General features: G+C 67.2%; 48 protein-coding genes (1 of these 48 running past the window's edge). 32 read left to right on the forward strand and 16 right to left on the reverse strand.

Annotated features, from left to right (window positions below):
* The first annotated feature begins 832 nt into the window (after positions 1-832).
* From mltB to SSKA14_RS05305, 3 genes are all read left to right on the forward strand, one after another.
* Positions 833-1,978 carry a lytic murein transglycosylase B gene (gene mltB / locus SSKA14_RS05295; protein ID WP_040007079.1) on the forward strand — a complete coding sequence of 382 codons (1,146 nt, stop codon included), beginning with the start codon at positions 833-835 and terminating at the stop codon, positions 1,976-1,978.
* On the forward strand, positions 1,975-3,243 hold the full coding sequence (locus SSKA14_RS05300; RefSeq protein WP_040007081.1) for a septal ring lytic transglycosylase RlpA family protein: 1,269 nt from the start codon (positions 1,975-1,977) through the stop codon (positions 3,241-3,243). Before mltB ends, SSKA14_RS05300 begins: the two co-directional genes overlap by 4 nt.
* 100 nt (positions 3,244-3,343) lie before the next feature.
* Positions 3,344-4,564, forward strand: coding sequence for a D-alanyl-D-alanine carboxypeptidase family protein (locus SSKA14_RS05305; protein WP_008264856.1), 1,221 nt, complete (start codon positions 3,344-3,346; stop codon positions 4,562-4,564).
* Between the two features lie 252 nt (positions 4,565-4,816).
* On the opposite strand, the gene SSKA14_RS05310 is transcribed toward SSKA14_RS05305, so the two are convergent.
* Positions 4,817-5,890, reverse strand: coding sequence for a lipid A deacylase LpxR family protein (locus SSKA14_RS05310; protein WP_040007082.1), 1,074 nt, complete (start codon positions 5,888-5,890; stop codon positions 4,817-4,819).
* A gap of 343 nt (positions 5,891-6,233) precedes the next feature.
* On the opposite strand from SSKA14_RS05310, the gene SSKA14_RS05315 reads away from it, so the two are divergent.
* The 8 genes from SSKA14_RS05315 to gnd all read left to right on the forward strand — a co-directional run bounded on the left by SSKA14_RS05315 (position 6,234) and on the right by gnd (position 14,784).
* Positions 6,234-7,226 (forward strand): CsgG/HfaB family protein, encoded by a 993-nt coding sequence (locus SSKA14_RS05315; protein ID WP_008267582.1) that lies wholly within the window; start codon positions 6,234-6,236, stop codon positions 7,224-7,226.
* A gap of 170 nt (positions 7,227-7,396) precedes the next feature.
* Complete coding sequence (locus SSKA14_RS05320) at positions 7,397-7,675, forward strand: YbeD family protein (RefSeq protein WP_005411067.1); 279 nt, start codon at positions 7,397-7,399, stop codon at positions 7,673-7,675.
* The gene (gene lipB / locus SSKA14_RS05325; protein ID WP_008265965.1) at positions 7,663-8,373 is read left to right on the forward strand and encodes a lipoyl(octanoyl) transferase LipB; all 711 of its coding nucleotides are present in this window, start codon (positions 7,663-7,665) and stop codon (positions 8,371-8,373) included. The genes SSKA14_RS05320 and lipB overlap by 13 nt, the downstream gene beginning before the upstream one ends.
* An 18-nt stretch (positions 8,374-8,391) precedes the next feature.
* Positions 8,392-9,402 carry a lipoyl synthase gene (gene lipA / locus SSKA14_RS05330; RefSeq protein ID WP_008264764.1) on the forward strand — a complete coding sequence of 337 codons (1,011 nt, stop codon included), beginning with the start codon at positions 8,392-8,394 and terminating at the stop codon, positions 9,400-9,402.
* A gap of 282 nt (positions 9,403-9,684) precedes the next feature.
* Entirely contained in the window at positions 9,685-11,862 is a 2,178-nt protein-coding gene (locus tag SSKA14_RS05335) for a carboxy terminal-processing peptidase (RefSeq protein WP_008267560.1), read from the forward strand.
* A 150-nt stretch (positions 11,863-12,012) separates the two neighbouring features.
* Complete coding sequence (locus tag SSKA14_RS05340; protein WP_008265692.1) at positions 12,013-12,612, forward strand: DUF2242 domain-containing protein; 600 nt, start codon at positions 12,013-12,015, stop codon at positions 12,610-12,612.
* 23 nt (positions 12,613-12,635) lie between these two features.
* Entirely contained in the window at positions 12,636-13,868 is a 1,233-nt protein-coding gene (locus SSKA14_RS05345) for a hypothetical protein (protein ID WP_198283597.1), read from the forward strand.
* A gap of 10 nt (positions 13,869-13,878) precedes the next feature.
* Positions 13,879-14,784: a phosphogluconate dehydrogenase (NAD(+)-dependent, decarboxylating) gene (gene gnd, locus SSKA14_RS05350; RefSeq protein ID WP_008264500.1), complete on the forward strand. Its 906-nt coding sequence runs from the start codon at positions 13,879-13,881 to the stop codon at positions 14,782-14,784.
* Between the two features lie 210 nt (positions 14,785-14,994).
* Here gnd and SSKA14_RS05355 read toward each other — a convergent pair whose 3' ends face one another.
* Entirely contained in the window at positions 14,995-16,038 is a 1,044-nt protein-coding gene (locus SSKA14_RS05355) for an oxidoreductase (RefSeq protein ID WP_008268671.1), read from the reverse strand.
* Positions 16,039-16,209: 171 nt separating this feature from the next.
* Between SSKA14_RS05355 and SSKA14_RS05360 the strand changes: the two genes are divergently transcribed.
* The 4 genes from SSKA14_RS05360 to SSKA14_RS05375 all read left to right on the forward strand — a co-directional run bounded on the left by SSKA14_RS05360 (position 16,210) and on the right by SSKA14_RS05375 (position 20,566).
* Positions 16,210-16,593 carry a BON domain-containing protein gene (locus SSKA14_RS05360; protein WP_006470382.1) on the forward strand — a complete coding sequence of 128 codons (384 nt, stop codon included), beginning with the start codon at positions 16,210-16,212 and terminating at the stop codon, positions 16,591-16,593.
* Between the two features lie 202 nt (positions 16,594-16,795).
* A complete protein-coding gene (locus SSKA14_RS05365; RefSeq protein WP_008264823.1) occupies positions 16,796-18,613 on the forward strand; it encodes an ATP-binding protein in 1,818 nt (605 codons plus the stop codon).
* On the forward strand, positions 18,610-19,050 hold the full coding sequence (locus SSKA14_RS05370; protein WP_005411057.1) for a response regulator: 441 nt from the start codon (positions 18,610-18,612) through the stop codon (positions 19,048-19,050). The genes SSKA14_RS05365 and SSKA14_RS05370 overlap by 4 nt, the downstream gene beginning before the upstream one ends.
* 4 nt (positions 19,051-19,054) lie before the next feature.
* Positions 19,055-20,566 (forward strand): ATP-binding protein, encoded by a 1,512-nt coding sequence (locus SSKA14_RS05375; RefSeq protein WP_008268673.1) that lies wholly within the window; start codon positions 19,055-19,057, stop codon positions 20,564-20,566.
* A 75-nt stretch (positions 20,567-20,641) separates the two neighbouring features.
* Here the strand turns inward: SSKA14_RS05375 and SSKA14_RS05380 are convergent, their stop codons facing one another.
* Positions 20,642-21,385 (reverse strand): 20S proteasome, A/B subunit, encoded by a 744-nt coding sequence (locus SSKA14_RS05380; protein ID WP_008265687.1) that lies wholly within the window; start codon positions 21,383-21,385, stop codon positions 20,642-20,644.
* 90 nt (positions 21,386-21,475) lie between these two features.
* Here SSKA14_RS05380 and folK point away from each other — a divergent pair, with 90 nt between their 5' ends.
* Positions 21,476-21,961, forward strand: coding sequence for a 2-amino-4-hydroxy-6-hydroxymethyldihydropteridine diphosphokinase (gene folK, locus SSKA14_RS05385; protein ID WP_008266032.1), 486 nt, complete (start codon positions 21,476-21,478; stop codon positions 21,959-21,961).
* A 60-nt stretch (positions 21,962-22,021) separates the two neighbouring features.
* On the opposite strand, the gene SSKA14_RS05390 is transcribed toward folK, so the two are convergent.
* Positions 22,022-22,759: a pteridine reductase gene (locus tag SSKA14_RS05390; protein ID WP_008265570.1), complete on the reverse strand. Its 738-nt coding sequence runs from the start codon at positions 22,757-22,759 to the stop codon at positions 22,022-22,024.
* A 59-nt stretch (positions 22,760-22,818) separates the two neighbouring features.
* Here SSKA14_RS05390 and SSKA14_RS05395 point away from each other — a divergent pair, with 59 nt between their 5' ends.
* Entirely contained in the window at positions 22,819-24,003 is a 1,185-nt protein-coding gene (locus SSKA14_RS05395; RefSeq protein WP_008266905.1) for an SAM-dependent methyltransferase, read from the forward strand.
* Positions 24,000-24,392 carry a membrane protein gene (locus SSKA14_RS05400; protein ID WP_008265663.1) on the forward strand — a complete coding sequence of 131 codons (393 nt, stop codon included), beginning with the start codon at positions 24,000-24,002 and terminating at the stop codon, positions 24,390-24,392. Before SSKA14_RS05395 ends, SSKA14_RS05400 begins: the two co-directional genes overlap by 4 nt.
* Before the next feature lie 135 nt (positions 24,393-24,527).
* Here the strand turns inward: SSKA14_RS05400 and SSKA14_RS05405 are convergent, their stop codons facing one another.
* The 3 genes from SSKA14_RS05405 to SSKA14_RS05415 all read right to left on the reverse strand — a co-directional run bounded on the left by SSKA14_RS05405 (position 24,528) and on the right by SSKA14_RS05415 (position 30,820).
* Entirely contained in the window at positions 24,528-26,885 is a 2,358-nt protein-coding gene (locus tag SSKA14_RS05405) for a family 20 glycosylhydrolase (RefSeq protein WP_040007085.1), read from the reverse strand.
* Positions 26,886-26,996: 111 nt separating this feature from the next.
* Positions 26,997-29,660, reverse strand: coding sequence for a TonB-dependent receptor (locus SSKA14_RS05410; protein ID WP_008268431.1), 2,664 nt, complete (start codon positions 29,658-29,660; stop codon positions 26,997-26,999).
* Between the two features lie 143 nt (positions 29,661-29,803).
* On the reverse strand, positions 29,804-30,820 hold the full coding sequence (locus tag SSKA14_RS05415; protein WP_008264602.1) for a glucokinase family protein: 1,017 nt from the start codon (positions 30,818-30,820) through the stop codon (positions 29,804-29,806).
* A gap of 376 nt (positions 30,821-31,196) precedes the next feature.
* Here SSKA14_RS05415 and SSKA14_RS05420 point away from each other — a divergent pair, with 376 nt between their 5' ends.
* The 6 genes from SSKA14_RS05420 (at position 31,197) to SSKA14_RS05445 (ending at position 40,189) form a co-directional block, all read left to right on the forward strand.
* A complete protein-coding gene (locus tag SSKA14_RS05420) occupies positions 31,197-32,486 on the forward strand; it encodes a sugar MFS transporter (RefSeq protein ID WP_008267272.1) in 1,290 nt (429 codons plus the stop codon).
* A 39-nt stretch (positions 32,487-32,525) separates the two neighbouring features.
* Positions 32,526-33,593: a LacI family DNA-binding transcriptional regulator gene (locus tag SSKA14_RS05425; RefSeq protein ID WP_006391719.1), complete on the forward strand. Its 1,068-nt coding sequence runs from the start codon at positions 32,526-32,528 to the stop codon at positions 33,591-33,593.
* A gap of 7 nt (positions 33,594-33,600) precedes the next feature.
* Positions 33,601-34,629, forward strand: coding sequence for an SIS domain-containing protein (locus SSKA14_RS05430; RefSeq protein ID WP_008265386.1), 1,029 nt, complete (start codon positions 33,601-33,603; stop codon positions 34,627-34,629).
* Positions 34,629-35,777: an N-acetylglucosamine-6-phosphate deacetylase gene (gene nagA / locus SSKA14_RS05435; RefSeq protein ID WP_008264568.1), complete on the forward strand. Its 1,149-nt coding sequence runs from the start codon at positions 34,629-34,631 to the stop codon at positions 35,775-35,777. The genes SSKA14_RS05430 and nagA overlap by 1 nt, the downstream gene beginning before the upstream one ends.
* Entirely contained in the window at positions 35,777-36,844 is a 1,068-nt protein-coding gene (locus SSKA14_RS05440; protein WP_008268111.1) for a heparan-alpha-glucosaminide N-acetyltransferase domain-containing protein, read from the forward strand. The genes nagA and SSKA14_RS05440 overlap by 1 nt, the downstream gene beginning before the upstream one ends.
* A 315-nt stretch (positions 36,845-37,159) precedes the next feature.
* Positions 37,160-40,189, forward strand: a complete 3,030-nt coding sequence (locus tag SSKA14_RS05445) for an autotransporter domain-containing protein (protein ID WP_040007087.1) — start codon at positions 37,160-37,162, stop codon at positions 40,187-40,189.
* Between the two features lie 180 nt (positions 40,190-40,369).
* Here SSKA14_RS05445 and SSKA14_RS05450 read toward each other — a convergent pair whose 3' ends face one another.
* Positions 40,370-40,801: a hypothetical protein gene (locus tag SSKA14_RS05450; protein WP_008265328.1), complete on the reverse strand. Its 432-nt coding sequence runs from the start codon at positions 40,799-40,801 to the stop codon at positions 40,370-40,372.
* A 250-nt stretch (positions 40,802-41,051) separates the two neighbouring features.
* Here SSKA14_RS05450 and SSKA14_RS05455 point away from each other — a divergent pair, with 250 nt between their 5' ends.
* From SSKA14_RS05455 to SSKA14_RS05470, 4 genes are all read left to right on the forward strand, one after another.
* Complete coding sequence (locus SSKA14_RS05455) at positions 41,052-42,086, forward strand: S41 family peptidase (protein ID WP_008264815.1); 1,035 nt, start codon at positions 41,052-41,054, stop codon at positions 42,084-42,086.
* A gap of 3 nt (positions 42,087-42,089) precedes the next feature.
* The gene (locus tag SSKA14_RS05460) at positions 42,090-42,425 is read left to right on the forward strand and encodes a hypothetical protein (RefSeq protein ID WP_008265783.1); all 336 of its coding nucleotides are present in this window, start codon (positions 42,090-42,092) and stop codon (positions 42,423-42,425) included.
* Between the two features lie 49 nt (positions 42,426-42,474).
* Positions 42,475-42,909 (forward strand): SseB family protein, encoded by a 435-nt coding sequence (locus SSKA14_RS05465; RefSeq protein WP_006470037.1) that lies wholly within the window; start codon positions 42,475-42,477, stop codon positions 42,907-42,909.
* Between the two features lie 86 nt (positions 42,910-42,995).
* A complete protein-coding gene (locus tag SSKA14_RS05470) occupies positions 42,996-43,208 on the forward strand; it encodes a hypothetical protein (RefSeq protein ID WP_040007089.1) in 213 nt (70 codons plus the stop codon).
* A 43-nt stretch (positions 43,209-43,251) separates the two neighbouring features.
* Here the strand turns inward: SSKA14_RS05470 and SSKA14_RS05475 are convergent, their stop codons facing one another.
* From SSKA14_RS05475 to SSKA14_RS05485, 3 genes are all read right to left on the reverse strand, one after another.
* Positions 43,252-44,472, reverse strand: a complete 1,221-nt coding sequence (locus tag SSKA14_RS05475; protein ID WP_040007090.1) for a multifunctional CCA addition/repair protein — start codon at positions 44,470-44,472, stop codon at positions 43,252-43,254.
* A 75-nt stretch (positions 44,473-44,547) separates the two neighbouring features.
* Positions 44,548-44,784: a hypothetical protein gene (locus tag SSKA14_RS05480; protein ID WP_008267778.1), complete on the reverse strand. Its 237-nt coding sequence runs from the start codon at positions 44,782-44,784 to the stop codon at positions 44,548-44,550.
* A 66-nt stretch (positions 44,785-44,850) separates the two neighbouring features.
* Positions 44,851-46,836: a transglycosylase SLT domain-containing protein gene (locus SSKA14_RS05485; RefSeq protein WP_008268057.1), complete on the reverse strand. Its 1,986-nt coding sequence runs from the start codon at positions 46,834-46,836 to the stop codon at positions 44,851-44,853.
* A gap of 151 nt (positions 46,837-46,987) precedes the next feature.
* Between SSKA14_RS05485 and SSKA14_RS05490 the strand changes: the two genes are divergently transcribed.
* From SSKA14_RS05490 to SSKA14_RS05500, 3 genes are all read left to right on the forward strand, one after another.
* The gene (locus tag SSKA14_RS05490; RefSeq protein ID WP_040007092.1) at positions 46,988-47,395 is read left to right on the forward strand and encodes a biopolymer transporter ExbD; all 408 of its coding nucleotides are present in this window, start codon (positions 46,988-46,990) and stop codon (positions 47,393-47,395) included.
* A 58-nt stretch (positions 47,396-47,453) separates the two neighbouring features.
* Positions 47,454-47,684, forward strand: a complete 231-nt coding sequence (locus SSKA14_RS05495; RefSeq protein ID WP_008267699.1) for a hypothetical protein — start codon at positions 47,454-47,456, stop codon at positions 47,682-47,684.
* Positions 47,685-47,915: 231 nt separating this feature from the next.
* Positions 47,916-50,777, forward strand: coding sequence for a TonB-dependent receptor (locus SSKA14_RS05500; protein WP_008264749.1), 2,862 nt, complete (start codon positions 47,916-47,918; stop codon positions 50,775-50,777).
* 76 nt (positions 50,778-50,853) lie between these two features.
* Here the strand turns inward: SSKA14_RS05500 and fhuE are convergent, their stop codons facing one another.
* From fhuE to SSKA14_RS05515, 3 genes are all read right to left on the reverse strand, one after another.
* Positions 50,854-52,995, reverse strand: a complete 2,142-nt coding sequence (gene fhuE / locus SSKA14_RS05505) for a ferric-rhodotorulic acid/ferric-coprogen receptor FhuE (RefSeq protein WP_008266656.1) — start codon at positions 52,993-52,995, stop codon at positions 50,854-50,856.
* A 175-nt stretch (positions 52,996-53,170) separates the two neighbouring features.
* On the reverse strand, positions 53,171-53,722 hold the full coding sequence (locus SSKA14_RS05510; RefSeq protein WP_008264945.1) for a M23 family metallopeptidase: 552 nt from the start codon (positions 53,720-53,722) through the stop codon (positions 53,171-53,173).
* 76 nt (positions 53,723-53,798) lie between these two features.
* Positions 53,799-54,281, reverse strand: coding sequence for an Lrp/AsnC family transcriptional regulator (locus SSKA14_RS05515; protein ID WP_040007093.1), 483 nt, complete (start codon positions 54,279-54,281; stop codon positions 53,799-53,801).
* 72 nt (positions 54,282-54,353) lie between these two features.
* Between SSKA14_RS05515 and SSKA14_RS05520 the strand changes: the two genes are divergently transcribed.
* On the forward strand, positions 54,354-55,229 hold the full coding sequence (locus SSKA14_RS05520) for an EamA family transporter (protein ID WP_008267557.1): 876 nt from the start codon (positions 54,354-54,356) through the stop codon (positions 55,227-55,229).
* A gap of 91 nt (positions 55,230-55,320) precedes the next feature.
* Here the strand turns inward: SSKA14_RS05520 and SSKA14_RS05525 are convergent, their stop codons facing one another.
* Positions 55,321-56,058: an endonuclease/exonuclease/phosphatase family protein gene (locus tag SSKA14_RS05525; protein ID WP_008267450.1), complete on the reverse strand. Its 738-nt coding sequence runs from the start codon at positions 56,056-56,058 to the stop codon at positions 55,321-55,323.
* A gap of 53 nt (positions 56,059-56,111) precedes the next feature.
* Positions 56,112-56,386: the final stretch of a thiol:disulfide interchange protein DsbA/DsbL gene (locus SSKA14_RS05530; protein ID WP_008268183.1), read on the reverse strand. It continues 559 nt past the right edge of the window; the window shows 275 of its 834 coding nt (coding positions 560-834); the start codon falls outside the window, past its right edge — the gene reads right to left on this strand; the stop codon is at positions 56,112-56,114.

A 56,386-nucleotide genomic window follows, 5' to 3' on the forward strand; every position in this document is an offset into this window, starting at 1 on the left:
CGCGCCCGCCCCCTGACAGTTTTCGGGCGCGTCCACCCACGAAAAAGAAAAAGAAGATCAAAAGCAAAAGCGGCCTGGCGGATCGCTTCATTGCCTTGTGTAGAGCCAAGCCGTGCTCGGCTCACGAGCAAGCGCAGCGCGCGACCCGCTTTTGATCTTCTTTTCTTCTCCGTGGGTGGCAGGCCACCGAAATCTGTCAGAGGGCGGTCGGGTTGGGTACGCGGGGGTGTCAGCCGCATGGATGCGGCTGCCAAGCCTCCAGGGACGGATTCACGGCGTCCCCCGCGTACTCGACCCGACCGACCCACTCGCAGCTTTTGCTTTCAGCGACCAACCCCACCCACGAGGGGCTGCGCCGTTGGCTGGAAATTTCCTGACTCTGCGCAACGCCCGTTGTGGAAGCGTTCTCACAGCAGCCCGCAGCTGCAGTGGCACTGACCGAAGTCCATAAAAAATGTTATCCGGTTCACACTTTTACGCTGCGTTGATCCTGATCAATGGACTTGTCGTAATCGGCCTGCACAATGGCGGCCCGTTCGGCACGGCGCGCCGTCAATCGTTGCAGCGCGAGGGGGCGTCGGGCGGGAAGCAGTACTGATCCAACGGGTACAGGGAGCGCGGGGCACTGCCACTGGGGAGCGGCAGCCGCGCAGGTACCGACCGGATCCGGTCGCCGGTTGCGTCTGCGGGGATGGGGACGCAACCGGCAACCTCTATCTGAATGGGGCGGGTCGATCACGACGTCTTCACATTTCCCGCTGAACGCGGGCAAATCGTTGTGATTCATGGTGTTAGGGGTTTTAATTCATCCATGACCTGCTAACCTGCGACGATGATTCGACGCACTCTGGCCTGCATGCTCACCCTCGGCCTGGTCGCCTGCGCGACCCAGCCGAAGTCCCCACCGTCTTCGCCCCAGGCCAGCAGTACGCCGCGCCAGCCCGCCAGCAAGGCCCATGGCCCGGCCGAGGCCGCGCCCGAAGCCACTGCGGCCACCGCGCCGCCGGTCGATCTCACCCCGGTGCCGTTCGAGGTCGCGCGGGCCCGCTTCATTGCCGATACCGCCAAGCGCTATGGCCTGAAGCCGGAGCAGATCAGCAGCGTGCTCGACCAGGCGCAGGTGCGCCAGCCGATCATCGCCGCCATGTCGCGCCCGGCCGAACGGGTCAAGCCGTGGAACGAGTACCGGCCGATGTTCATCAGCAAGGCGCGCATCGATGGCGGCCGCGCGTTCCTGGCGCAGCATCGCGCCGAGCTTGATCGCGTGCAGCAGCGCACCGGCGTGCCGGCCGAAGTGATCGTGGCGATCATCGGCGTGGAAACCAGTTACGGCAAGAATGCCGGCAGCCATCGCGTGCTGGATGCGCTGTACACGCTCGCGTTCTATTACCCGCGCAGCGGCGATCCGGCCAAGCTGGAACGCGAAGTGCGCCGCGAGCTGTTCTTCCGCGATGAGCTGGCCAAGCTGTTCGAACTCGGCCGCGAAGAGAAGCTGGACATCACCACGCTCAAGGGCAGCTACGCCGGTGCGATGGGCATGGGCCAGTTCATGCCGTCCAGCTATCTCGATTACGCGGTGGACGGCAATGGCGATGGCCGCCGTGACCTGTTCAACAGCTATGACGACGTGTTCTCGTCCATCGCCAACTACTTCGTGAAGAAGGGCGGCTGGGTGCGGGGCGGCCAGGTCGCCGTTCCGGCCACGCTGGCGCCGGGGCGCGAGGAGTTCAACCCGACCGAGTGGATGCCCACCTGGTCGCTGGCCGACCTGGCGCAGCGTGGCTACCGGCCGAGCGCGCCGGTACAGCCGGGCGCCACCGCCACGCCGATCACGCTTGAAGGCAGCGCCGGCAAGCAGTACTGGCTGGGCTTCCAGAACTACTACGCGATCACCCGCTACAACCTCTCGAAGATGTACGCGATGGCCGTGTTCCAGTTGTCCCAGGCCATCGCCGGACAGGAGCTGCCCCCGGCATGAACATCAGATGGTTGGCCCCAGGCTTGATCGTCCTCGCGCTGGCGGCCTGCAGCAGCGCGCCGAAGAAGCCGGCCACGGCCGGCCATGGTGGCAAGTCCAGCGGCACGCTGGTGCAGGGGCGCGGCTCGCGCCCGGCGCATTGCCCCGACGGTTCGCCGTATGCAGCGGCCAAGGAAGACCTGAGTACCCGCGGCAACTACACCGCCGGTGGCCTGTACAAGCCGGGCGTGCGCGACAGCACGCCGGACTACATTCCCAACGTGGCCTGCATTCCCGAGCCGGAAGTGACCGCCGAGGAACGCTCGGCGATCGGCAACAAGTCGCCGTACGTGGTGCTGGGAAAGTCGTACAACGTGCTTGACGACACCCGTAACTACGTCGAGCGTGGCACCGCGTCGTACTACGGCGCCAAGTTCCATGGCCGCCTGACCTCCAACCGCGAGGTCTACGACATGTACCAGTTCACTGCCGCGCACAAGACGCTGCCACTGCCCAGCTTCGCCCGCGTGACCAACCTCGACAACGGCGAGTCGGTGATCGTGCGCGTCAACGACCGGGGGCCGTTCCATGATGGCCGCGTGGTTGACCTGAGCTATGCCGCCGCCGTGCGCCTGGGCATCACCCAGCGCGGCACCGGCAATGTCGAGGTGCGCGCGCTGCAGCCGGGCGAGAGCAATCTGCTGGCGCAGAAGCCGTCGCGCCGCGAGCGCCGCGCCGCCGAAGCGGCCGCCGCCAGCGCCGTGGCCAGTGCACGACCGGCACCGGCGGCGCGGGCCACCGCCGACAGCGACATCGATCGCCTGGTCCAGCGTCTGCCGGCCGACGGCATGCCTGCACGTGGCCAGCCGGCCACCACCCAGGGCGTAGCCAGCACCGCGCCGGACGTGGCGGTCAGCAGCCTGCCGCCGAGCGCACTGCCGGTGCGCAGCACCGCACCGGCCCCGGTTGCAGTGGCCAGCGCGGCACCGCGTGCGGCTGCGCCGGCCCCGGTGCGTCCCGCCCCGACGGCGCCCAGCCTGTCGCAGCAGGTGGTCGGCGCGGTGATGGTGCAGGTCGCCAGCTTCTCCAACCGCGACAACGCCAACCGCGCGATGGGCCAGCTCAATGCCGCAGGCATCGTCGGCGCCACCATCAGCGACATCGCGGCCGGTGGCCGCACGCTGTTCCGCCTGCGCGTACCCGCCAGCGACCATGCCAGTGCCGCGGAACTTGTCGGCCGCATCGCCGGTCTGGGCCTGGGGTCGCCGCAGATCGTCAAGGATTGAACCGCCCGGGCCGGTGCTGCCGGCCCGTGCTCCCCCGGCCTTACAATGGCCGTTACGTTCCACCCTCCATTCCCGGCCGTCCCCTGGAGCCTGCTGTCCAATGAATTTCCGTTCCGCCGCCACTGCCCTGGCCGCCACCCTGGTGGTGGGCCTGGCTTCCGCCCAGACGCCGCTGCCGACTCCGGCTACGCCGGCGCCTGCCGCCGCCGCTGCTGCCCCGGCCACTGTCGCCACTCCGCCGGCCCCGGCGCCGAGCGTGTCCAAGGCCTGGGTGCTGATGGACTACGCCACCGGCCAGGTGCTGGCCGGCGAAAACGTCCACGAGCAGCTGGCCCCGGCCAGCATCACCAAGGTGATGACGTCCTACGTGATCGCCGCCGAGGTCAAGAACGGCAAGGTCCGTGCGGATGACCAGGTGATGATGAGCGAGCGCGCCTGGCGCGAAGGTGGCGCCGGTACCGATGGCAGCTACAGCGGCTTCCCGGTCAACCAGACCGCGCGCCTGGAAGACATGGAAAAGGGCATGGCGATCCAGTCCGGCAACGACGCCGCGATCGCCCTGGCCGAGCACGTGGCCGGCAGTGAAGAAGCCTTTGCGTCGCTGATGAACAGCTACGCCGCCAAGATCGGCATGAAGGACTCGCACTTCGTCAACGCCCACGGCCTGACCGCGCAGGGCCACCACAGCACCGCCTACGACCTGGCGCTGCTGGGCCGCGCGATGGTGCGCGACTACCCGGAAACCTACGCGTACAACAAGATCAAGGAATTCCAGGTCGGCAACATCAAGCAGCCGAACCGCAACCTGCTGCTGTGGCGCGATGGCAGCGTCGATGGCATCAAGACCGGCCACACCTCCGAGGCCGGTTACTGCCTGATGAGCTCGGCCCAACGTGGTGACCAGCGCCTGATCGCCGTGGTGCTGGGTGGCGCGTCGGAAAAGCAGCGCGCCGACGACAGCCTGGCCCTGTTGAACTGGGGCTTCCGCTTCTTCGAGACCCACCGCCTGTACGAGCCGGGCAAGGCCGTGGCCGAGCACAAGGTCTGGAAGGGCACCACCGACAAGGTGCAGCTGGGCGTGGCCCAGCCGATGCTGGTCAGCGTGCCGCGCGGCCGCTACAACGACCTGAAGCCGAGCATCGATGTGCCCAAGACCCTGGAAGCACCGTTCACCGCCGGCCAGCAGGTCGGTACCGTGAAGGTCACCCTGGATGGCAAGGTCATCGCCGAAGCACCGCTGGTGGCGGTGGCCGCCGTCGAGCAGGCCGGCTTCTTCAAGCGCCTGTGGGACAGCTTCTGGATGTGGTGGGAATCGGAATGATCCACGCCGCGGCGTGATGAACGAAAAGGCCGGCGAAAGCCGGCCTTTTCTGTTTCCGGATGCCGGCGCCGCATGAGCCCATCCGGATGCAGGTAGTGCCGGCCGCTGGCCGGCTCCTCATCACTCCATCCGGATATGCCAGCAGCCGGCCAGCGGCCGGCACTACCATCCCCCCCTCGCTTACAGCGAGCGAAGCAAACCGGTGTGCCGACCAACGGTCGGCACCTACCCGCTTCACCATCACCCCCTCGCTTACAGCGAGCGGCTGATGGTGAAGCTGCCGAACACCGGCGACTGGCGCTGGCCGTAGAACTCGCGGGTGCTGTGGTAGCGCGCGACCGCGAACTTCCAACGTCCGCGCATCACCGCGATGCCATAACCGCCCTGGGCCACCACGTGGCGCTTGTCCACGCTGTGGCTGCTGCGGAACGTGTTGCCGTCCAGGGTGATGTCGCGGATCACCCACGCCGCGTCGGTGGTCGCGAACAAATGCCACGACCAGCCGCTGGGACGGCCGCCGCGTGTCGGCGCCGTGTTCTCGCCGGCCGGACGCAGCGGTGTGCTGCCGAAATCATCGGGCAGCTTCCAGCCGAAACGCACTTCACCACCGGCATTGGCCTTGGTTTCCAGGTTGCCGATCGCACCGCCATAGTGGCTGATCGCATCCCAGCCCCAGCCGCCGGCATTGACGCTGGCATCGGCCGGCCAGCGGCGCATGCGCTCGTGGGTCAGCATGAACAGCGGTTCGTTGTGCAGCTGGTTGTCCCAGCCCTCGAACTTCTTGTCATTGAGGATGTTGTGCACCGCATCCTGCACCTGCTTGCCCTGTGCCCACGGACCGACCACGCCCAGCGTCAGCTGCGTGGTCTGCAGGCGGTCGCCGCTGCGCGCGTTGAAGCCGAAGCTGGCGATCAGCACGCCGGCATACGGTCGATCATCCTTGATCAGGTCGCGGCGGGCGGGATCGGTCGGGGTGAAGATGCCCTGGCCGATACTGAAGATCATGTTCTGCTGCTCGAACCTGCCCGGGTGCAGGCCTTCCAGGTACTGGTTCACCCAGCGCGCCATGCGCGGCAGGCAGGGGTCGTCGGTGTAGTCGACCAGGTTCGGCGAGACCAGGGTCAGCTGGGCGCCGTTGGTGTAGCCCTGGTCCTGGTGGCGGCCACCGAACAGGTCGTTGTCGACGCGGATGTTGACCTGGGGCGGGTGGTCGCGCATCGCATCCGGGCCGCATCGTTCGGCGGCCTGGGCGGCAAGGGGGAGGGCAGCGGCAAGCAGGCCGGACAGCCCGAGGGCTGCAAGGCGGCGTTGGGAAGGGGGGCTCATCGGGGCGCGGATTCTTTTGTCGTTTTCAGCCGCGACACGGTACCCCCAGGGCCGCCCCGAAACGACCACCTGCCGCTCACTTGTCTGTTCCGAAAACAACATTGTCCAACCGACACAATGTGATACGTGGAGTCGGGGCCGGCCCGCCGGCTGGCGCCATCGCCCGGGTTGGCCAAGTCTGTCGTCATCCGCACTTCCAGTCAGCTGCGGTTGTGGTTGGGTCCCTGCATGCCCTATCCTCTGCGCCGGCGCCTGGGGAGGCGCCACCAAAGGATTCAGGTCCCAGACCCTTTCTCAACCCATGGATTGTGCTTCGCCGACGGCGAAGTGCTGGATGACTCATATGAACAAATCGAATTCGCTCGCCCCTGTGCTGGCCTGCGCGCTGCTGGGTGCCGGCCTGTTGGGCGTCAGTGCCCCGGCGTCGGCCGGTCTGCGCGACAGCTTCGCCAACAGCCGCACCTCTGCCCAGGAGCAGAGCAAGAAGGGCCAGGCCGAGATTCCCGTCTGCACCAAGCCGCTGGGTTCCATCTCGGTGATCGAGCCGGAAGACGTGGTGAACTGGTGGACCGGGCAGCAGCTGCCGGCGCCTTCGAAGCTGATCAAGGTCTTCGTCAACAAGTCCAAGTGCTTCACCCTGGTGGACCGTGGCGTCGGCATGGCCGCCGCCCAGGCCGAGCGTGCGCTGGCCAGCGAAGGCCAGCTGCGCGGCCGCTCCAACATCGGCAAGGGCCAGATCCGCGCCGCCGACTACGTGCTGGTGCCGGACCTGATCTCGCAGAACAGCAACGCTGGCGGCAACGCCATCGGTGGCCTGCTGGGCGGCCTGATCGGCGGCAAGGCCGGCGCGGTGGTCAGCGGCCTGAACTTCCGCAGCAAGACCGCGGACGTGACCCTCACCCTCACCGACGTGCGCTCCTCCGAGCAGGTGGCCATCGTCGAGGGCAACTCCAAGAAGACCGACCTGGGCTGGGGCGCCGGTGGCGGCCTGTTCGGCGGTGGCGGCATCGGCGCGATGGGCGTGGGCGGCTATGCCAACACCGAAATCGGCCAGGTGATCACCCTGGCCTACCTGCAGGCCTACACCAACATGGTGGCCGAGCTGGGCGGCCTGCCGGCCAATGCCTCGGCGGCCAACTCCGGCCAGGCGGTAACCATGCTCAAGGCCGGTCGCCTGCTGGCCAATGCCAAGGGCACCGGCGCACCGGTGCGCTCGCTGGAGCCGGGCATGCTGCTGTACCCCACCGGCGTCAAGGAAGGCACCATGTGGGAAGTGGAAGACGAAATGGGCAACAAGGGCTGGGTCAATTCCACCCTGATGGAAACGGCCAAGTAAGCCGCCTGCGTGCCGGCCCCGCGCCGGCACGCGCCGCCTGCCGGGGCCGGCCTTCGTGGACGGCCCTGCCAGGGGCGCGGCCCCGCTGCAACGCAGCGGCTCGCCGGTGCCGCCTTTGACTTTGATGAATACTCTTGGGTTTGTTGCCCTGCGGCCCGATAATGGGGGGCATGGAAATCAAGTCCGACAACCCCGACCACGGCTTCCAGTTCCCCGGCCAGTTCGAGCTCAGCGCCATGGGCCCGGCCAACCGCGGCCTGGAGCATGAGCTTCCCCGTCTGCTGCTGGCTGCCGGCATCGATGTGGTGAACGAACGCATCAGCTGGAAGCATTCGTCCAACGGCAAGTACGTGTCCGTCCGCATCGTGTTCAAGGCCGAGAGCCGCGAGCAGTACGACCTGGCGCACCAGGCGCTGCGCGACCACCCGGAAGTGAAGTGGACGCTGTAGCCGACAGCTGCCTGGCCGAAGCCGCCCCGGAAGACCGCGCGCCGCGTCCGGCGGTGGTCCGTGACCTCGGCCGCCAGGCCTATGAACCGGTGTGGCGCGCCATGCAGCGCTTCACCGACCAGCGCAGCGACGCCGACGCCGACGAGCTGTGGGTGGTCGAGCACGATCCGGTGTTCACCCTGGGCCAGGCCGGCAAGGACGAGCATGTGCTGGCGCCGGGCGAGATCCCGGTGCTGCATGTGGACCGCGGCGGCCAGGTGACCTATCACGGCCCCGGCCAGATCGTGGTCTATCCGTTGCTGCGCCTGCCGCGGCTGGGCATTGGTGTGCGCGACTATGTCTGCCGCATCGAGCAGGCCCTCATCGATACCCTGGCCGAGTGGAACATCGGTGCCGAACGCCGCGAGGGTGCCCCGGGCGTTTACGTCGGCGGCGCCAAGATCGCCGCGCTCGGCATCCGCGTGCGCCGCGGCTGTACCTTCCATGGCCTGGCCTTCAACGTGTCCATGGACCTGGAACCCTTCCACCGCATCAACCCCTGTGGCTATCAGGGGTTGCAGGTGACATCGGTAGTAGACTTGGGCGGGCCCTCCGGGATGGAGGCCGTCAAGCCGGTGCTGCTGGACCACCTGGCCCGCCAGTTCGGCCTGCTGCTGCAGCACACGCCCGAACTGCCCGATCTTTCTGCGGCCGCCTGACCGCCCCCCGGAACTGCCATGACTGAAACCACCGCCCGTTCCATTCCCCTGCAGATCGTGCAGGGCGACTCTCCGTCCGCCGCGCCGTTGCAGGCCGGGGTCAAGCAGCTGGGCGGTGACAAGATCAACCGTTCGCCGGTGCAGTTCGCCGATGCGCCGGTGCTGCGCAAGCCGTCCTGGATCCGCGTGCGCATTCCCTCGGGCAATGCCGTGCAGAACCTGAAGGCCAAGCTGCGCGAGAACCGCCTGGTGACCGTGTGCGAGGAGGCCAGCTGCCCGAACATCCACGAATGCTTCGGCCACGGCACGGCCACCTTCATGATCCTTGGCGAGGTCTGCACCCGCCGCTGCTCGTTCTGCGACGTGGCGCACGGCCGCCCGAAGCCGCCGGATGCCAACGAGCCGGCCAGCCTGGGCCAGACCGTGGCCGACATGGGCCTGAAGTACGTGGTGGTGACCAGTGTCGATCGCGATGACCTGCGCGACGGCGGTGCCCAGCATTTCGTCGACTGCATCAGCGCCATCCGCGAGAAGTCGCCGGGTACCCGCATTGAAGTGCTGACCCCCGATTTCCGCGGCAAGGGCCGCATGGAGCGCGCGCTGGAGATCCTGGCGCAGAACCCGCCGGATGTGTTCAACCACAACATCGAGACCGTGCCGGACCTGTACCGCAACGTGCGCCCGGGCGCCGATTACCAGTGGTCGCTGAACCTGCTGAAGAACTTCAAGGCGCAGCACCCGGAGGTGCCGACCAAGAGCGGCATCATGCTGGGCCTGGGCGAGGAGTTCGAGCAGATCAAGGCCACCATGCGTGACCTGCGCGCGCATGACGTGGACATGATCACCATCGGCCAGTACCTGCAGCCGACCGCGCACCACCACCCGGTTCTGAAGTACTGGACCCCCGAGGACTACAAGGCGCTGGAAGACTACGGCTACGAGCTGGGCTTCAGCCACGTGGCCTCCGGCCCGATGGTGCGTTCGTCGTACCACGCCGACGTGCAGGCCAAGGGCGCAGGGGTCTCCTGACGACCCAGGCGGGCGCGGCCCGCCGCCTTCGGTGGGTGCGAACCTTGGTTCGCACGCCTTTGCCTGCTGTAGAGCCGAGCCCATGCTCGGCTGCTTGCTGGTGGCCTGCCGAGCAAGGGCTCGGTCCCGCCTTCGCCTGCATTCACAATTTGCTACACCGGCCCCGCTAGGCTGGTTTTCCACCGAGCGCGGCCGGGTGACAAACCCGGCAACTTTCGGCACTGTCGTGGTGTCTGAACACCCTGCAGTCTCCCCCTTGGCAAGGCGCCTTCGAGCACGTCAATGAAATTCAAAGCCCCCGCATTCCTGATGGCCCTGGCGCTGGTCGCGCCGCTGGCGCTGGCGGCCAAGGCCGACTCGCCCGCATTGCCCGCGGCGGCCACCGCCGATCAGGTGACCACCTCCAAGCTGGTGTACGGCCTGTTGTCCGACAGCCGCTACGCCTACCGCCCGCGTGCGCTGGACGAGGCCACCTCCAAGGACGTGTTCAAGCGCTACCTGGAGACGCTGGACGGCGGCAAGCAGTACTTCACCCAGGCCGACGTGGCGCGCTTCGCGCCGTTCGAAGCCAATATATCTTCGGCCATCCGTGGCGGCGAGCTGGAGCCGGCGTTCCAGGTGTTCGCCGTCTACAAGCAGCGCGTGGGCGAGCGCGTGGCCTACGCGCGCAAGCTGCTCAAGCAGGAGCCGGACTTCACCACCGACGAGCGTTTCGAATACGACCGCAAGAAGGTGCCGTGGGCGGCCAGCAGCGCCGAGCTGGATGAGCTGTGGCGCAAGTCGGTCAAGAACGATTGGCTGCGGCTGAAGCTGGCCGGCAAGAAGCCGGACGACATCCGCAAGACGCTGGACAAGCGCTATGCGACGCTGGAGAAGTCGGTCAATGAACTGAAGGGCGAAGACGTCTTCCAGTTCTTCATGAACTCGTACACCAGCGCGGTTGATCCGCACACGGATTACTTCACCCCGCGCACTGCCGAGAACTTCAACCAGGCGATGTCGCTGTCGCTGGAAGGTATCGGCGCGCAGCTGCAGCGCCAGGACGACGTGGTGGTGATCCGCGAGATCATCGCCGGTGGTCCGGCCGCGGTGGATGGCACGCTGAAGCCGGGTGACCGCATCGTCGGCGTCGGCCAGGGCAAGTCCGGCCTGGTCGAGGACGTGATCGGCTGGCGCATCGATGATGTCGTGGCCAAGATCCGCGGCGCCAAGGACACCCAGGTCAAGCTGGAATTCATTCCGGCCGCGGAAGGCGCTGACGGCAAGCACCACACCCTGGTGCTGACCCGGCAGAAGGTGCGCTTGGCCGAACAGGCCGCCAAGGGCGAGACCATGACCATTCCGGCCGCCAACGGTGAGCCGGCACGGAAGGTCGGCGTGATCAAGCTGCCGACCTTCTACCAGGACTTCGAAGGCCGCCGCCGCAATGCCGCCGACTACGCCTCGGCCACCCGCGACGTGGCCAAGCTGCTGGCCGGTTTCAAGAACGACAAACTGGACGGCGTGGTGCTGGACCTGCGCAACAACGGCGGTGGTTCGCTGGATGAGGCCATCGAACTGACCGGCCTGTTCATCGAACAGGGCCCGGTGGTGCAGGTGCGTGAGTCCGGTGGCCGCGTCACCGTCAACAGCGACCGCAACCAGGGCGTGGCCTGGGACGGCCCGCTGGCGGTGCTGATCAACCGCGGTTCGGCCTCGGCCTCGGAAATCTTCGCCGGCGCCATCCAGGACTACGGTCGTGGCCTGGTGATCGGTGAGACCAGCTTCGGCAAGGGCACCGTGCAGAACATCGTCGACCTCGATCGTTGGCCGAGCGGCGAGACCCAGCGCTTCGGCCAGGTCAAGCTGACCATTGCCCAGTTCTTCCGCATCAGCGGCAGCAGCACCCAGCACAAGGGCGTGGTGCCGGACCTGGCCTTCCCGGCCAGCGTCGATGCCACCGAGTTCGGCGAAAGCACCTACGACAACGCATTGCCGTGGACCCGCATCGCCGCCGTGCCGCACACCCAGTACGGCAACTTCGCACCGCTGCTGCCGAAGCTGGAAACCCGTCACGACGCACGCATCGCCACCGACAAGGAATTCCAGTGGTGGAACGAGGACGTGCAGCAGTTCCGCACCGAAGCGGCAAAGAAGTACATCTCGTTGAACGAGGCGACCCGCCGCGCCGAACGCGAGCGCCAGGATGCCCAGCGCAAGGAACGCCAGGTGCAGCGCAAGGAACTGGGCCTGGCCCTGGACCCGCTGGCCGATGACAGCAGCGACGACGGCCTGACCGGCAACGAGCGCGACATCGTCAAGGATGCTGCGCGCGAGAAGGCCGCCGAGAAGCGTCCGGACCCGCTGCTGCGCGAGTCGGCCTCGATCCTGGCCGATGCGGTGAACCTGCTGGCCAACGACCGCCCGCTGTCGGCGCAGGTACTGCCGCAGTCCACCGGCGCAGGTCGTTGGGCCGACTGATCCGCCAAGCGCGCGTATACCCGAGGGGCCGGCATTGCCGGCCCCTCTGCTTTTCCGTGCATGAACCGGGAACAACGCGGGCTGTCATGTCGACCTGCCACACACGGCCACAGGACTACGCTTGGCGGTACCGTCCTCGCAGGAGTACCCATGCGGGCCTCCCGTCTTTCCAGCGCTGCCGTCGCCCTTGCCAGCGCCCTGTTCCTGTCGGCCTGTGGTGGCCGCGCCGCCGACAGCACCCTGCTGCGTGAATCCTTTGATTCCGGCGACACCTTCTCGCGCACCGTCGATGGCCGTCCCGGCGACGCCTGCGAAGCGGCGCGGCGGACCCTGCTCAGCCAGGGCTATGCCATTGCCCGCTCGGACGAGGCACAGGTGGAGGGCAACAAGAATTTCCAGCCCCGCGACGACGACCACGAGCAGCTGGTACTGCGCATCTCCTGCGCGCCGCGTGGCAGCCAGACGCTGGTGTTCGTCAGCGCGGTGCAGGACCGCTACGCGCTGAAGAAGAGCCCGACGTCGGCCAGCGTGGGCGTGGGTGCCTTGGGTTCGGTATCGCTGCCGTTCGGCAGCAATGATGATTCGCTGGTGAAAGTGGCCAGCAGTACGGTCACCGATGCCGAGTTCTATCGTCGTTTCTTCCAGCGCCTGCAGCAGTACCTGCCTGCGGACACAGCCACGCCCGCGCCGCCTGCTTCGCCCGTACCTGCGACTCCGGAACCTGCACCGGCCAGCACGGGCCAGGGGTGAGCGTGCGCGGCAGGTTGATCGGCATGGCCCTGCTGCTGGTGCCCGTGCTGGGGACGGCGGCCACGCCTGTCGACTGCACACAGGGCCTGCTGCAGCGGCTGGGCTGGCGCTTCGAAGAGGCGGCGGTGGCCACGCCGCAGGTGCACGGCGGTGCCGTGTGCACGCGCGCCACGTTGGCCGAGGCGCAGGCGGCGGGCGATCTGCGCGTGCAGTGGCCGGCCGCAATGCCCGCTGCGGCCCGACAGGCACAACTGCGGCAACTGCTGGATGACCCGGCCACGGTCTGCGCCTATGCGTTCGAACTGGGCGCCGCCACGCAACGTGCGGCGACCGCATTGCAGGACAATCCCACGTTCCGTTTTTCCGGCCCGCAGCTGGGCTGGATCGGCTTCGGCCTGCGCGGTGCACCCTCGCAAGGGTGGCAGCGCACACGCAGTTTCGGCCGAGGTTACGTGCCCAGCGCCGGCAACAGCCGTGCATTGCAGACGTTCTACAGCGGCAGCGTGCGTGCCGAATGTGGCGTCGGCCGTCAGGTCGCGCAGCTGGCCACGCAGCGCGAGCTGTATGGCGATGCTGCGTTCGATACCGGGTTCAAGCCCGCGGAACTGTCGATTGGTACGTTCCTGGCGCTGCATGACACCGACAGCATCCTGCTGGGTGCAAGCGCAGGTGATTTCTTCGCCGATGGCAAGGCCGTGCGCACATCGATGATGGGGCGGCAGGCGTTCGTCGGCGTGCCGGGTTTCATCGAACATGTGTACGACAAGGGCACGCTGGACGATCTGAGCAACCAGGCCGAGAACTTCGTGGTGGTCGAGGTGGGCGAGGGCGCTGCGCAGGCGCTGGCCCTGCACGGCGGGCTGGCCTGGTACGACCAGCGCAATGTCGAGCTGTGGAAACTCGCGCAGGACATCCCGCGCCTTGGCCAGCGCTACTTTGAGCGCCTGCTGTTCGAGCGCGACCCGGACCTGCGCGCACGGCTGGAACCGCGCTACCACGACACGCTGGCACGCATGGACCAGCTGCTGGACGATCCGTTCTACCAGCAGTTCGTGATCTATGTGCACCCGCGCGGTATACGTCCCATCGGCTACCACGTCGCCCGCCTGCTTGATCGCAACCCACGAACGCCGTTTTCGATCGACCTGGCGGTGCACAATCTGCATACCACGCTCTACCGGCGTTGGCGCGAGGCGCAACTGCGCCACTGCGCGGCCACCGGCAGGCCAGGCAGCCTGACCCTAGACCCCAACTGAAGGTGAAACAATGGATATTGCAATGATCGGCCTCGGCCGCATGGGTGCCAACATGGCCCAGCGCCTGCATCGCGGCGGCCACCGCGTGGTCGGCTACGACCCGGGCGAGGGTGCCCGCCAGCGTGCCGCCGAAGCCGGCCTGGAAGTGGTGGATTCGCTGGCCGCTGCCGTCGCTGCGCTGCCAGTGCCGCGCGTGGTGTGGCTGATGGTGCCGGCCGGCGAGACCGTCGACCAGACCCTGGGCCAACTGACCCCACACCTGGCCGAGGGTGACATCGTCATCGACGGTGGCAACTCCAACTACCAGGACTCGATCCGCCGCGCCAAGGCGCTGGCCGAGGACGATCTGGGTTACGTCGACTGCGGCACCAGCGGTGGCGTGTGGGGCCTGCAGGAAGGCTACAGCCTGATGGTCGGCGGCGATGCCACGGTGGTGGAGCAGATCGCGCCGCTGCTGCGCACGCTGGCCCCGGCCGAAGATCGCGGCTGGGCCCGTGTGGGTCCGTCCGGCGCCGGCCACTTCACCAAGATGGTCCACAATGGCATCGAGTACGGAATGATGCAGGCCTACGCCGAGGGCTTCGCGCTGATGGAGCGCAAGCAGGAGATGGAACTGGACCTGGCCCAGGTGGCCGAGGTGTGGCGCCACGGCAGCGTGGTGCGTTCGTGGCTGCTGGACCTGAGCACCGAAGCGCTCAAGCGCAATCCGTCGCTGGACGGCATCGCCCCGTACGTGGAGGATTCCGGCGAAGGCCGCTGGACCGTGGCCGAAGCGATCGCCCTGGATGTGCCGGCACCGGTGATCACCCTGTCGCTGCTGGAACGCCTGCGCTCGCGCGAATCCAATTCGTTCACCGACCGCCTGCTGTCGGCGATGCGCAACGAGTTCGGCGGCCACGCCATCAAGAAGTCGTAACAGAGAAAACGCGTGATCACGCGATCCACGCATGGCGTGGATCCGTGTCGACCCAGGTCGACACCTACCGTCGGGCGCGGATAGCTGTCGAAGGCGGGATGGGTTTACGGCGTCCCCCGCAACCGGACCCACCCCGCCATCCCCCGGATAGCTTGCTTTTGACGTTGACGTTGCCGTTGATTCGGCAGGTGCAGGGCGCAGCCCTGCCGATCACCCCAACGCGATTCGCCGCCCTTCGCGCGCACTGTCCATCCCGGCCTGCAGCAACCGCATCAGCTGCAGCGCCTGCGCCGCACTGACCGTCGCCTCGCCATCGCCATGCATTGCCGCCGCGAACTGTGCGTACAGCCGCCGGTAATCGCCGGGCAGGTTGTCGACGGTGCTGCGCTGCACGTTGTCCTCGGCATCGCAGCGCAGCAGCTCGCCATGCCGCGGATCGATGCCCCAGCCCGGCGCACCCGGTGCAACACCGCGGCGCAGCTGCGCCTCCTGCACATCCAGGCCGTGCTTGATCCAGCTGCCCGTGCTGCCATGCACACTGAAATGCGGTGTGGGCGCCGCCACCAGCGAGCCGGCATGCACGATCGCGCGATGCCGTGGGTAGTGCAGCACTGCGTGGAAGTAATCGATGCCGCTGCCGCCTTCGCGCTGCACCGCCAGATCGGCGTCGATGGCCTCGGGCCAGCCGAACAGCACCAGCATCTGGTCCAGCAGGTGCGGGCCCAGGTCGTACCACACGCCGCTTCCCGGGCCATCCTGTTCGCGCCAGCGCTCGCGCACCTGCGGCCGGTAGCGATCGAAATGCGCATGGCACTCGGCCACCTCGCCAAGCGTGCCCTGCGCAAGCAGCGACTGCAGGGTGAGGAAGTCGGCATCGAAGCGCCGGTTCTGGAACACGGTCGCGATGCGCCCGGCATCGCGCGCCGCGGCCAATATCGCTTTGGCTTCGGTGACGTCGAGCGCGAACGGCTTGTCGACCAGCACATGCTTGCCCGCCGCCAGCGCGGCGATCGCCAACGGCGCGTGCTGTTCGTTGGGCGTGGCGATCACCACCGCATCCACCGCTGGATCGTCGAAGACCTGCTCTGGCGTGGCCCGAACGTGCACGTTGCTGAACGTGCGCAGGAGCGTGTCGCGCTGCGAACTGACGACGCTGTGCAGCACCAGTCCGGGCGTGTGCTGGATCAGCGGCGCATGGAAGACCCGGCCAGCGAGGCCGTAGCCGATCAGGGCCAGTTGCAGGTCGGGGCGCATCGCACAGCTCCGGCAGAGGGAAAGGGCAGGGTAAACGACCAGCGATCACCGTCCAAAACTGAACCGTTGCCGTTGGAAACGCTTCGATTCACAGCGGCATGACTGCAACGCCACGCCTGCTCCACGGCGGCTTGTCCAGACTGGCAGCACATCCCGAAGGAGTACGACACGATGAGCAATACCACCCGCACGCTGATTGCTTCGGCCCTGACCTTGGGCCTGGCGCTGTCCTCCTCGGCTGCATTCGCCAAGGATCCGGCCGCGAAGAGCCCACCGACCAGCACCCATCCGGCGACCCACGCTGATCGGCATGACTCCAACGAGCCGGTGACCGATACCTGGATCACCACCAAGGTGAAGGCCGACCTGCTGGCCAGCAGCAACGTTCCGGGCACTGAAATCAAGGTGGAAACCGTGAACGGCGTGGTCAGCCTGAGCGGCGCCGTAGCGACCCAGGCCGAGAAGGACAAGGCGGTCACCACCGCCAAGGGCATCAAGGGCGTGACCCGCGTCGATGCCGCAGCACTCAAGGTCAGCGCCGCTGCCAAGCGCTGAACCTGATGGGCGCCCCAGGTTAGGGCGCCCAGCGGTTCCCTTGGAGCCGGGCCCTGCTCGGCTCCACCAAGGGGACGCCCCATACCCGTTCAGCCAGCCGCGCCCTGAATCCCAGAGTTGTGACCGCCTGCGCTATATTGCCGGTTCCGCCGCAGCCGGGCTGGTTCCGGCAGGTGCTCCGCGGCCGTGCTGACGAGGAACTATGGCGCTGGTTTTCAGTGACGACATCTGGGACCGCTGGCGTTTGCCGGCCTTGGCGCTGGCGGCCGTCGCGATCATCGTGGTGCCGTGGTTGACCCTGCGCAAGCTGCAGCAGGACAGCGAGCAGGCGATGGCCTGGGTCAACCACACCCAGGCCGTAGGCAATGCCCTGCAACAGTTGCAGGCGGACGTGCGTGACGTCGAATCGGCCGCGTTGACCCTGTCCAAGGGCGTGGATGCGCCCGGCCTGCGCGAGCGAATGGCGCGCGCGAACGAAATTCCGGGGCGCCTGGCCGAGCTGGGCCGGATGACCCGCGACAATCCCGATCAGCTGATCCGCATCGGCCGTATCGAATCGATGCTGGAAGGCCGTATGGCGCTGGCCCGCGAGCTGGCCAGGTCCGAGCCCAACAGCGATCAGCGCGGGCTGGTGCAGGACTTGAGCACGCGCTACCCCATTCGCGGGCTGGTTGAAGAGCTGCAGGCCAGCGAGCAGAAGCTGCTGACACTGCGTGCAGAACAGGCGGCCCGGCAGCGCAGACAGACCGAGTTTGTGTCCTGGAGCTCGCTGGTCGTGCAGCTGGCCCTGCTGGGCCTGGTGCTGTGGCTGCTGCATCGCCAGATTGGCCGTCGCCTGCACGCCGAGCGGCAATCGCTGCGTTCGGCTGCGCGCGCGGCATCGGTGCTGCAGACCGTGCGCGAGCCGATCGTTCTGCTTGATCGCGAACTGCGCGTTCAGCTGCACAATCCCGCGTTCGCCGAGCTGTACGGACTGGAGGACGAACGTGCCGACGGCCTGCTGCTGGAAACCGTCGGTGACGGCGCCTGGCAGGACCCCGTAGTGCGCCAGCGTCTGTCCGACGTGCTGCTGCGCGGCCGCGAACTGTGGGACTTCGAGCACGAGCAGCGCGCCGCCGACGGCATGGTGCGCTACATGCTGCTCAACGCACGGCGCATGCCGCTGCCGGACACCGATGACGAAGTGGTATTGATGACCGTCAGCGACGTAACGGTGCAGCGTGCCGTGCAGCTGCGCGTGGAAGAGCTGAACCGGCAGCTGGAAGGCAAGGTCGCGCAGGTGTCCGAGGTCAACCGCGAGCTGGAGGCCTTCAGCTACTCGGTCTCGCACGACCTGCGCGCGCCGCTGCGCCATGTCGCCGGATTCTCGGACAAGCTGTCGCGCCATCTGGGTGAGCAGGCCGATGACAAGAGCCGCCACTACCTGGAGGTGATCTCCAGCTCGGCACGTCGGATGGCGGCGCTGATCGACGACCTGCTGGTCTACTCGCGGCTGGGCCGTGCAGCGATGCGCCAGCAGGCCGTGGACATGCAGTCGCTGGTGGCCGATACCCGCGCCATGCTCGATTCCAACCTGCGGGCCGAGGCCGAAAGCAGCGGCCACGCGCACCAGGTGGAGTGGAGCATTGCACCGCTGCCGATCGTGGTGGGCGACGAGAACATGATCCGCCAGGTCTGGTTGAACCTGCTCGGCAACGCGGTGAAGTATTCAGGTAACCGCGAGCCGGCAAGGATCCGCGTGGACTACCAGCAGCAGCCCGATGGCGGTCATCAGTTCACGGTCAGCGACAATGGTGCAGGCTTCGACATGGCCTATGCCGGCAAGCTGTTCGGCGTGTTCCAGCGCCTGCACAAGGCCAGTGACTACCCCGGAACCGGCATCGGCCTGGCCAGCGTGCGCCGCGTGCTGACCCGCCATGGCGGCCGGATCTGGGCCGAGGCCGAACCGGACGTCGGCGCCACCTTCCACTTCTACCTGCCTCCCGCGATCGACGCGGACAAACAAGGTCCTTCTGCATGACGACTCTGCGCACCATTCTTCTCGCCGAAGACAGCCCGGCCGACGCCGAGATGGCGATCGATGCCCTGGAAGAGGCGCGTCTGGCCAACCCCATCGTGCACGTCGAGGATGGCGTGGAAGTGATGGACTACCTGCTGCGCCGCGGCGCCTTCGCCAACCGTGAGGAGGGCCTGCCGGCGGTGCTGCTGCTGGACATCAAGATGCCGCGCATGGATGGCCTGGAAGTACTGCGGCAGATCCGCGAGCACGAAGAACTCAAGCGCCTGCCGGTGGTGATCCTGTCGTCCTCGCGCGAGGAAAGCGACCTGGCCCGCAGCTGGGACATGGGCGTGAACGCCTATGTGGTCAAGCCGGTGGATGTGGACCAGTTCTTCGGCGCCGTGCAGACGCTGGGCAAGTTCTGGGCGTTGATCAACCAGGCACCGGAACTCGAGTGAGCCCATGCCCCTGACCGGTCCCGCCCTGGGGGCGCTGCGCATCCTGCTGGTGGAGGACTCACCGGAAGATGCCGAGCTGATGTCCGAACAGATGCTCGAGGCGGGGCTGGACGCCCGCTTCGAGCGTGTCGAGAGCGAGGCTGAACTGCGCCAGGCATTGGCCACGTTCCAGCCGGACATCGTGCTGTCCGACCTGAGCATGCCCGGCTTCTCCGGTGACGATGCACTGCGCATCGTGCGCGAGACCTCGCCGGACGTGCCCTTCATCTTCGTCTCCGGCACCATGGGTGAAGAGAACGCGGTAGCGGCGCTGCAGAAGGGCGCCAACGACTACATCATCAAGCACCAGCCGGCGCGCCTGCCGTCGGCGGTAGCACGTTCGATCCGCGATGCGCGCAGTGCGGTCGAACGCGCACGTGTGGAAACCGAGCTGATGCGTGCACAGCGGCTGGAAAGCCTGTCGCTGCTTGCCGCCGGCCTCAGCCACGACCTGCGTAACATCCTGCAGCCGCTGCTGATCATGCCGGACCTGCTGAAGGCGCGCACCGAAGATCCGCAGCTGCACCACCTGGCCGATGTCATCGCCGAGTGCGGCCGGCGTGGCCATGAGATGGCCGAGTCGATGCTGTCGTTCGTGCGCGGCTCGCGCAAACCAAGCGAACGCATCGAGATCGACGGCCTGTTCGATGCGGTGGCCCTGCTGTTGCGCAGCAACGTGCCGGACGCCGTGCGGCTGGAACTGCAGGTGCAGGACGAAGGCCTGGTGGTCGACGCCAACTACACCGAGCTGCAGCAGGTCATGTTGAACCTGGCGCTGAACGCGATCCAGGCGATGCCCAATGGCGGCCGCCTGAGCCTCATTGCCAGCCATGCCGGCCAGCGCGATGGCGTGGACTGGATGCACATCCGGGTGGCCGACGAAGGCATCGGCATGGATGCGGACACGTTGTCTCACCTGTTCAACCCGTTCTTCACCACCAAGGCCGATGGCACCGGCCTGGGCCTGATGTCCTGCAAGCGCATCGTCGAAGGCGCCGGCGGCAGCATCCATGTCAGCAGCCAGCCGGGGCAGGGCACCTGTTTCGAACTGCGCCTGCCGATGCACGAAGCCAGCGACGGCAGCGAGCCGATCGAGCAGCTGGTGGCGCTGGGTAGCGGGCAGTCGATCCTGGTGGTCGATGGCGAGGCAACGCGGCTTTCGCTGCTTGGCAATGCGCTGTCCAGCCAGGGCTACCAGCTGCAGCTGGCGTCCGACGGCCCGGCCGCGCTGCGCTGGATGCAGCAGGAGGCGATGCCGGCACTGGTGATCGCCGATGCCGGTTCCAAGCTGCTGCCGGCCAGCCAGCTGCTGGGCCAGATGGCTGCGTTGGGCTACCGCGGCCCGGCACTGGTGCTGGAGGACACGACGGCAGCGGTGACGCCCGATGCGTTCCCGCCCAGCGTGGAGGTGCATGTGCTGCGCAAGCCGCTGCAGATGCAGCAGGTATTCCGCGCGGTGGCCGAAGCGCTGGGCTGAGGCCCGGGTAGTGCCGGCCGCTGGCCGGCATCGGCGTGCGGCGGGATCACTGCGGTTGCCGGCCAGCGGCCGGCACTACCGTTCGGTGGTTTCCCACGGGAACCGCGGCAGGCTGTCCACCGCCTGTTCCAGCCGTCGCGACCAGTTCTGGTGGATGTCGGCATACAGCGCGGAGTCCGCGCCCAGCCGCAGCTGCTGGCCGATGCGCAGTTCGCCGTCGCGCAGCAGCGCCAGATCGATCGGCAGGCCCACCGACAGGTTGGAACGGATGGTCGAATCGAGCGAGACGATCGCCGTGCGCGCCGCGTCTTCCAGGCGCGTGGCCGGGCTGAGGATGCGGTCGAGGATCGGCTTGCCGTACTTGGATTCGCCGATCTGCAGGTAGGGCGTCTCCGGCGAGGCGGCAATGGCATTGCCCAGCGGATAGATCATGTACAGCCCCGGCCGCTCGCCGGCGATCTGGCCGCCAAAGATCAGCGTGGCCTGGGTGTTGACCCCGTCATGGCCGTGCTCGCTGTGGGCGCTGTGCACCTGGCTGTCGACCAGCAGCTGGCCGACGTACTCGGCGGCCTCGAACAGATGGGCCATGTCGCGCAGGTTGGGCGTGCGCCGTTCGCCGGCATCGCGCCCCAGGCGTGACACCAGCAGCTGGGTAGTGGCCAGGTTGCCCGCCGCCATCAGCACGTAGGCCGCCTGGCCGGGATACTCGAACACGTGCAGCTTGCGGTGCACGCGCACATCGTCCAGCGAGGCATTGGTCCGGGTATCGGCGGCGAAGACCAGGCCCTCGTCGACCTCGATTCCAACGCAATAGGTCATGTCGGTGCCCTATCATGTGCGTCCCGGATTGTAGGCAGGCCGCCGTGACGACGGCATGTCCACGCCCCCCAGCACTGTCACCTGAACCGCATGACCACCGTGCTCCTGAGCCTGGGCAGCAACGTCAAGCCCCGCCGCTACCTCCACGCCGCGGTCACGGCCCTGCGCGAGCGCTTTGGCGCGCTGCAGGTGTCGCCCGCCTACCTTACCGCCGCGGTCGGCTTCGATGGCCCGGCCTTCCTCAACAACGCGGTGGCGATCGAGACCGACCTGCCGCTGCAGGAGCTGGATGGCTGGCTGCATGCGCTGGAAGACGCGCACGGCCGTGATCGCAGCGGGCCCCGCTTCTCCGACCGGACCCTGGACATCGACGTGGTGTTCTACGGCGACCTGGTGGTGGAAGGCCCCGGCCACCTGCGCATTCCGCGCCCGGAACTGAAGCATGCCTTCGTGCTGAAGCCGCTGGCCGACATCGCGCCGGATTTCATCGATCCGGTCAGCGGGCAGGATCTGGCCACGCTGTGGCGCGCGCACCCGCAGTTTGGCGAGGCGTTCGAGGTGGTTGACCTCGGATGACGGCGGTTGCCGGCCAGCGGCCGGCACTACCGGTAGTGCCGGCCGCTGGCCGGCAACATTTCAGCTGACCGTACGCCCACCGTCGACGCGCAGGGTATGGCCGGTGACGAAGCTGGCCTCGGCCACCAGCCAGTACACCGCCTCGGCGATCTCCTCGACCGTGCCGATCCGTGCCAGCGGCGTGCGCGCCAGCAGCGCCTCGCGGGCGAAATCATCCTTGCCCTGTTCCGGCCACAGGATCGCGCCGGGCGCCACCGCATTGACCCGCACCTTCGGCGCCAGCTCCAGCGCCAGCGAACGGGTGGCCATCTCCAGCGCGGCCTTGGCCATGGTGTAGGCGATGTGGTCACGCATCGGATCGGTGCCGTGCAGGTCGGTCAGGTTGACGATGCAGCCCTGCTGGCGGCGCAGGTACGGCGCCGCTGCCTGTGACAGCAGCAGTGGCGCGCGCGCGTTGACCGCATACAGCTCGTCCATCGCCTCGGCAGTGACCTGGCCGAGCGGCGTGGGGAAGAAGTTGGAGGCGTTGTTGACCAGCGCGTCCAGGCGGCCGAAGTGGGTGACGGCCTGTTCCACCAGGTCGGGCAGGGCGTCGGCGTCGCGCAGGTCGGCCTGCAGGGCCAGCACGCTGCCGGGGCGCACGTTGTCGAAATCGAACGCGGCCTGCTGCAGTTCGGCGCTGGACGTGTTGGCGTGCAGCACCACCGACCAGCCACAGGCGTGGAACTGGCGCGCTATGGCCGCACCGATCCGGCGCGCGCTGCCGGTGATCAGGACCACGGGGTGGGTGTCGCTCATCGAGGGTCCTCCAAGGCTCGGCTATCCTGTGCACCATTGTCACCGCATTCGAAGACGCCATGCAGCCCACCTTCCCCCTGCCCGAAGCCGATGCCCTGGCCCACAGCGACGAGCTGGCGGCCGCCCTGCGCGCCGAAATCCTTGCGCAGGGCGGGGCGATGCCGTTCTCCCGCTTCATGGAGCTGTGCCTGTACACCCCCGGCTGGGGCTATTACAGCGCCGGTGCCAGCAAGTTTGGTGGCAGCGGCGACTTCACCACCGCGCCCGAGCTCGGCAGCCTGTTTGCCGGCAGCGTGGCCAACGCCCTGGCGCCGGTGTTCGCCCAGCTGGGCGCGCAGGCGCGGATGCTGGAACTGGGCGGCGGTACCGGTGCCTTCGCCGAGGCCGTGCTGCTGCGCCTGGCGGAGCTGGACGCGCTGCCCTCACGCTACGCCATCCTCGAACCCAGCGCCGACCTGCGCGAGCGCCAGCAGCAGCGCCTGCAGCAGAACCTGCCGGCCGAGCTGGCCGCGCGCGTGGACTGGATCGACCGCCCGTTCGAAGAGGACTGGGAGGGCGTGGTGTTCGCCAACGAGGTGATCGACGCGCTGCCGACGCCGCGCTTCCTGATCCGCGACGGCGAGGTCTATGAGGAAACCGTCGAGCTGGATGGAGACGGCCATTTCATCCGCGGCGCGCAGCCGGCCGACATCCTGCTCAACGGGGCGGTGCGCCATATCGAGCGCTATCTGGAGAAGCCCTTCGCCGAGGGCTACCGTTCCGAAGTCCTGCCGCAGCTGCCTTACTGGTTGCAGGCGGTGGCTGGTGGCCTGCAGCGCGGTGCGATGCTGTTCGTCGACTACGGCTACAACCGCGGCGAGTTCTACCAGCACGACCGCGACGATGGCACTGTGCGAGCGTTCTACCGCCACCACGTGCACAACGACGTGCATCGCTGGCCGGGCCTGCAGGACATCACCGCCTCGGTGGACTTCACCGCGATGGCCGAAGCGGGCCTGCACGGTGGTTTCGAGCTGGCCGGCTACTGCAGCCAGGCCAGCTTCCTGCTCGGTAACGGCCTGGACCAGGTATTGCTGCTGGCCGAGGAGCGCACCGATGAAGTGGGCCGCATCCAGCTGCGCGACCAGGTGAAGAAACTGACCCTGCCGACCGAAATGGGCGAGCGCTTCCAGGCGATCGGCCTGCAGCGTGGCGTCGATTTCGAACCGGCCTTCGAGCTGGGTGACCTGAGCTGGCGGCTGTGAGCGATGCACGGCCGCTGATCAAGCCGCTGCGCAGGCCGCGACTGTGGACCGTGCTGTGGGCGCTGGCTGTGCTGCTGGTGATCGTGGTGTGCCTGATTCCGCCGCCGCCGATTCCGCTGCCCGAGAACGGTGACAAGGGCGAGCACTTCCTCGCCTATTTCATCCTGGCCGGCAGCGCGGTGCAGCTGTTCCGTCGGGGCCGCCCGCTGCTGTGGGTGGGCGTGGGACTGGTGCTGATGGGCATCGGCATCGAGTTCGCGCAGGGCGCGCTGACCAGCAACCGCACGGCTGATCCGATGGATGCGCTGGCCAACACGATCGGCGTGCTGGCCGGCATGGCCACCGCACTGACCCCGCTGCGCGACCTGCTGCTGCGCTGGCGGGGGTAAAGGCGTGCCAACCAAGGTTGGCACCTACCGGTAGATCCACGGCACGCGTGGAGCCGTCCCGTAGATCCACGCCATGCGTGGATGAACTGCCCGGGGTGCCGACCAGGGTCAGCACCCACCAGGACAGACCTGCCGTCACTTCCCCAGCGTCACCTCATCCAGCACCCACATCGCCGGGCGCGTGTCGCCGGTGAAATTGATGCACAGGTCATCGTTGCCCTGGGTACCCTTCGGCAGCGTTGCACGCAGGGTCACGAAGCCATCGGCATCCGGCTTGGCCGGCAACGCAACTTCGGCCAGCACCTTGCCGCTGCAGTCGCCACGGCGCACCAGCATCTCGCCATGCGCGCGCTTGGCCTTCTCGAAGCGGCGCTTGGGTTCGTCATGGGCCAGCTGGAAGTAGTACGGAATGCGGCCCGCACGCACTTCCACGCTGCCGACGCCGTCCAGCTGCGCCTGCGGCCAGCGCCAGCAGGGCTGGAAGATGTCCACGTTGAACACCGCACGGGTTCCTTCGCGCGGGCCATCGTCTTCCAGGCGCAGCACCAGGCCCTTCTTGCCCACGCAGCTGAGCAGCTCATCGCTGCGGCGGCTGAGCAGCGACTGCGTGGTGAACGCGGCCACGGTCGGCTTCGCGGCCAGCATCTGGCCCTGATAGAACGCGGCGGCCTGCACGCTGGCGGGCAGCGTTGCGGTCAGCGGCTGCTGGTACAGCGGCGACTGCGCGCTGACCGGCTGGCCATCGATGCTGTAGCGCACCTCATAGCCGAGCGGGTTGGCCAGCGATACGGTCACGGTGTTGGCGGCGCGGTTGTCGGTGTAATCCACACCCACTTCGAACGGCGTCTGCGCATAGGCCAGGCCCCAGGCGCGGTAGCGCTGCAGCTGCGCCGGCAGGCGCGCGAGGAAGTCGCGGAAATCGCGGTGTTCCGGCGTGCTCCAGCCGGTCTCGGCCACCGCCGCCAGGCGCGGGAACAGGTTGTGCTGCAGGCGTGCATAGCTGCGCGTGTGCTCGGTGAACATGTTGGCCTGCAGGCCCAGGATGTGCCCGCGCTTGTCGGCAGCCAGTTCGGCCGGCACCGGCTCGAAGTTGTACAGCTTGCCGAGATTGACCTGGGCCGGGCGGCCCGGTGGTTCATTTGGCGAGGCGGTCTGCAGGTAATCCAGGTACAGGTAGCCGACCGGCGACATGATTACGTCATGGCCGGCACTGGCCGCGGCCAGGCCGCCTTCGGTGCCCTGCCACGACATCACCGTGGCCTGCGGCGGCAGACCCCCTTCGAGGATCTCGTCCCAGCCGATCAGGCGCCGGTCGTGCTCTTCCAGGAACGTCTCCAGGCGCTTGATGATGTGGCTCTGCATGGCCATCTCATTGTTGATGCCCAGCGCACGCATGCGCTGCTGCACCTGCTTCGAGGCTTCCCACTGATCCTTGACCGCCTCGTCGCCGCCTACGTGCACATACTTGGCCGGGAACAGCTCGATCACTTCTTCCAGCACGTTCTCCAGGAAGGTGACGGTGCTGTCTTCCACGTTGAACAGGTTCGGGAACACGCCCCACTCGCTGATCGGCTTCAGCGGGGTGCTGATCGAGCCCAGCTCCGGGTAGGCGGCAATCGCCGCGGTGGCATGGCCGGGCACGTCGATTTCCGGAATGACCTGGATATGCAGCGCGGCCGCATAGGCGATTACTTCGCGGATCTGCTCCTGGGTGTAGAAGCCGCAGTACGGATGTTCCTGGCCACTGACCGGGTCGACGCCACCATCGCCGGCCGGCAGGCGGCAGCTGCCCACTTCGGTCAGCTTCGGGTAGCGCTTGATCTCCATGCGCCAGCCCTGGTCATCGGTCAGGTGCCAGTGGAAGGTGTTGAGCTTGTGCGCGGCCATCGCATCGAGCACGCGCTTGATCTCGTCCAGGCTCTGGAAATGCCGCGCCGAGTCGAGCATGAAACCGCGCCAGCTGAAACGCGGCGCGTCCTGGATCTGCACCGCCGGCAGCACGCCGTTGCTGCCACCGGTGGCGAGCTGGGCGAGGGTGGTTGCGCCATAGAACAGGCCGGTCTCGTTGCCGGCCTGGATCACCACGCCCTGCGCGGTGCTGTCCAGCGTGTAACCCTCACCGCTGTCGCGGAAGGTGGGCACGATCTGGAAACGGATGCTGCCGGCTTTGCCTGCCGCCTTGCCCTTGGCCAGGACCAGGCGCGGGCCACCACTGCGGGCCAGCAGGTCGGCAAACTGGGTGGCGACGCGTTGCGCGGCTTCGCCTTCGGCGTGCAGCACGGTATCGGCACGGACAGTGATGCCGCTGCCCTGGCCGCGCTGTACGTTGGACGGCGCGGGAATCAGCATCAGGCTGCCGGCGCGCAGCTGTGGGCCGGGTGCTTCGGCGGCGGGCGTGGGATCGGCGGCGAGTGCCGGCATCGCCGGCAGCAGGGCGAGCAGGCTGCCCAGCAGCACTGCGCTGCGCATCCGGGCGCGGGAAGGCTTGACCATCGGAACGACTCCTTGGAACGGTGCGATGAACGCTATACATGAAAAACGCCGGGCCCGGAATGATCCAGGCCCGGCGTGCGTGCACGACTCGGCGATGTTGCTGCCGCTGGATCAGTACTTGAAGCGGAAGTTGAGGTAGTACTGGCGACCGTTGCTGTAGAACGAAGTCGGGATGGCCGCGGTCTGGTAGTACTTGTAGGTCGGGTTGTTGAGGTTCAGGCCATCCAGGCTGATGCTCAGCCAGTCGGTGGCCTTGTAGCTCAGCGATGCCGACAGCGTGCCGAAGTCATCCTGGTAGTACGGGTTGGTGCCCGACAGGCTGATCAGGAACGAGGAACGGCGGGTGTAGCTGACCCGGGCGCCGAAGCGCTCGTTCTCGAAGTAGGCACCCACGTTGTAGGTGTTCTTCGAGGTGCCCAGCAGGTTGTGCGAGCCATCCGACCAGGTGTGCGAGGTCGTGCCGTTGGCGTAGGTGTAGTTGGCATTGATGCCGAAGTACTCGCCGATCGGCTGCTCGTAGGCCACTTCCACGCCGGTGACCTTGCCGTCGGCATTGATCGGGGTGGAGATCTGGTAGGTCTCAAGCCGGTTGGTCAGTTCGCTGTACAGCTGGCGCGAGACCACGTCGAAGGCGATGTAGTCCTTCAGGTTCATGTGATACGCGCCCACCGACAGCAGGCCGCGCGGCATGAAGTACCACTCCAGGTTGGCATCCAGGTTGGTCGACAGGGTCGGCTTGAGGTTCGGGTTGCCACCGCCGCCAGTCCGGTTCAGGTCCGAACCGTAAGAGGAGGCACCCAGCGCCGAGTAGTCCGGCAGGGTCTGCGTCTGCGAAGCGGCAACGCGCAGCACCAGCTTGTCGTCCAGGTCGAACTTGATGTTGGCGCTGGGCAGCACACGGTTGCGCTTGTTCTGGAAGGCCAGGCGCTCCCACATGCCGAACAGGCTGCTGACATCGGCGTCGGCGGCCTTGCTGACGGCGTTGTAGGTGTCGATGTCCTGCTTGATGTTGACGTAGCGCAGGCCGACGTTACCGCTCCACCAGTCGCCGCGGAAGTTGGCCTGCACGTAGCCGGCGAAGTTCTTTTCCTTCACCTTCCACTCGGCGCCGTAATTGTGGCGACCGGTCGGGCCATCATTGCCGGCCAGCCAGGTGGAGTTGTTGGTCACCGCATCCTTCAGCGCGCCCGGGGTGAAGTACCAGAGATTGCGCGGGAAGGTGCCGCCGATGTCACCGGCGAAACCACTCGGGTAATTGGCCGTTGCACCGTTCTTCAGCGCGCTCCAGATGTCACCCGGGGTTGCACCTTCCGGCGACAGTGCTTCGCGCTTGTGGTCGGCAAAGCGCAGGCCGAAGTCGATCGAGCTCAGCACGCCGCCATCATTGAAGTACTGGTTGAAGTCGAGCGTGGCCCACTTCTCCTTGTCTTCTGCGGTGACCTGCTGGTTGCCCCAGGTGCCGAAGCTGGTCACGCCATTGGGCGAGAGGTCGCCGCCGACGTTCCAGTCGATCGGCGAGCCATTGCCGTGCGTGGCCCAGCTGGCGCCGCCACCGTTGGCCAGGGTGACCTCGGCGATGTACTGGCGCGGCGTTTCGCCGGTGCCCTTGGTGCTGCCGGCCTGGAACTTGGCGGTCAGGCTGTCGCTGATCTGCCAGTCGGCATCGAAGGTGACATAGCTCGACTTGGCCTTCGACTCGCGGTAGATCATGTCGTACACCGCGTAGTCGGTGCCCGGCACGCCCTTGTAGGTGGCGTTGGTCAGCACGCCATCCTTGATCACATAGCCCGGATCCGGCGCCTGCGACTTGGCGAAGCTGTTGCCGAACATCATGAAGTTGCGGTTGTAGTTGTTCGCCTTCAGTTCGGAACTGAAACCGTTCAGGCCCAGGGTGAGGCTGTCGCTCGGCTTGAACTGCAGCGAGACCAGGCCACCCTTGCGCTCACGGGTCTGTTCGAACAGGGTCGAACCCAGCAGGCCCGGTACATTGACGCCGATCAGGTCGGGGTTGGTCTTGGCCACCGGATCACCGGCGCCGATCTTGAAGAAGCCGCCCGGGATTTCCTGCGCTTCACGGCGCAGCTCGCGCTTCTGGCTGAAGCCCTGCACCATCACGCCGAAGGTGCCTTCGTCGTTCTTGTAGTTGAACAGTGCCGAATACTGCGGGTCGTTCGATTTGGCCTGGTCCGAACGCACCATGCCGATCGAGCCTTCCGCGGTGAACTGCTTGGAGAACTCCAGCGGCTTGCGGGTGATGATGTTGACGGTACCGGTGGTACCGCCGTCCTGCAGCTTGGCCTGCGAGGACTTGTTCACTTCCACCGAGCTGACCAGTTCCGACGGCAGCAGCGAGTAGCTGACGCTGCGGCCGACGTTGTTGCCCTGGCTGAGCACGAACCAGTCGGCCGAGCCGACGGTATGGCCATTGATCAGGGTCTGGGTCAGGCTCGGGCTGGTGCCGCGCAGGCTGACACGGTCGGCTTCGTCGAAGCCGCCTTCGTCGGCGCTGGACGAGCTGATGTTGACGCCCGGCAGGCGCTGCAGGGTATCGGCGACGTTGTGCGCCGGCAGCTTGCCGACGTCTTCGGCGGTGACCACTTCCACGCGCGCATTGGCCTCGCGCTTGGTGTCCAGCGACTTTTCCATCGAACCACGGATACCGGTAACCGTCACGGTGTCCAGGTCGGTGGCGGTCGGGGCGGCCTGCTGCGCGTGCGCACTGAAGGCGATGCAGCTGACGATGGCGGCCGAAAGCAGGGTCTTGCGGGTGTTCATGATGTCTCTCCTCATCACTCGATTGGATGCCGGCGGCGGTGTTCGATTACGGTTGCGAAGACATGCGCGGGGTGGCGGCGAAGTCCCGTGCGTTGGCGTGCCACGTACTGCGTGCTGCGATTGCGTTGAAGCCTGTTGCGGTGTCAGGCGGCCGACTGCTGCAGGTACCAGCTGGCAGCGCCGACCACGCCCAGCTGGCCGTGCTCGACGACCTTCACCGGGATGCGTGCCAGTGCTTCGCCCATCGGTCCCTTCTGCAGGTACCGTTCGACGAAGGTGCTGGCGTGCAGGTATTCGCGGATCTGCGGCAGGATGCCGCCGGCCAGGTAGACGCCACCATGGGCGCCGTAGAACAGCGCCATGTCGCCGATGGTGCTGCCGAGCAGGCCGCAGAACACATCCAGCGCCTGGCGTGCGTGCGCATTGGTATCGGCCATGGCGGCGGCTGTGACCGCATCCGGGCTGGCCAGCGTCGGTGCCTGCCCCTGCAGCGCACATACCGCGCGGTACAGGTTCATCAGGCCCGGGCCGGAGATCGCATGCTCGATCGACACGTGGGCGCGGTCGCGCTGCATGTGGCGGACGATGGCCATTTCCAGTTCGGTGCTGGCGGCCAGGGTGGGCTGGCCGGCTTCCGTCGGCAGCACCACCGGGCCGTGTGCGGTGGGAATCCACAGCGCGGCGCCGAGGCCGGTGCCCGGGCCGACCACCAGGGTCGGGCCGCGCGCAGCGGTCTCCGGTCCGCACAGGTGCAGCACGCCGCTGGCGTCCACCTGCGCAGCGGCATAGGCCACCGCTTCAAAGTCGTTGACGATGTAGACCCGCTGCAGGCCGACGTCCGCTTCCACCTGGCGCGCCGACAGTGGCCACGGCAGGTTGGCGGTGATCACCGTGCCGTCCTCGCGGGCATAGCCGGCGCTGGCGACCACGCAGTGCGAGGGCCGCGGGCCTTCGCCGAGGAAGTCAGACAGGATCGCGCTGAGGCCGGCATGGTCGGCATTGCGGTACTTGCGGTACTCCAGCACCTGCACCGGGTGGGCGGCATCACCGCTGGCCTGGACCCGGGCCACGCGCACATGGGTGCCACCAACGTCGGCGGCCAGGAACGAGGGCGCGACTCGGGACAGGACATGGGCCGGGGCGGGGTGGCTGGCGGTCACGCGGGCTCCTGCTGCAGGTGGGGCCGGCCCCGGGATCGGGGGCGGCGATTGGGGCGGAGTCTGTAACCCCGCTGACAACGATGTCAACGAGTTCGTGACACTTTCGTTGCTGCGCCGCAACGAATACGACATGCAGTAAACGTTTACATGGCGTGAGCATGGGTTTCACACGGGAACCGTTGCTGCATGGGGCTCAAGGGCTGCAGCGCATTCAGCCCGATCCACAGGAATCGGCTTGCGCAGTGCAGCACGAGGTTCAACGGGTGATGCGGGGAAGTTGACAAACCGCCGTTGTCCATCGAAAGAATGTGACAACGTTGTTCCCAGCCACTCTCCGACGCCGCGTTCTGCGGCCGTCGCCGCAGGAGCCCTCCTGATGTCCGCCGTCCCCGCTGCAAGCGCGCGCCCGAACGTGGCCACCTCCATCGCCATCGTCGGCGTGCTGTTCTTCCTGATCGGCTTCTTCACCTGGCTCAACGGGCCACTGATCACCTTCGTCAAGCTCGCCTTCGAACTCAGCGAGGTCGGCGCCTTCCTGGTGCTGATGGTGTTCTACCTGTCCTACTTCTTCCTGGCCCTGCCGGCGTCGTGGATCCTGCGCCGCACCGGCATGAAGAAGGGCCTGAGCCTGAGCCTGCTGGTGATGGCCGGGGGTGCCGCGCTGTTCGGCGAATTCGCCACCCAGCGCTGGTACCCGGGCGCGCTCGGCGGCCTGTTCGTGATCGGCAGCGGCCTGGCCCTGCTGCAGACCGCGATCAACCCCTACATCTCCATCCTCGGCCCGATCGAGACCGCGGCGCGGCGCATCGCGCTGATGGGCATCTGCAACAAGATCGCCGGCATGCTCGCCCCGGTGCTGATCGGTACCGTGGTGCTGCATGGCATCGGCGACCTTTCGGCGACGGTGGCCGCTGCCGATGAAGCGACCAAGGCGCAGTTGTTGAACGAATTCGCTGCCAAGATCCACGCGCCGTACCTGGCCATGGCCGGTCTGCTGGTGCTGCTGGCGGTGGCCGTGCTGTTCTCGCCGCTGCCGGAAATCAAGTCGTCCGAAGCCAATGCCACGCCGGTGGCCGCCGGTGCCGCCGAGCGCCGCAGCATCTTCCAGTTCCCGCACCTGTGGCTGGGCGTGCTGTGCCTGTTCGTGTACGTGGGCGTGGAGGTGATGGCCGGCGATGCCATCGGTACCTATGGCCATGGCTTCGACCTGCCGCTGGACCAGACCAAGATGTTCACCTCGCTGACCCTGGGCGCGATGCTGGTTGGCTATGTGGTCGGCCTGCTGCTGATCCCGCGCGTGGTCTCGCAGTCGCGCTACCTGACCATCTCCGCGGTGCTGGGCGTGGTGTTCTGCCTGGGTGCCTGGGCTACCCACGGCTATGTCTCGGTAGCCTTCGTGGCCCTGCTGGGCTTTGCCAACGCGATGATGTGGCCGGCGATCTTCCCGCTGGCGATCCGCGGCCTGGGCCGCTTCACCGAGACCGGTTCGGCGCTGCTGGTGATGGGCATTGCCGGTGGCGCGATCATTCCGCAGCTGTTCGCCGTGCTCAAGCAGCACATCGACTTCCAGCTGGTGTTCGTGCTGCTGATGGTGCCGTGCTACCTGTACATCCTGTTCTACTCGGTGGTCGGCCATCGCGCCGGTCTGCCGCAGGACAAGGCCTGATCGGCGATGATGGACGGCAGCCAACCCCAGGGAAAACCCATGCGCAGAGCGACCATCAAGGACGTTGCGGAGAAGGCCAAGGTCTCGCTGAAGACGGTCTCGCGGGTGATCAACAACGAGCCCTCGGTGATGCAGGCCACCCGCGCACGGGTGCTGCGAGCCATCGCCGAGCTCGACTACGAGCCCGATCCGTCCGCGCGCAACCTGCGCAGCGGCACCACCTTCGTGATCGGGCTGGTCTACGACAACCCGAACCCGTACCACATCATCGGCGTGCAGAACGGTGTGCTCGCCGCCTGCCGCGAGACCGGGTTTGGCCTGCAGATCCATCCCTGCGATTCCAGCTCGCCGCTGCTGGCCGATGAACTGGCCGACTGGGTGCAGCGTTCGCGCCTGGCCGGGCTGGTGCTGACCGCACCGATGTCCGAGCGCCGCGACCTGATCCAGGCGCTGACCGCGCGCGGCATCAAGCTGGTACGCATCATCGCCGCCACCGAAGACCCGGCCGACGGTGCCTGCGTGTTCGTCGACGACCGTGAGGCCGCCTACGAAATCACCGAGCACCTGATCCAGCTGGGCCACCAGCGCATCGGCTTCCTCTGGGGTGGCATTTCGCACCGCTCCTCCGGCGAACGTTATGCCGGTTACGAGGCTGCGCTGAAGGACTACGGCATGACCGTGGACAAGCACCTGGTGGTGCAGGGTGATTACACCTTCGATGACGGTTTCCGCGGCGCGCGCCGCCTGCTGGCGCTGCGCGAGCCGCCCACCGCCATCTTCGGCTCCAACGATGAAATCGCCGCCGGCGTGCTGGCCGCCGCCAAGTCGGCCGGCATGAACGTGCCCTATGACCTGTCCATCGCCGGTTTCGAGGACAGCCCGTTCTCGCGCCAGTCGTGGCCGCCGCTGACCACCGCCAAGCAGGCCACCGAGGACATCGCGCGCCACGCCGCGCGCCTGCTGATCGCGCAGCTGCGCAGCGACGCCTATGACGATGCGCCCGCGCCGCTGCACAACCAGGGCTTCGTGCCGCAGCTGGTGGTGCGCGGTTCGACTGCACCGATGCGCCCGGCCGGCGCACGCCCCCTTCCTTCCGATCCTGCCTGAGCCTGCCATGTCGCTGTCAGACCCCACTTCCACCCTGATGTTCGCCGAGGCCGCTGAAGCAGCCGACGTGGTCGCCCGTCAGTTCTCGCGCAACCACGCCACCATGGAAACCCTGGCCGCCAGCCTGCGCGCGTCGCCGCCGCCGTTCGTGGTCACTTGCGCGCGTGGCAGCTCCGACCATGCCGCCACCTACGGCAAATACCTGCTGGAGACCCAGCTGGGCCTGGTGGTCGCCTCGGCCTCGCCGTCTGTGGGCTCGGTGTATGCCGCACCGCTGCAACTGCGTGGCGCACTGTTCATCGTCATCTCGCAGTCGGGCAAGAGCCCCGATCTGTTGCGCAATGCGGAAGCCGCCAAGGCGGCCGGTGCGCGCGTGATCGCGCTGGTCAACGTCGAGGATTCGCCCCTGGCGCAGCTGGCCGATAAGGTCATTCCGCTGCATGCCGGTGCCGAGAAGAGCGTGGCGGCCACCAAGAGCTACCTGGCTTCGCTGGCTGCGCTGCTGCAGCTGGCCGCGTACTGGAAGCAGGACAGCAACCTGCGCGCGGCACTGGACCTGTTGCCCGATGCGATGCGCGCGGCCTGGCAGTGCGACTGGAGTGCGGTGACCGACGGCCTGGTCGAAGCCACCAACCTGTTCGTGCTCGGCCGTGGCCTGGGCCTGGGCGCGGCGCAGGAAGCCGCGCTGAAGTTCAAGGAAACCTGCAGCCTGCACGCCGAGGCCTACAGTTCGGCCGAGGTCAAGCACGGCCCGATGGCGCTGGTCGATCGTGGCTTCCCGGTGCTGGCCTTCGCGCAGCCGGACGAGACCGGTGCCGGTACCCGCGCAGTGGTCGATGAGTTCACCGCGCGCGGTGCGCAGGTGTGGATGGCCGGTGCCGGTGGCAACCTGCCGGTGGCGGCCGCGCCGCATCCGCTGTGCGCGCCGCTGCTGACCGTGCAGAGCTTCTACCGCGCGATCAACGCGCTGGCGCTGCGCCGTGGCTTCAACCCGGACCTGCCGCCGCACCTGAACAAGGTTACGGAGACGGTCTGATGGCCACGGTGCTGCGCAACGCCCGCATCCTTGCAGGCGATGAATTCCGCGATGATCTGGCGGTGGTGGTCGAGGACGGTCGCATCAGTGCGCTGCTGCCGGATGCCGCGCCGCAGCTTGGCCAGGCGGCCGAGCAGGTGGATCTGGGAGGCGGCTGGCTGCTGCCCGGCTTCATCGATGTGCAGGTCAACGGCGGCGGTGGTGCGCTGTTCAACAACACACCGGATGTAGCGTCGCTGCGCACCATCGCGCAGGCGCACCGCCGTTTCGGTACCACCGCGATGCTGCCGACGCTGATCAGCGATGACGTGGGCGTGATGCGCGAGGCCATCGGTGCGATGCGCGAGGCGATCGCACAGGGCGTGCCGGGCGTGATCGGCATCCATCTGGAAGGCCCCTACATCGCACCTGCGCGCAAGGGCACCCACGACGCCAGCAAGTTCCGTGTGCCGGACGAGGAAGAGATCGCGCTGGCGGCGTCCCTCGACAACGGTGTGACGCTGCTGACGCTGGCGCCGGAACGCGTGCCGCTGGAGACCATCCGCGCGCTGGTCGAGCGTGGCGTGATCGTCGCCGCTGGGCATACCGCGGGCACCTACGAGGAGATCCGCGCCGGCCTGGATGCCGGCGTGCGTGGCTTCACCCATCTGTACAACGCAATGTCGCCATTGCAGGGCCGCGAACCCGGCGCAGTGGGCGCCGCGCTGGAAGACCGCGACAGCTGGATCGGCATCATCGTCGATGGCGTGCATGTGCATCCGGCCAGCCTGCGCGTGGCGTTGGCGGCCAAGCCGCGTGGCCGCCTGCTGCTGGTGACCGATGCAATGCCGCCGGTCGGTGCCGATGACCCGAGCTACGTGCTGTACGGCGAAACCATCACTGCCATCGACGGCGTGGTCCGCAACGCTGCAGGTGCACTGGCCGGTTCGGCGTTGGACATGGCTACCGCGGTGCGCAACACCGTGCAGCTGCTCGGCCAGTCGCTGGCCGAAGCCGGGCGCATGGCCTCGACCTACCCGGCGCAGTTCCTCAATGTCGATGACCGCCTCGGCCACATCGCAGAGGGCTACCAGGCCGACCTGGTGCTGCTGGATGACGCCCTGCAGGTGCGCGGCACCTGGATCGCCGGACAGTACGAGGCTGCCTGATGAACGCTACGCCGCCACGCCGGCTGGGCTCGATCGATGCCCTGCGCGGCATCACCGTGGCGGCGATGCTGCTGGTCAACAATCCGGGCGACTGGAGTGCGGTGTTCGCACCACTGCGTCATTCGGAATGGCATGGCTGCACGCCCACCGATCTGGTGTTCCCGTTCTTCCTGTTCCTGGTCGGTGTGTCGATGGCCTTCAGCGTGGCACCGCGCGCGCTGGATGCCGCTGCACGTCCAGCGCTGGCGCGTGGCGTGCTGGAGCGCGCGCTGCGCATCCTGCTGGCCGGTGCGCTGTTGCATCTGTTGATCTGGTGGGCGCTGCATACGCATCACTTCCGCATCTGGGGCGTGCTGCAGCGGATCGCGGTATGTGCGGCGCTGGTGGGCGTGCTGGCGGTATATGCGCGGCCGCGCGTGCAGGCGGCCGTGCTGGTCACGCTGCTGGTGGGGTACACCTTGCTGCTGCTGGGCATCGGCGACCTGGCGCCGTGGACCAACCCGGCCAGCCGTCTGGATACCACGCTGTTCGCTCCGTGGATCTACCAGTGGCACGCCGATACTGGGCTTGGCCATGACCCGGAAGGATTGCTGAGCACCCTGGGTGCCCTGGCCAGCACCGTGCTCGGCCTGTTGGCCGGCGGCCTGCTGCGCAACGGGCGTTCGGCGGCTTTGGGCGGGCTGGGCGTGGCAACCGCTGTGCTTGGGTTGCTGCTGGCCACCGTGCTGCCGTTGAACAAGCAGCTGTGGACGCCCAGCTATGTGTTGTGGACCGGTGGCCTTGCCGCGCTGGCGCTGTGGCTGGGCCACGTGCTGATCGATCGCAAGGGTTGGCCGGCGCTGGGGCGGCGCTTCGGGGTCAATGCGATCACCGCCTATCTTGGCGCGTCGGTGATGTCGGTGGTGCTGATGGCCACCGGCGCCTGGGGCTGGATCTGGCAGAAGCTGGCCGATGCGATGCCGCAGGCGCTGGAGCTGGCATCGATGCTGCAGGCAGTGGCGTTCGTCGCGCTGTGGTGGGGCGTGGCATGGTGGTTGGACTGGCGGAAGATCTATCTGAAGATCTGATGCCGCTTCATCCACGCATGGCGTGGATCTACTGGCGCGGTTGGGGCTTCATCCACGCATGGCGTGGATCGTCCGGAATGCGCGTGCTGGTTCAGTAGATCCACGCCATGCGTGGATGCTCTCCTCGCGCCCCCTCGTCCCCAGAAAAATGAATGGTTTCAGTCACGTAGAGGCCAAGTGAGGGTGGCCCGAGTTCGCATTTGAAATGTGATCACTGCCACGTAAATTCACCTGTCGAAACCATTCACAACAGGGCAGACTGCATTCGCAGTGCCGCATATCCGCAGTTCCTGATCCCCTCTCCAGGAGTGCTGTATGTCCCATGCCGTCCCGCGCGCGTTTCACCCGCGCCGCCTCACCGTTTCCGTGCTGCGGGCCCTGGCCGTTCCCTCCGTCATGCTGATGTCCGCCAGCGTCGCCTGGGCCGGCTGTGACGCCATCGCGCCCGTTGCCGGCCAGACGGTCACCTGCAGCGCCAGCGCGCCCAACCCGCAGACCGTTCCCATCACCGCCAGCGGCGCGGCCGGCATCACTGTCAACGTTGCCAGCAGCGCGCAGCTGCAGCAGAGCGGTGGTGGTTCCGCCATTGCGCTGGTCGGTGCGGGGGGCCACCTGCTGTCCAACCAGGGCGCGATCAGTTCGGTCAGCGGCGTGGCGGTGCAGCTCGGCGGCGGCAGCCGCGTCGAGAATCCTGGCAGCATCAGCACCGGCAACAACATCGCCCTGCAGTTCGTCGGCAATGGTGACAGCGTGCTGGTCAACCGCGGAACCATCAGTGGCGGAACCGGCGTGCAGTTCGGTGCCGGCAATGATCGCCTGGAGATGCAGGCCGGCAGCATCACCGGCGGTGTCCTGCAGGGCGATGGCAACGATGTGCTGCTGCTCAACGACGGCACCATCGATCGTGTCGACCAGGGCAGCGGCGATGACCAGATGACGGTGACCGGTGGCACCATCACCGGCGTGGTCGCGCAGGGCAGTGGCCGCGACGATTTCGTCATGACCGGCGGCACGATCGGCGCGCTGCAGCAGGGCGACAACATCGATACCTTCCGCATGAGTGGTGGCCGCATCATCGGTGCCTTCGAAGATGGCGACCGGGCCTGGATGACCGGTGGCCGCATCGGGCGGGTCAACATGAAGCTGGACAAGAACCTGTGGGACATGTCCGGCGGTACCGTGGACGGCAACGTGGTGACCGGCTTCGACACCGACACCATCATCATCTCGGGCACGGCCTACATCGGCGGCAACATCAGCGTCAGCGGCGGTGCCGACAGCGTGACCATCACCGGTGGCACCGTGCGCGGCCAGGTGCTGCTCAGCACCGGCAACGATACGTTCAACTGGAAGGATGGCGGCATCGTCTACGGTGCGATCGACATGGGCCCGGATGACGACATCGCGAACCTGACCAACCTCAATCAGACCCAACTCGGTGCGGTACCGCTGTTCGACGGCGGCAGCGGCACCGACCAGCTCAACCTCACCAACGTCAAGACCACTGGCGTGGGGCGCTTCCAGAACTGGGAAACGATCAACCTGGCCAGCAGCACCGAACTGACCTTCGACGGTGCTCTGGTGCTGGGCGACGCCGGTACCGGCACCGGTACGCTCACCGTCGACGACACCAGCACGCTGTTCGCTGGCGGCGGCAACTACGCGATTCGCCCGTTCACGGCATCGGGCCTGGTCAACGTGGTCAATGCCGGACGCATCGATCTGACCAACACCGGCAGTGCTGGCGATGCCTTCACCGTGCGTGGCAATTACCGCGGAGACGGTGGCGGCGTGTACCTGAAGACGGTGCTGGGGGCGGATGATTCGGCCAGTGACAAGCTGGTGTTCGACGGTGGCACGGCCACCGGCAGCACCGGCATCGGCATCCTCAATGTGGGCGGCGGCGGTGCGGCGACACGTACCGACGGCATTCTGGTAGTGCAGGCATTGAATGGCGCTACTACGGCACCTGGCGCATTCTCGTTGTTCGCTCCCGTAGCGGCCGGCGCCTACGAGTACTTCCTGTTCAAGGGCGGGGTCAGTGCGGGCACCGGCGAGAACTGGTACCTGCGCTCGACGCTGGTGCAGGGGCCAACACCGGCGCCCAATGGCGGCGGCACGGTCACACCACCACCGCCGACACCGCCGGTGGCCCCGCCGCCGCCGATCACGCCGGCGCCCCCCCCGCCGCCCGAAGGTGCCACCGATCCGGACCTGACCGCCGGCGAGACCACGCCACCGCCACCGCCGCCGGCGCCCCCCCCGGCGCCGCCGCCGACTGATCCGGAAGTGCCCGAGGTGCCGGTGGCGGGTGGCAGCCTGCCCGGCACCGGCGCGCCGCCGACACCGGATGCGCGTCCGGCTGAAGGGGCCGTGGTGCCGCTGTACCGCGTGGAGACCGCCACCTACGCCGTGGTGCCGCCCCTGCTGCGCGAGGCCTCTCTGGCCAGTCTCGGCACGTTCCACGAACGGCAGGGCGAGCAGCGCCTGCTGTACAACCAGGGCGCGCTGCGCACCGCCTGGGGCCGGCTGGTCGGGCAGAGCAGCGAGATTCACTGGAAGGGCGATGCACAGCCGGGGTTCGACGGCGATGTGATGGGCCTGCAGGCCGGCCTTGATGTGTGGGCCGCGGCCAACGACAACCATCGCAACCAGATCGGCGTGTTTGTCGGCCGCACCCGCGCGCAGGGCAAGACCACTGGCCTGGCGCTGGGCTGGGAAAACGTACAGGTGGGCCAGAACCGGCTTGATGACAAGCATGTGGGCCTGTACTGGACGCTCACCGGCAGCAACGGTGGCTACATCGATGCAGTGGCGATGCAGAGCCGTTACGAAGGTCGCGTGCGTTCCTCGCGCGGGCTGGGCTTCGGCATCAAGGGCGATGGCACCAGCGTGTCGGTGGAGGCCGGCAAGCCGCTGCTGCAGTTCGGCCAGTCGGCCTGGTGGCTGGAGCCGCAGCTACAGGTGATCTGGCAACGCACGGCGCTGGATGACCGCCGCGATGCGGTGTCGAGCGTGCGCTTCGACAACGACAATGCCTGGACCGGCCGCATCGGCCTGCGCCTGGCCGGTGACTACCAGTTGGCCGACAACGGCTGGCAGCCGTACTTCAAGCTCAACTACTGGCACGGCGGCTCCGGCGAAGACCGCATCCGCTTCGACGACGACGTGATCGTCAATTCGCAGCGCTCGCGTGCGCTGGAAGCCGGCGTGGGCGTGGTCGGGCGCTTCAACCGCACCATCAGCGCCTACGCGGTGGCCGACTACACCCGCGAACTGGGCGGCGACCGCAACGAGAAGCGCCGCATCATCGAAGGCAACATCGGCCTGCGCGCGGACTGGTGACGGCCGCACGCTCGGGTGGGTGCCGACCTCGGTCGGCACTCACCCCATCACGGCCATGATCCGCTCTGGATTCCAATCCGCCCTGGATTCCAACCGGCGCCATGATCCGCTCCGGGTTCCAACCGACGCCATAATCTGCTCTGGTGGGTGTCGACCTTGGTCGACACGAATCCATCGGCGTCACGATCCCGCGCGTGCACCCGGTGCCACCAACCCACCCGCATGATGGGCCAGCACCACCACCGCATGCAGCAGGCCTTCCTCCACCTGCGGCGGGCACTGCGCCGACGCATCATCCATCTCGCGCGCCGATTGCGCCGCCAGCAACACACCCCCACAGGCGGACACAGCCGCGAGGCACCGCGTGGCCTCGGCCAGTTCCCGGCTACGCGCCTCGCTGAGGTGCCGTTCGCGCCAGGCCTGGCCATCGGCAGCATGGCTTTGCGCGATACCGCGCAACCGGGCGAAGAAGGCCGACGGCGAGGCATTGCCGTCGCCCTCGCACAATGCATCTTCCAGCGCTTCAGCCACGGGAGTGGGCAGCGCCAGGCCGGGCAGGGCATCGCCCAGCAGGGCATGCAGACGGGGATAGGCGGGGTAGGGCGTGTTCATGGCGGCAACCTCACAAGGCAAGGCCACCTGCGGGATGCAAGGTGGCGGGCGGTTGCTTCGATGTTTGATTCAGGACGCCAATCCCGGCCAGCGCAAAGCGCGCCGGCAGAGCCACCTTCGCGCTTTTGCCCGAGTGACAACATGGGCAAAGTTGCAAATGTTGTTGTGCGCGGCGTGTGCCAAAGCCGACATACAACGACAGCGGCAAGCGCGTATGCTGCGCTACTCATCCACGACGAAGGAACGTCGAATGCCGCTTGATCTCCGCGTGATCGCTGCTGCACTGGGCACCCTGTTCTGCAGCAGCGCACAGGCTGCCGCCCCGACCGTCATCGACCTGCCGACAGCACAGGCGCAGGCCCAGTTGCTGGACATGCTGGAGAAGGAGTCGCTGTACCGCGACCGCGTGGACTGGCCGGCCATCCGTACGCGCCTGAAGGCGGCGCAGAACGATCCGGCGCAGACCCGCGCGGTGCTGCAGGAGGCCACCGGCCGCAGTTCCGGCGGGCATGGTGCGTGGATCAGCGCAAAGCAGCTGCAGGCGAAGGCAGAACGCCTGGCACGCGCCAATGGCGCAGCAACGCCGGCGCCGAGTGCAGCGATTGCTTCGGTCGAAGCGCTGGACCCGCGCATCGGCCGGGTGGAGATCGGGGGCTACAGCGTCATGCAGGGTCCCACCGCGCACCAGCAGATGAAGGAACGTGCGCAGCGCTGGCAGGCGATCATCAGGGACCAGGACGGCCGCCATCGTTGCGGCTGGATCGTTGATCTGCGTGGCAATACTGGCGGCAACATGTGGCCGATGCTGCTGGGCGCAGCGCCACTGCTGCGCGCCACGCCAGGCGCCGACGAGGACGTGGGGTCCTTCGCCGCCGCGGACGGTCCCACGCGCTGGCAGCTGACGCCGTCCAGCGTGCGGCTTGGCGAGCGCGTGCGGGTTGATCTTGGCGGGCCCGGTTATCTGCTGAAACACCCAGGCGCGCCTGTGGCGGTGCTGACCGGACCGCGCACCGCCAGTTCCGGCGAGGCGACCGTGCTTGCCTTCCGCGGTCGCCCGCACACGCGCAGTTTCGGCCAACCCACCTCGGGGCTGTCCACTGCCAACGTGATGCGGCCGCTGGTCGATGGCAGCGCACTGCTGCTGACCACCAGCGTGATGCAGGACCGCAATGGCCAGGGGGATGGGCTGAAGATCGAACCAGACCAGCGCACCGACAGTGATGCCGCCACGCTGGCTGCGGCGCAGCAGTGGTTGCTGCAGCAGCCCGCCTGCCAGGCGCGCTGATCCATGTTCCTGATCGGCCAGCAGGAACGGGTGGTGATCGTCGGTCCTACGGAAGCCCACCACTGCCTGCGTTGCGGAACGGAAACCGACTTCGCGCCGCAGCTGCGCTACAAGATGGCGCGCATCGACCTGCTGTTCGGCTTTGCCTACCAGCGCCGTTACGAGCTGGCCTGCATCCGCTGCGAGCACGGCTGGCTACTGGACACCGAAACCATGGACCAGCAGCTGGGTGGGGTGCCGATCCCGTGGCGGCACCGCTTCGGCCTGCCGCTGATGCTGGTGGTCGTGGCCGGGCTGGCCCTGCTGGGCTGGCTGTGGCGGCATGGATTCATCGGTTGAACGCCGGGGCTGTTAAAGTCTGCCCTGCAATCACGTACCGGAACCCACCATGGACCACGACACCCCGTTCGAACCCCTCAACGACCTCGAGGTGCGCCTGCTGCAGGCCCAGGACGGGACGCTGACCGCATCGCAGTTCCTCGATGGCCTGTTGACCTCGACGGCGTTCGTACTGCTGGACAAGGCCATCGGTGAAGACGGCGCCTGGGACGAGAGCATCTCGCCGCTGGTGCTGACCAGCGAGAGCGGCGAACCGATGTTCGCGGTGTTCACCTCGCCCGAGCGCGCCGGCCTGTGGCACGAGCAGCTGCCGCAGTTTGCCCATGCCATGCCGATCGCGGTGCACGCGCTGCTGGCCGGCATCGGCGACGGCGTCGGCCTGGTGCTGAACCCGGGTCTGGACGTGGGCATGGAGATGATTCCCGATGCCGTGGCCCAGCTGAAGCAGCGAGCTGCGGCGATCACGCGCGGCATGGCGCACTGAATCGAGCGATATCGGGGTGCCGGCCAGCGGCCGGCACTACCCGTGGTGCCAGATGGCCGCGATGGCTTGCAAGCGCGGTCTGTTCGATGGAGAAGAGCACCGTGGGCAAGCGTTTTAACCGATCGCTATGGGTCTATGAGATCGGCCTTCTTGTGAGCTTGATACTGGCAGCTGCCGTCATTACCCGGTTCAATCCGGTGGAGACGCTCCGGCTGGGTGGATGGCTGTTCCTCTTGATGCAACCCATCCTGTTGGGTGCTCATGCTGTCGACCACTTCTCGCGCAAGCGCCGTCGATAGACGGGCGATGGGTGCCGGCCAGCGCCCGGTAGTACCAGATGCTTCAGCGGGCAGCGGCGATGGCTTTCACCCGTGCCTTGGCCAGTGCTTCGCCGATGGCCGGTCCCTTCAGATGGGTGGTATCCAGGTCCCGCGCCTGTACCGACAGCGCTGCCTGGTGCAGGCGCTTGAGCGTTTCACCCTGGGGGTATTCGGCATCCTCAAATCCGAGCCGGCCGCGCTTGTCGGCTTCGCAGCACAGTGCGATGCGCGCCACGCGTTCGGGCCGGCGCAACGCATCACAGCGGCCCAGCAACTCCAGCACAGTGGCATCGCGTAGCTCATCGATGCGGTGCACGTTCAAGTGCTCGCGGCAGACCGCTTCGGCCAGTTGCTGGTGCTCGGTGGGAATCTTCAGCCGCGCGCACAGCGCCTTCAGCGGCTTCAGCCCGCGCTGCTCGTGCATGATGTGGCGCGGCCATTCGTCCGGCGGGGTCAGGCCCTTGCCGAGGTCGTGGGTGAGCGCGGCGAAGCCGACCAGGTCATCACCCGGCGCCAGTTTCGCGGCCATGTCGCTGACCATTTCCTGGTGGGTGCCTGTATCCACCTCCGGGTGGAACTCCGCCCGTTGCGGCACGCCGTACAGTGCTTCCAGCTCGGGCAGGATCGGGCCCAGCGCATGCGCATCGTGCAGGGTGCGCAGGAAGGCGGAGGGGCATTCGCAGACCAGCGCCTTGCGCAGTTCCTGCCACACGCGCTCCGGTACCAATGCATCCAGCTCACCGCTGGCGGCCACCTCGCGCATCAGCGCCATGGTTTCCGGAGCGACGCTGAAACCCAGCGGTGCGAAGCGCGCCATGAAGCGTGCCGCGCGCAGCACGCGCAGCGGGTCTTCAACAAAGGCCGGGCCGACGTGGCGCAGTACGCGCTGTTCAAGATCACGCACGCCCCCATAAGGATCAACCAGCGAGCCGGTGTCTTCGTCGCAGGCAATGGCGTTGATGGTGAAGTCGCGGCGCTGCAGGTCCTCTTCCAGTGTCACCGCCGGGTCGGCATCGACCACGAAGCCACGATAGCCGCGGCCGGATTTGCGCTCGGTACGCGCCAGCGCGTATTCCTCACCGGTCTGCGGGTGCAGGAACACCGGGAAATCGCGGCCCACGGCGGTGTAGCCCTGCGCTTCCATCTGCGCGGGCGTGGCGCCAACCACCACCCAGTCGCGGTCGCCAGCGGGGCGCTGCAGCAGGCGGTCGCGCACGGCGCCGCCGACAAGATAGATCTTCATGGGGCGATGATCGCATGGTCGGCGCAGATGCACCGGTAGTGCCGGCCAGCGGCCGGCACTACCCATGCAGGGGCATTACGGCAGGCCGCGCCACTCCGGCACGAACAGGCCGGCCAGGAACCACAGCCCGTAGACGATCCACAGGCAGAGGAAATACAGCTTGATCTGCGCTTCGTCCCACAGGCTGCCCCAGCTGTCGACGAAGGCCAGCGACTTCCAGCCTTCCATCCAGGCCGCGCCACCCCAGCGCAGCACCCAGGTGGCGAACAGGCTCCAGGCGGCGAACATCCCGATCCAGGCCAGCAGGCTCATCGTTTCCCTCCCCAGGGAGTGGAGATCGGGTAGTGCCGGCCAGCGGCCGGCACTACCGTGTTGCGATCAATCGCCGCCCTGGTCGGCGTTGGCGGCGCAGCTGAAGCTCTTGCGCTTGTCGACCAGGCGGCCCATCAGGCGGTCGCTCAGCGGCAGCGCATCGCCGTTGAGGCGCCAGTCGTAGATCACGCTGAAGGCCAGCACGCGGGCCACGTACTCGCGGGTCTCCTTGTAGCTGATCGTTTCGATCCACAGGTCCGGATCGAAACCCGGTCGCTGGCCCTGCCAGCGGGCGGTCGGGGTCGGGCCGGCGTTGTAGGCGGCGATGGTCACATACGGCAGGCCGTCGTACTTGTTCATCAGCTGGCGCAGGTACGCGGTACCGATGGCGATGTTGGTGTCCGGGTCGTACAGGCTGTCGGCGCCGCCGTAGCCGGTCAGGCCGATCGACTTGGCCACGCCGGCACCGGTGGCCGGCAACACCTGCATCAGGCCCATCGCGTTGGCAGGCGAGCGCGCACGCGGGGTGAAGGTGCTCTCCGCGCGGATTTCCGCCGCCACCCAGGCCGGGTCGATGGCGTTGCGTGCCGATTCGCGGCGGATGGTGGCGTCGTGGTGCAGCGGGAAACGCAGGTCGTACAGGCGCTGTTCCTGCGGCTGCTTGCCGAGTGCGAACACGGCGCGGTCGAACCAGCCGTTGTCCTGCGCCACGCGCACGGCAAGGCGGCGCTGGGTGTCATCGAAACGCGACAGAGCGCTGTTCCATTCGGCCACGGCCCAGCCTGTGCGGTCGATCTGGTACAGCGCCATCGCACGCTGGATGGCCGGGTCGCGCGCGATCACGGCCTGCGCCTGCGCGCTGTCGTTCGGCTTCCACGGGCACAGCGTATAGCCCTGCTGCAGCTTGTCGGCGGCGAGGAAGCCGTGGAAGGTGGGGGCGCGTGCGGCATCGCGGAACAGCGCCTGGGCCTGCTGTGCCTGGCCCGTCTTTTCCAGCATGCGGCCTTCGAAGTAGCGCCAGCGCGGGTCGCTGCGTTGCTTGCTGCCCATCTTGCGCAGCGCGGTCAGTGCCGCTGGCCAGTCGCCACGCGACATGGCCTCGCGCACGCGCCATTCGTGCAGGCGCTCGTCATACGCCGACTCCGGCACCGCATTGAGGCGGCGCGCCGACTCCGGCAGATAGGAGGCCACCGTCCACAGTGCGATCTGGTACAGCACCTGGCCCTGCTGGTCGGCACTCAGGCCGAGGGCCTGCGCGTACTGCGGCAGCTGCTGCTCGGTGGCGCCGGGGTCGGCCTTGGCCAGCTTGGCCAGGCCATCGGTGGCGATGCGGCGGCTGCGCTCGTTGCGTGGCCAGTTCAGTGCGCTGGCGTTGGGCTTGTCGACGAAGGCGGCGTACGTGTTGGCCAGTGCCAGATCGGTGGCGGGCAGGCCGCGCGCCGCACTGCGCATCACCGCCGGCTGCTGCGCGTCGGCGGCGGCGTCGATGCGTTCCCAGCGCAGCGCGTCACTCAGCCCACCCTGCGCCTGCAGTACGGCGAAGACCGCATCGCAGCCATCGGGCAACGACTTGCCGTTCTTGCGCCACAGGTCCTGTGCCTCGCTGATCCACTGTGGATCGACCTTGCCGGTCACCTGGCGCGCGGTCAGCTGGGCGCAGCGCAGGCCGGCGTTGTCGGTGGGCGCCCAGTTGGCGAGCAGGGTCGGCCAGTCCTGGCGGCGCGCGACCGAAGGCAGCCACACGCTGCGGAAGGTGGTGGCCACGGCCTGGCCGTCGTAGCGCTTGAGGAAGGCCTGTGCCTGTGCGGTATCGACGGTGTCGATGTTGCGGCGCAGGTTGGCGTACTCCAGCCAGCCATAGGCCGGGTGGCGGCTGAGCGCACCGGCCTGGCCGGGATCGAACTGGCCGCGCTCGGCGGCAGCGATGGCGGCTTTCAGCTGCGCATTCTGGGCATCGAGGGACTGGGCATTGGCGCAGCCGATCAGCAGCGTGGTGGCCAAGGGCAGCAGGGACAGGGCGGTCGAAGAGCGTCGGGTCATGGCGCCCAGCATAGCGGGCGCTGGCTGAATTCAGTTTCGCATTGCGTGCACGCCGCAGCTCGGCAACGGCAGCTGAATGTTGCGGATACCGGCACTGCCATTCGGCGCGGCACGCGCCGTAGTGTCGGCCTTGGGCGAACGGCCCGGCTGCAGGGAGCGGCACATGGCGTTCAGTAGCGCAGGACGAAGCGGCCCGCTGGCGGAGATCAATGTCACGCCACTGGTGGATGTGATGCTGGTGCTGTTGATCATCTTCATCGTGACCGCGCCGATCGTGGCCCGGCCGATTGCCGTGCAGTTGCCACAGGCCACCGATCGCATGATCGATCGCCCCGAACCGCCAGCGCCGATCGAGCTGCGTCTGGATGCGTCCAACCAGCTGAGCTGGGACGGGCAACCGATGGCGATCGGCGATCTGCAGGCGCGCCTGCAGGCGAAGGCGGGCGAGCATGCCGGCAACCTGCCGGAGCTGCGTATCGCCACCGATCCGGCGGCCGAGTACGAAGGCATGGCCAGGATCCTCGCCGCCGCCGAGGCTACCGGCATGGAGCGCATCGCCTTCGTGCGGTGAGTGGGTCAACGGGCGGCCTGCCATCGGCAGGCCCCCCTCCCTGGATGCCGCAGGGGGCATGTTCCTGAAGGGACAACCGCTGGATATGCCGGCGCTGCAGCAGGTACTGGCGCAGGCGCAGCAGCTGCCACTGCCGCGTCGCACGGCGGTGCGCCTGTCGACGGCCGACGACACCGATTACCAGGACATGGCGCGTGTGCTGCTGGCTGTCAGCCAGCGCGGCCTGCGCGTGGAAGCACTGGACCGCCCGTGGCGGCACTGGCAAGACGGCTTGATGGAAGACGGTTGATCTCGGCGCACGCTGTCGCAGCTGGCATTTGTGCTGCGCACGGCGAACAGTACCGTCCGGTCTTAATCTGTCGCCATTTGACGTAATCCGCCGTCAGTTGCGTCAATTCCGCGTGAAAGAGTGTCGATCATCACGCCGTGATTTTTACCGCTTGTTTACAAAGGAGACGCTGCCGCCATGCAGGGGGAGCGCGGCAGCCCATGACCCGACATTCCTTTGGAGAGAGAGCGAATGATTCACCTGCATCACCGCCCGTTGGCGGTTGCTGTCGCGCTGTGCGTGACGGCCCTGGCACCGCTGGGTGCCGCTGCACAATCCACCACCAACCTCGATGCGGTAGAAGTCACCGGTACCCGCATCAAGCGCGCTGAAGTCGAAGGCCAGGTGCCGATCCAGACGCTGACCCGCGGTGACATCGAGCGCACCGGCCTGACCTCGATCGGCGAGGTGCTGCAGCAGCTCACCGGGTCCGGTTCGGCACTCAACGCCAAGTTCAACTCGTCCGGCAACTTCGGCTTCCCGCCCGATGGCAGTGGCGTGGGCGCCGGTTCGGCGCAGGTCGATCTTCGCCATCTGGGCGCCAAGCGCGTGCTGGTGCTGGTCGATGGCATCCGCTGGGTCAATGAATCGTCCGCGTCCGGCGTGGGCTCGGCCACCGACCTCAACACCATTCCGCTGGCCATCGTCGAACGCATCGAAGTGCTGGAGGACGGTGCGTCATCGCTGTACGGCTCCGACGCCATTGCCGGTGTGGTCAACATCATCACCCGCCGCGATTTCGATGGCGGCCAGGTGACGCTGAACTACGGCGAATACAGCAAGGGCGACGGCACGCAGAAGGGCGTGGACCTGGCCTGGGGCAAGAGTGGCGATCGTTTCAGCCTGTTCCTGGGCGCCAGCTGGACCAAGCAGGACCCGGTGTTCGCCAAGGACCGCGAGCAGTCGCGCTTCCCGATTCCGGGCACCGGCCTGGCGTTCGGCAGTGGCGGCATTCCACAGGGCCGCTTCATGTTCACCGACCCGAACACCGGCGCCGTGCAGAACATCGTGCCCAATACCGGTGTGAGCAATCCGCGTTACGACGGCAGTGCCGGCTGCAACCGCAGCGATGACTACCATTGCTTCACCACTGCCGACCGCTTCAACTTCGCCGAATACAACATGGTGCTGACGCCGTCGGAGCGCAAAGGCCTGTTCGGCCAGTTCCGCTTCGACATCACCGACAACGTGCAGTGGTACGTCAAGGCACTGGGCAACCGCCGCGAGTCGACCAACCAGGCCGGGCCGGAGCCGCTGTTCTTCGGCCCCGATGGTGCCACCGGCAATCCGCTGGCCGACAACATCGTGGTCTCGCGCCTGAACCCGTACAACCCGTTCGGCTTCGACCTGGTGTCCGGCGACAACATGAGCCTGATCGGCCGCCGCCCGGTGGAAGGCGGTGCGCGCGTGTTCAAGCAGAAGGTGGACACCACCTACTTCGCCACCGGCCTGGTCGGCGACTTCCATGCCGCCGACCGCAGCTGGTACTGGGACGTCAACGGCATGTACAGCAAGAACAAGGCCGAACAGACCAACTACGGCAGCTATGACATCTACAAGGTGAACATGGCGCTGGGCGATCCGGCGGTGTGTGCGGCCACCCCGGGCTGCGTGCCGCTGAACATCTTCGGTGGCGTCGGCTCGATCACCCCGGACATGCTGAAGTGGATCCAGCCGGTGGTGCGCGACCGCAGCCAGAACGAACTGAGCCTGTTCACCGCCAACCTGTCCAGCGAACTGTTCTCGCTGCCGGCCGGCCCGGTGTCCTTCGCCACCGGCGTCGAGCATCGCAGGTACAAGGGTTCCTACCAGCCTGATCCGCTGACGGTGATCGGTCACTACAACGGCGTACCGTCGCAGCCGACCTCCGGTTCCTATGACGTCAACGAGGCCTACCTTGAGTTGAGCGTGCCGATCTTCGCCGACTCGCCGTTCGGCAAGAAGCTCGATCTCAGCCTGGCCGGGCGCTACTCGGACTACTCCACCTTCGGTGGCGAGTTCACGCCCAAGTACGGCCTGCGCTGGCAGGTGACCGACGACTTCGTACTGCGCACGACCTATGCCGAAGGCTTCCGCGCACCGTCGATCGGTGAACTGTACGGCTCGGCGGCGCGCGCCGACCTGCAGCTGTTCGATCCGTGCTCGGTGGGCCTGGGTGGCACGCCGCCGCGTGGCAGTGCAGCCAACTGCGCCGCGCTGGGCGTACCGGCCGGCTTCCAGCAGGCCAACTCGCAGATCTCGGTGACCACCGGCGGCAACCGCGAGCTGGATCCGGAACGCTCGCGCAGCTTCAGCGCCGGCTTCGTGTGGAGCCCGTGGTTCGGCAACAACGCGTCGTGGTCGGAGCGCTTCGATGTGGAGGTGACCTTCTACCGCCATGCCATCGACGGCGCGATCCAGGCGATCAACGCGCAGACCCAGCTGGACCTGTGCGTGGATACGCTGGACCCGATCTACTGCAATGGCATCACCCGTGCCAGCACCGGTGCGGTCAGCAGCTTCAACAACCGCCTGACCAACCTGGGTTCGATCAAGACCGATGGCTGGGACGTGGATCTGTTCTGGACACTGCCGCAGACCTCCATCGGCCAGTTCAAGCTGGCCTGGAAGAACACCTTCGTCGGCCGTTACGAGGCCACCGGCGCGGCCGGGCAGAAGCAGCCGCAGAAGCCCGGCGTGGAAGTGGCGGACAGTTCGATTCCGGAGTGGACCAGCAACGCCAGCATCGCCTGGACGATGGACCGCTGGAGCGCCAACTGGACGGTGCGCCACATCTCCGAGTTGACCGAGAACTGCGGTGATGCCGCGGCGTTCCCGGTGTGCAGCAACCAGGCGGCCGGCACCAACACGCTGTCGGCCACCACCTTCCACGACATGCAGGTGGGCTACAAGATCGACTGGATGAAGGGGTTGCAGCTGACCGCTGGCCTGAACAACGTGTTCGACAAGGATCCGCCGATCTGCCTGTCGTGCTCGTTGAACGGCTACGACGCCTCGACCTACGACATCCCGCGTGGCCGCTACTGGTACCTGCGCGCGGACCTGCGGTTCTGATGAGGGTGCGGCGCCGGGCACAGCCCGGCGCCGCTGCTGGGTCGAGCCAGGCTCGACGCCATCGGCGCTGTTGCGATCAGAACGACCAGGTAAAGGTCAGCGAGCCGTTGCGGCCCTCGCCATAGCCGCCGTAGCCGTAGATCTGCGCGTAGTACTTCTTGTCCAGCAGGTTGTTGAGGTTGGCCTGCACGCTGAACTGCGGCGCGATGCGGTAGCGCACGAAGGCACCGACCAGGGCGTAGGCATCCTGGTTGAAGCGGCCGTACACCGGGTCGGTGTAGTAGATGCCGTTCTGCCAGTTCACGCCGCCGCCGAAGGTCAGCGCGTCCAGCGACTGCGGGGTGTAGCTGGTGTAGGCCTTGATCGCGGTCTGCGGCAGCTGGGTGTTGATGTCGCTGCCATTGATGTCCTTGGCCACGTAGCGGGAGGCGCCGAAGGTGGCATTCCAGCCCGGTGCCAGTTCACCGTTCAGTTCGAACTCCACGCCGCGGCTGACCGTGCCGCGCGCGGCAACGTAGGCGTACTCGTTGGCCGAACCATCTACGAAGCCACCGGTCTGCTGGGCGACGTTGTCCTGCTCGATGCGGAACACCGCCAGCGAGGCATTCAGGCGGTTGTCGAACCATGCGCCCTTGACGCCCACTTCGTAGCTTTTGCCGTCGACCGGATCGAGGTAGCGGCCCTGCTGGTTGCGGTAGGTCTGCGGCTGGAAGATCTCGGTGTAGCTGGCGTAGGTCGACCAGGTGTCATTGATGTCGAACACCAGGCCGGCATACGGCGTGGTCACCTTGTGGCTGAAGCGGCTGACGGTTGCGCCTTCGGTGCCGTCCAGGCTCCAGTCGGTGTAGCGCGCGCCAAGGATCAGCTTGAGCGGATCGGCCAGCGACAGGCGCGTGGCGGCGTAGGCGGCCTTCTGCTTGATGGTGCCCTGGCTCTGCGTCGGCAGCGTTGCCGCCCAGTTCGGTTCCGGGAAACTGCCGGTCCAGTTGAGGTAGTTGTCCAGTGGCGCCCAGGCCGACTGGAAATCGCCGGTGTTCACGTACTCGCGCTTGTTGTAGCTCAGGCCCGCCATGAACTGGTGCTCGCGGCCCAGCAGCTGGAACGGACCGTCGACGTAGCCATCGACGCCGTCCACCTTGCGGTGGGTCTTGTAGTAGCCGGCCATCGGCAGCACGCCGGCGCCGGTGGCCTTGTTGAAGCCGCCGCCATAGAACGGATAGAACAGCTTGTCGTCGGCATCGGTCCGGTCATGGGTCGCGCCGATCTTGAACTTCCAGCCGTTGCCGAACGCGTGCTGCAGGGTGGCGAACGCGCGCTTGCTGGTGGTGTCCCAGAAGGTCCAGTCCGGCGACGGATTGAACGAGGTCGGATAGTTGGTGGGGGTGCCGTCGGAGAACCACATCGGGAAGCCACCCCAGGTCGGTGCGGTGGCCTTCTTGTGCTGGTAGTCGTAGCCCACGCTCAGCTGCGTGTCCGGGGTGAGGTCGGCATCGATGACCGCATAGCCCAGCGTCTTGCGCTGGTTGTAGCGGTCGACCTGCGAATCGGTATCCAGATAGCTGCCGATCACGCGGCCACGGACGGTGCCGCTGGCATTGAGCGCGCTGCCCACGTCCACGGTGGTGCGGGTGCGGCCCCAGCTGCCGACGTTCACCGACACGCTGCCGGCCAGTTCGGCGCTGTCGGCGTGCTTGCGGATCAGGTTCACCGAGGCGGACGGATTGCCGGCGCCGGTGAGCAGGCCGGTGGCGCCGCGCACCACCTCCACGCGGTCATACAGCGCCAGGTCCAGGCCGGAATCGCCGTAGCTCCAGTTCTGCGCCATGGTGGTCGGGATGCCATCGAACTGGTAGTTGTCGATGTAGAAGCCGCGCGCGTAGAACTCGGTGCGCTCGCTGTCGGACTGGGTGCTGGTTACGCCGGTGGTGTTGGCCAGTACGTCGATGATGTCGTCCAGGTTCTGATCTTCGATGCGCTGGTGGCTGATGATGCTGATCGACTGCGGGATCTCGCGCGGCGCCAGGTCGAAGCGGGTACCGGCCGAGGTACGGCGCACCGAATAGCCTTCGGCGCGCTCGCCCTTGACCACGACCTTGTCGAGGGTGGTCGGGTCGGCAGCGGTGTCGGCAAAGGCGGCCGGCGCCACGGCGCAGAGGGCAACGAGCACGGCAACGGACAGCCGCTGCGGCTGCAGGTGACGGGAAGCGGAACGGGTCATGGGGGTCCTGGACGGGCACGCGCGCTCGACCGCATCCGGGAGGCGAGGCGCTACGGGTTGGGAGAGGGCGGGCAGGCCGTCCTGGCGCTACCGAAAACGAAAGAAATGGTAATACGAACAATTCCTATTTACAAATCATGAACAAATGGGCCCCGTTCCCCGCGCAGGCGGTGGGTCAGCGCAGCAGCGGCAGCGGGTCGCGCGCGCCCTGGGAACCGTAGATGCCCCAGTGCAGGTGCGGCGGCGTGCCCTTGGCGTTGCCGCTGTCGCCGACATGGCCGAGCAGGTCGCCGGGCCGGACGATCTGGCCGCGCGCCAGGCCCTCGGCCCAGTCCTCCAGGTGCGCGTAGTAGTAGCGTTCGCGCGCGGGCCCGATCACCCACACCTGGCGGCCACCGAGCCCGCCCTCGCGGACATCGGCGATGACCCCGACGGTGGCGCTGCGCACCGGCGTACCGCGCCTGGCGAAGATGTCGATACCCGCGTGCGTGCGATCACGACCGCGCGGCGCGCCGAAGGTGTCGGCGATCTGCCTTGGGCGCACGCCCTCCACCGGCACCGGCAGCACGGTGGCGGCGGGCATCTGCGCGAGTGTCCACAGCATCTTCGGGGCGGCTGCCCAGCGGCTGTTCCACAGCGTGATCGCCGCAACGATGGCGATGGCCAGCCACAGGCCACGCAGCAGCCAGCGGCGCAGGCGACGGGCAGGGGAAGTGGGTGTGCTCATGGCTTCGGACTGTAGCGTCGAGCTATGTTCGACGGCTGTTGCTTCGTGGTCAAAGGGCAGTCGAGCAAGCTCGACTCTACAGGGGCGGTAGCAGCGGCACTTCGAAACTGCGTTTCAACGTGCCCAGTGCCACCGAGGTCCGGAACCGCTCGATGTTGTCATCACCGCCGAACAGGCGCTCGGTGATCGCCTCGTATTCTTCCATCGAAGCCGCTGAAAGCAGCAGCAGGAAGTCGCCGTCGCCGGTGATCGAGTAGCACTGCTGCACTGCCGGGTCGTCCTGCACGCGGCGCTTGAACGGTGCCACGCGCTCGCGCTGTTCACTGACCACGCGCACCTCGACGATGATGGTCAGCGGTCGCCCGACCTTGGCTGCGGCGACCACCGCCACATTGGCCGCGATCACACCGCTGTCCTGCAGGCGCTTGATGCGGCGCTGCACGGCCGGGGTGGACAGGTGCACGGCCTCGGCAATTTCGCGCTGCGGCAGGGTATTGTCCCGCTGCAGCAGGTCGAGGATGGCGCGGTCGAAACTGTCGAGCACGGGGGCGATGGCCATGGCGAGCAGAAATTGCACGAACGGGCTGTCAATTGAGCCAAGTGCTCGGCGTGGGCGCAATAGACTTTGCCCATGCAGACCTCACGATTCGCGCCGATGTTGCCGGCGCTGGCGGTGCTGGGCTCGGTCACCTCGCTGGCCATCGGCACCTCCTACGCAAAACACCTGTTTCCGCTGATCGGCGCGCAGGGTACCAGCGCGCTGCGCGTGGGCTTCTCGGCGCTGTTGCTGCTGCTGTTCTGGCGGCCGTGGCGCTGGAAGACCAGCCGCGTGGATGCGATCACCATCCTGCGCTACGGGCTCACCCTGGGCCTGATGAACCTGCTGTTCTACATGGCCCTGCGCACGATTCCCTTCGGCATCGCGGTGGCCATCGAATTCACCGGGCCGTTGACGGTGGCGATGCTGTCATCACGACGACCGATCGACTTCGTCTGGGTAGGCTGCGCGGTAGTGGGGCTGTTGCTGCTGCTGCCGTTGGGGGGCGGCCCGGCGCTGGACCCGGCCGGTGTGCTGTACGCGATGGGGGCGGCGGCGTGCTGGGGCCTGTACATCGTGTTCGGCAAGCGCGCCGGCCACCTGCACGCCGGGCATTCGGTGTCGCTGGGCCTGCTGGCGGCGTCGCTGGTGGTGGTGCCGGTGGGCGTGGTGCATGCCGGTAGCGCGCTGCTCGACCCGAAGATCCTGGCGGCCGGGCTGCTGGTGGCGCTGGTGTCGAGCGCGATCCCGATGTCGCTGGAAATGATGGCGCTCAAGCGCCTGCCGAAGGAGACCTTCGGCATCCTGATCAGCATGGAGCCGGCGGTGGCCGCGCTGTGGGCGATGCTGCTGCTGCACGAGCATCTGCATGGGCTGCAGTGGCTGGCAATCGGCTGCACCGTGCTGGCCTCGGTGGGCAGCACGATGACCGCGCGAAGGCTGAAGGTGCCGGTGGCGCAGGCCGGGTAGCGCCGGGCCATGCCCGGCGGAGAGCGTGCCAACCAAGGGTGGCACCCACCAGGGCAGCATGCCATCCGAGGTTGGCCCCTACCAGGAGGGTTCAGCGCAGGGCGTCGGCCGGGACGTCGATCGCCATCGCCAGGGCGAGGTGATCGGAGAACGCGGCCGGTACCGCTTCCACGGTGCGGGTCTGCAGCCCGCTGCTGACCAGGATGTGGTCGATGGCGCGGTCGGGGCGCCAGCTGGGGAAGGTCGGTACGATGCAGCCGGGCGGCTGCAGCCGGGTCTTCTGGTACAGCACCTGCATTTCCGGGCGTTCGGCCAGGCAGTTGAAATCGCCCATCAGCACCGCGTTTGGGTGGTCGGACAGCAGCTCGGCGATGAAGCCCAGCTGCGACATCCGCGAGCCCGCGCCGAGTGACAGGTGCGCCACCGCCACCGCCAGGCCATCGGCACCGTCGCCGAACTTGGCCAGCAGCACGCCACGCCCGCCGATGCGGCCGGGCAGGGCGTGGTCCTGCACTTCCACCGGCTCCAGCTTGCTCAGCAAGCCGTTGGCGCTGGAGGCGACCCCGCCCATGCGCCGGTTCGGCTGGTGGCTCCAGTAATTGAAGCCGGCGCGCTGGGCCAGGTAATGGGTCTGGTTGGTGAAGCCCGAGCGCAGGCTGCCCGGGTCGGCCTCCTGCAGGCCGACGATGTCATGTTCGCGCGCCAAAGTGGCGATCGCGTCAAGACTGCTGCGCTTGCGACCCGCCGGCAGCGCATGTGACCAGCTGCGGGTCACATAGTCGCTGTAGCGGCGGGTACTTGAGCCGGCCTGGATGTTGGCCGTCAGCAAGCGCAGGGTCCGTGTACGGGGGGAATTCACGGCCGGGAAACGCTTCTTTTGGATCAGTGAGCCTGGGCCGCACCGCGTTCGCGGGCGATCAGGTGGTCGGCAATGCGCAGCATGTCCGGGAAGCTCTTGCCCTTCACCAGGTACTTGCCATTGACGATGATCGACGGGGTACCGCTGATCTGGCTGCGCTGGGCGAACTGCTTGGCCGAGTTGGTCTTGGCGTTCACCGCGAAGCTGCCCATGGTGGCGGCGAACTGCTTCGGATCCACGCCATAGGCGCCGTAGAACTTGGCGATGTCGTCCACCGAGTCACGGCCGCGCTCGCCCT

The sequence above is a fragment of the Stenotrophomonas sp. SKA14 genome, from assembly GCF_000158575.1.
Classification (GTDB): domain Bacteria; phylum Pseudomonadota; class Gammaproteobacteria; order Xanthomonadales; family Xanthomonadaceae; genus Stenotrophomonas; species Stenotrophomonas forensis.

Excerpts from the sequence above, each read along its gene's own strand:
- SSKA14_RS05405 (WP_040007085.1), bottom strand. The coding sequence starts at position 26,885 with ATGGTCAAGCCTTCCCGCGCCCGGATGCGCAGCGCAGTGCTGCTGGGC.
- SSKA14_RS05370 (WP_005411057.1), top strand. The coding sequence starts at position 18,610 with ATGACGACTCTGCGCACCATTCTTCTCGCCGAAGACAGCCCGGCCGAC.
- SSKA14_RS05390 (WP_008265570.1), bottom strand. The coding sequence starts at position 22,759 with ATGAGCGACACCCACCCCGTGGTCCTGATCACCGGCAGCGCGCGCCGG.
- SSKA14_RS05450 (WP_008265328.1), bottom strand. The coding sequence starts at position 40,801 with ATGAACACGCCCTACCCCGCCTATCCCCGTCTGCATGCCCTGCTGGGC.
- SSKA14_RS05355 (WP_008268671.1), bottom strand. The coding sequence starts at position 16,038 with ATGCGCCCCGACCTGCAACTGGCCCTGATCGGCTACGGCCTCGCTGGC.
- SSKA14_RS05445 (WP_040007087.1), top strand. The coding sequence starts at position 37,160 with ATGTCCCATGCCGTCCCGCGCGCGTTTCACCCGCGCCGCCTCACCGTT.
- nagA (WP_008264568.1), top strand. The coding sequence starts at position 34,629 with ATGGCCACGGTGCTGCGCAACGCCCGCATCCTTGCAGGCGATGAATTC.
- SSKA14_RS05410 (WP_008268431.1), bottom strand. The coding sequence starts at position 29,660 with ATGAACACCCGCAAGACCCTGCTTTCGGCCGCCATCGTCAGCTGCATC.
- SSKA14_RS05315 (WP_008267582.1), top strand. The coding sequence starts at position 6,234 with ATGAACAAATCGAATTCGCTCGCCCCTGTGCTGGCCTGCGCGCTGCTG.
- SSKA14_RS05500 (WP_008264749.1), top strand. The coding sequence starts at position 47,916 with ATGATTCACCTGCATCACCGCCCGTTGGCGGTTGCTGTCGCGCTGTGC.
- SSKA14_RS05420 (WP_008267272.1), top strand. The coding sequence starts at position 31,197 with ATGTCCGCCGTCCCCGCTGCAAGCGCGCGCCCGAACGTGGCCACCTCC.
- lipA (WP_008264764.1), top strand. The coding sequence starts at position 8,392 with ATGACTGAAACCACCGCCCGTTCCATTCCCCTGCAGATCGTGCAGGGC.
- SSKA14_RS05515 (WP_040007093.1), bottom strand. The coding sequence starts at position 54,281 with ATGGCCATCGCCCCCGTGCTCGACAGTTTCGACCGCGCCATCCTCGAC.
- folK (WP_008266032.1), top strand. The coding sequence starts at position 21,476 with ATGACCACCGTGCTCCTGAGCCTGGGCAGCAACGTCAAGCCCCGCCGC.
- SSKA14_RS05510 (WP_008264945.1), bottom strand. The coding sequence starts at position 53,722 with ATGAGCACACCCACTTCCCCTGCCCGTCGCCTGCGCCGCTGGCTGCTG.
- SSKA14_RS05380 (WP_008265687.1), bottom strand. The coding sequence starts at position 21,385 with ATGACCTATTGCGTTGGAATCGAGGTCGACGAGGGCCTGGTCTTCGCC.
- fhuE (WP_008266656.1), bottom strand. The coding sequence starts at position 52,995 with ATGACCCGTTCCGCTTCCCGTCACCTGCAGCCGCAGCGGCTGTCCGTT.
- SSKA14_RS05430 (WP_008265386.1), top strand. The coding sequence starts at position 33,601 with ATGTCGCTGTCAGACCCCACTTCCACCCTGATGTTCGCCGAGGCCGCT.
- SSKA14_RS05460 (WP_008265783.1), top strand. The coding sequence starts at position 42,090 with ATGTTCCTGATCGGCCAGCAGGAACGGGTGGTGATCGTCGGTCCTACG.
- SSKA14_RS05320 (WP_005411067.1), top strand. The coding sequence starts at position 7,397 with ATGGAAATCAAGTCCGACAACCCCGACCACGGCTTCCAGTTCCCCGGC.
- SSKA14_RS05345 (WP_198283597.1), top strand. The coding sequence starts at position 12,636 with ATGGCCCTGCTGCTGGTGCCCGTGCTGGGGACGGCGGCCACGCCTGTC.
- SSKA14_RS05395 (WP_008266905.1), top strand. The coding sequence starts at position 22,819 with ATGCAGCCCACCTTCCCCCTGCCCGAAGCCGATGCCCTGGCCCACAGC.
- SSKA14_RS05360 (WP_006470382.1), top strand. The coding sequence starts at position 16,210 with ATGAGCAATACCACCCGCACGCTGATTGCTTCGGCCCTGACCTTGGGC.
- SSKA14_RS05340 (WP_008265692.1), top strand. The coding sequence starts at position 12,013 with ATGCGGGCCTCCCGTCTTTCCAGCGCTGCCGTCGCCCTTGCCAGCGCC.
- SSKA14_RS05490 (WP_040007092.1), top strand. The coding sequence starts at position 46,988 with ATGGCGTTCAGTAGCGCAGGACGAAGCGGCCCGCTGGCGGAGATCAAT.
- SSKA14_RS05470 (WP_040007089.1), top strand. The coding sequence starts at position 42,996 with ATGGAGAAGAGCACCGTGGGCAAGCGTTTTAACCGATCGCTATGGGTC.
- mltB (WP_040007079.1), top strand. The coding sequence starts at position 833 with ATGATTCGACGCACTCTGGCCTGCATGCTCACCCTCGGCCTGGTCGCC.
- SSKA14_RS05455 (WP_008264815.1), top strand. The coding sequence starts at position 41,052 with ATGCCGCTTGATCTCCGCGTGATCGCTGCTGCACTGGGCACCCTGTTC.
- SSKA14_RS05425 (WP_006391719.1), top strand. The coding sequence starts at position 32,526 with ATGCGCAGAGCGACCATCAAGGACGTTGCGGAGAAGGCCAAGGTCTCG.
- SSKA14_RS05335 (WP_008267560.1), top strand. The coding sequence starts at position 9,685 with ATGAAATTCAAAGCCCCCGCATTCCTGATGGCCCTGGCGCTGGTCGCG.
- SSKA14_RS05300 (WP_040007081.1), top strand. The coding sequence starts at position 1,975 with ATGAACATCAGATGGTTGGCCCCAGGCTTGATCGTCCTCGCGCTGGCG.
- SSKA14_RS05475 (WP_040007090.1), bottom strand. The coding sequence starts at position 44,472 with ATGAAGATCTATCTTGTCGGCGGCGCCGTGCGCGACCGCCTGCTGCAG.
- SSKA14_RS05520 (WP_008267557.1), top strand. The coding sequence starts at position 54,354 with ATGCAGACCTCACGATTCGCGCCGATGTTGCCGGCGCTGGCGGTGCTG.
- SSKA14_RS05480 (WP_008267778.1), bottom strand. The coding sequence starts at position 44,784 with ATGAGCCTGCTGGCCTGGATCGGGATGTTCGCCGCCTGGAGCCTGTTC.
- SSKA14_RS05485 (WP_008268057.1), bottom strand. The coding sequence starts at position 46,836 with ATGCTGGGCGCCATGACCCGACGCTCTTCGACCGCCCTGTCCCTGCTG.
- SSKA14_RS05305 (WP_008264856.1), top strand. The coding sequence starts at position 3,344 with ATGAATTTCCGTTCCGCCGCCACTGCCCTGGCCGCCACCCTGGTGGTG.
- SSKA14_RS05465 (WP_006470037.1), top strand. The coding sequence starts at position 42,475 with ATGGACCACGACACCCCGTTCGAACCCCTCAACGACCTCGAGGTGCGC.
- SSKA14_RS05365 (WP_008264823.1), top strand. The coding sequence starts at position 16,796 with ATGGCGCTGGTTTTCAGTGACGACATCTGGGACCGCTGGCGTTTGCCG.
- gnd (WP_008264500.1), top strand. The coding sequence starts at position 13,879 with ATGGATATTGCAATGATCGGCCTCGGCCGCATGGGTGCCAACATGGCC.
- SSKA14_RS05440 (WP_008268111.1), top strand. The coding sequence starts at position 35,777 with ATGAACGCTACGCCGCCACGCCGGCTGGGCTCGATCGATGCCCTGCGC.
- SSKA14_RS05495 (WP_008267699.1), top strand. The coding sequence starts at position 47,454 with ATGTTCCTGAAGGGACAACCGCTGGATATGCCGGCGCTGCAGCAGGTA.
- SSKA14_RS05375 (WP_008268673.1), top strand. The coding sequence starts at position 19,055 with ATGCCCCTGACCGGTCCCGCCCTGGGGGCGCTGCGCATCCTGCTGGTG.
- SSKA14_RS05310 (WP_040007082.1), bottom strand. The coding sequence starts at position 5,890 with ATGAGCCCCCCTTCCCAACGCCGCCTTGCAGCCCTCGGGCTGTCCGGC.